This is a genomic window from Shimia aestuarii (assembly GCF_900114635.1).
Classification (GTDB): Bacteria; Pseudomonadota; Alphaproteobacteria; order Rhodobacterales; family Rhodobacteraceae; genus Shimia; species Shimia aestuarii.
This window is the reverse complement of record NZ_FOTQ01000001.1, coordinates 1506013-1562310: the sequence shown is the minus strand read 5'-3', so window position 1 is coordinate 1562310 and position 56298 is coordinate 1506013. Positions and strand designations below refer to the sequence as shown.

The window sequence follows — 56298 nt, the reverse complement described above, 5'->3', positions numbered from 1 at the left end:
CGGGGCCATTTACGCGGGAGAACCAATGATAGTGGCCATGCCAGCCCGCGCTGGGCCATTTAGCCACCTCGACAACGGACGTGCGCGTCACTTCCACCATGGTTACGTCGTCGGGAATCGCGTTTTCGCCGACAACTTCCCCTTTGGTCGCGGCACCGCGCGGCAACGAGCAGGAAACCAGCAGCAGACACGCCACCAATGCCAGAATTCCACACGTAATACGCCGCATTATACCTGCCTTCACATATTCTTGGCCCCTTCTAGCGCCAAAATCAGACATCAAACAACCTATTGTTCCGACTAGTCGGCGAGAATTTTCTAACCGTGCAAATAGAGTCACGCGCTCGACGATGCAAAAACAATGCCTGGAAACAACGCCGCCACGGAGTGCTCCGGCGGCAATCCGCCAGCGGGTTTTGAACCTTCACGATTGCTCAATGTTCTTCTGGGCTTAGTTTTCAATGAGTGATATGGTGCCCGGAGGCACCCGAATGTGCCTGTTCACGTTATTGATGCGACGACACGCAGGCAAACCAATTTTAAGCTGGCAGACTACCGGCCGGGAACCCGAAAGATGTTTTATCAACTTGTCACTTCGATGAGCCGCGCTCAGAAGGGCTACATATTGATGGGAATGGACCTTTTCTGGGTCGTTGCTTCCTTCTTCATATCGCAAAGCCTGCTCTATAATGGCCATTTTTCCATTGATCAGTTTTGGTCCTCTGCTTGGTACCTGTTGCTGTTCATTCCGCTGACTGCAGCTGTAATCCACTTTTTTGGACTGCACCTGATCAAGCTCAACACTTACGGAATGAACGACATCATCAATACGATGTCTCTTGCTGGTCTGCTGTGCTCGGTTGGAATTGGCACCAACATGATCTTCAAGACGGATGCACCTGTCAGCGCGGCATCTTTGATAACATTTGGGCTGCTGTTTTCCGTCCTGTCGATTTGCGGACGCATTCTATTGCGCAAGATCGTCCTGCGGATTTACTCAAGCCGCCAGACTCGCAAGCGGGTGCTGATTTATGGAGCGGGCCAAACCGGCCAGCAACTCGCGACGGCACTCCAAACAGACCACGAATTTGAAGCTGCTTGTTTCGTGGATGACAACGCCACGCTTCACAAACTCACCGTGGCTGGCCTGAGGGTGCATTCGCCCAAGAACATCCCGATGCTCGTGAAACGCATTGGCGTTGACCGGATCATTCTCGCCATGCCTTCTGCGGACCAGACGGTCCGCGTACAGTTGGCCAAGAAACTGAGCAGCCTAGACTGTGAAGTCCTTGCTCTTCCCTCCTTCGCCGACATGGTTTTGCGCGGAGAAGAAGCGACCCGCGCGGCGCCTGTACAGCTTAACAGCTTGCTCGGCCGTGACGCGCTGGAAACGGACCTGCCAGCGGCAAGCAGTGCGTACGAAGATCGTCGCATTCTTGTCACCGGGGCCGGAGGTTCCATCGGCTCCGAGCTATGCCGGCAGCTTCTGAACTGCAAACCAACAACGCTCGTGTTGTTCGAACACAGCGAGTACGCGCTCTACAAGATCGCACAGCAGCTCAAGGAAACTGCCTCAACCACGCGCATAGTCCCGGTGCTTGGCTCGGTGACTCAGCCTGAGCTTGTGCGCGAGACCCTTCACAACCATGAGGTCGACGTCGTATTTCACGCCGCCGCCTACAAACATGTCAATATCGTCGAGTCCAACAGCTTTGAAGGGGCTCGCAACAACGTGCTGGGAACCCGAATAGTTGCAGAGGAATCGATCCGCGCAGGCGTGAACCGCTTTATCCTTGTCTCTACCGACAAGGCCGTCCGCCCGACATCCATGATGGGATCCACCAAGCGCATGGCTGAACTGGTTGTCCAGGATCTCTCGACCCGCAGCAACGAAACGAAACTGTCGATGGTGCGTTTTGGCAATGTACTGGGGTCGTCAGGTTCGGTCATTCCCCTGTTTGACGAGCAAATTCGCGAAGGCGGACCTGTAACGGTAACCCACCCCGAGGTGACACGGTACTTCATGACCTTGTCCGAAGCGGTCCGTCTGGTTCTTCTTGCGGGTAGCTTCTCGCGCGGTGGTGACGTGTTTGTTTTGGATATGGGAAAACCCGTCTCTATCCTGAGCGTTGCGCGGAAAATGATCGAAACCGCTGGCTTTTCCGTCCGCGACGAAAACGATCCCAACGGCGATATTTCGATCGCCTTCATCGGTCTCAAGCCAGGCGAAAAGATGCATGAAGAGCTTCTGATCGGGACAGACATGCTCACGACGCCTCACCCGAAGATCCTGCGCGCGCAAGAACATTACTGGTCCGAACTCGAGATGGCGAATGCGTTGCAGGATTTGCGCCGTGCTATCGAGACACGCGACGGAGATCTTTTGCGCGCCACCATGCGCAAATGGGTGGAATCGCCAGACTCCGACCCTGCGGTGCTCACGGTCGTCGGCGAAAGCTGACTTCAAACGTTGTAATAGTCGCGATACCAGTCGACAAAAGCGCGCACACCCTGATCAACAGGTGTCCGGGGGCGCACGCCTGTAAGTGCCTGCAGCAAGTCCGCCGAAGCCCAGGTGGCCGGAACGTCGCCGGGCTGCATCGGCATGTAATTCTTTTGGGCTGTGCTGCCGATGGCCGCTTCAATCGCTTCGACGAACGTCATTAACTGAACCGGCTGGCCATTGCCGATATTTACCACCCGCCATGGCGCAACGGCACTCAGGCTGTCGCCTTCGACACCTTCACCGCGCTCCTCGGACGCGGGCGGCACCGCATCGACCAGCGCGACAATACCTGACACAAGGTCGTCAATGAACGTGAAATCCCGGCTCATGTCGCCGTGATTGTAGATGTCGATCGGCTGTCCTTCGAGAATGGCCTTGGTAAACTTGAACAGCGCCATGTCGGGCCGTCCCCACGGTCCGTAAACCGTAAAGAACCGAAACATCGTGGTCGGCAACCCGTACAGGTGGGCATACGAGTGCGCCATCGCCTCGTTGGCTTTCTTAGTCGCCGCGTAAAACGACATCTGCGTGTCCGCCTTGTCCGTTTCCGCATACGGCATGTCTGTATTTGCGCCGTAAACCGAACTGGTGGAGGCCAAGAGCATATGCTGCGGCGGAAAGGCGCGCGCCGCTTCCAAAAGTTTGAACGTGCCGATCAGGTTCGCTTCGACATAGGAACCCGGTTCATCAATCGAATACCGCACCCCTGCTTGCGCAGCGAGGTGGATCACGACGTCTGGCCGATGCTCCTCGAACAACCCCCTCAAAAGGTCAGAATCTTCCAGCCGCGCGACAACCGCCTGAAACCCGGCATTCTGCATCAGCATCGCATGTCGCCGTTCTTTCAGGGTGACGTCGTAGTAATCGGTCATCGCATCCAGTCCAATGACCCGCCAGCCTGCGTCCAACAAGCGTTTCGCAGTATGAAAGCCGATGAACCCGGCGGAGCCTGTGACCAATGCAGTGCGCTGTACCATCCACTCGTTCCTATTCTGCGGCGCTGCCGCCATTGTTTTCCAGCAACCGTTGCGGTGCAACGCGCTGTATTTCACGTGACAACCGTTTTGAAAACCGCGTCAACCGAAACAGGCGTTGCGTGCGTTCCGAACGCCCAAAAAGACCACCCGATTGTTCCCAATATCCCGCTGGATCATAACGGACACGATGATAAAGCGTCGTCGGACTGAACAGGAAAAGCGAGGGCACCTTGCCCTGCGCAACCAAGCGTTCCGCCTGCCGTCGCAACCCGCGCCGCCGCCACGCCCGACCCGCTAAAACCACGCCACCCGCCTTTTCGCGGCGAAACGCGCGAAATCCATCCGGCGCACGCGGGATTGGTGCCAAGGCCCCTGACTCGCGCGTTTGCCCCTCAAGATACCCCTTGTCCAACCCGCGCATCAGCCGCCCCACATCACCGGGCATTGCATCACCGCGTACCATATGGCGCAAAAGCCGCTGGCGCTGCCCGGCCCTGAAGGCTTTCCAGGCCGTTGTATGATCTTCCGCCGGGCAGTGCTTGGCCAGAAAAACGGCCACGCTCGCCCCGATTTCGCTCAGATCACGGGGCACGCGTGCGCCGGTACGCTGCGCATTGGCAAGAAAGCCATGATGCACTTCGGCCAGCGGTACGATCCCCGTGGCAAAACCACCCTTGGCCAAACGCCAGTTCAAGTCCGTTTCATCAAGAAAATAGCGGAATGCCGGATCAAATCCGCCCATCTCTGCCAGAATACTCCGCCGAACCGCCATGTTCGTGCCTTCGGTCTTGACCGCTCGTCCCGGTACAGAATGCAGTACCACGGGCCGGGTTGAATCCACTGCTAGAGGTAGGGTGCGCCCGGCATGATCCACGCTTTGCGCCCGCCACTGCATGGAAATACCGTTGCGTCCCCGCACGAATCCCCCCGCTGCCGCAACCTCTTCCTCGGCAAAGGGTGCAACAAGGTGGAACAGCCACCCGGTTTCGGGCACGGCATCGTCATCGACAAAGGCCACGACCTCGCCCGCAGCCTGCGCAATCCCGAGATTTCGCGATTTTGAGATGTTGGCTTCGTCGAACGGAACGGCCTTGATCTGCGCTGCAAACGGTAAGGTAGCCATGGCACTTAACCCCTGCGGGTCGGCCACAACAATCACTTCGAAAGCCCCATAGTCCAGTTGAGCCACCCCGGTCAAACAGCGTGTGAGCGCGTCGGGTCTTCCCCGACTGACAACCACGACGCTGACCGGGATGGGGTTCATGGCGTGCCCATCTCCGCCATCATTGCTTCGATCTTTGGAACATCTTCGGGATTGTTCAGTTCCCAGAACTGCCGCCCCCGCGCTTCGACCTCGACACACAGGACCTGCCGCCCATGCTCCATGAACCGCAACTGCTCCAACCCTTCCAGCCGCTCCAGAGGCCCGGCATCCCACCGCGGATACGCGCCCAGCGCCGCCGGACGATAGGCATAGACACCAACGTGATGGAACACCGGCGTTTCGTCTTCATCGGCAAAAGTTTGCGACGTGAACGGTACAACCTCCTTGGAGAAATAAAGCGCGTGGTGATCCTTGGTGAATACCGCCGTCGTACCACCGACCCGGCCCGCTTTGCGATCCTCAAGGAACCCGTTCAATGCCCGCCCATCACAGCGCAGCACCGGCGTGGCGACCTCGGCCATCGGATCATTCCGCAGGCCCTTGACCAGATCCTCGACGAACCATGCCGGTGTCAGCGGCGCATCACCTTGTAGGTTGACCACAATGTCAAACCCGCCCCCGAGGTTGTCAAAGGCCTCCGCGCAACGCTCGGTGCCGTTCTGACACTCGGACGAAGTCATCACGACCTCTGCTCCAAAGGCTTCCGCCGCATCGCGTATCCGATCATCATCCGTCGCGACAACCACCCGGTCCACGCCCTTGACTGCGCAGGCCGCTTCCCAGCTGCGCTGCACAAGGCTCTTGGACACGCCGGTCGCGCCCTTCAACTCGGCCAATGGCTTGCCGGGATAGCGACTCGATTCATAACGTGCGGGGATGACGATCAGCGCAGACATCAGGCAGACTTGAGCTCCACTCCCGGCGCATAGGCGATGAAATAGGGGTTGGCGAAATCTTCCTTGCCATAGGTCAGTGGCGTGTGGTCATCAAACCGCACCACCTGCCCACCGGCACCCAGCAAAACGGCATGGCCCGCCGCCGTGTCCCACTCCATCGTGCGGCCCACACGCGGATAAAGGTCGGCCTCACCCGTCGCCACCAGGCAGAATTTCAACGACGATCCGGCGCTCTTGAAATCCGCGACCTGGTACTTGGCGATATAGTCCTTGGTCTCGTCGGTCAGGTGCGACTTGGACGCCACCACCAACAGCGCGGAGTTGTCGGAGTCCGACACCTTAATCGGCGCCACCTCGCCCACGGTGTTAGGGTCGAAAGATCCGGTTTCCTCGACCGACTGTCCATCCGCCTGGGTAAAGAACATCCGGTTCTTGGCAGGTGCATAGACCACGCCCCGTTGCGGCACGCCATTCTCGACATAAGCAATGTTCACGGTGAAATCGCCGCGGCGGTGGATGAACTCCTTGGTGCCGTCCAGCGGATCAACGATCAGGAATGTATCGCCCTTCGCCGCGTGGCTGTCCGCCTGCTCTTCGGTTACCAGCATCACGTCCGGGAACTCCGCACGAAGACCCGCCGCAATGATCGCGTCCGCTGCTTCATCGGCGGCAGTCACCGGGCTGTCATCAGACTTGACCTTCACGTCAAAGTCATCGGCGTTGTAGATTTCCATGATCTTGTCGCCCGCCTCGATGGCAAGTTTTCGAATCACCGGAATCAATGCATCGTAGTTCAAATGTCTTCTCCTTGATGGGCTTTTGTTGAATTGCGCCTCTCAGCCCCTTATGGTGGCATGGTAAGGGATCAGCAAGAATTCCCTGACATAACTGCGACATTCCGCGGACGGCAGAGGCAATGTTTCAACAATCGGTTCCCAGAACGACGCTTGAATCGGCAGTCAACATTGCCGAACTCGTCTACCATTCGATTGTGCGCAACGTGCGCAAATCGCATGGCAACGCGGTCATGTCGATCCTGATCAACATGCTTCAGGCGTTCATATTCGTTATCGCCTTTTATGTGATGTTCACGGTCCTCGGGTTGCGATCGGCGGCCCTGCGCGGCGATTTCCTGCTGTACCTGATGTCGGGGATCTTCCTGTTCCTAACCCATACCAAGACACTTGGCGCCGTTGTGGGTTCCGAAGGGCCCAGTTCCCCGATGATGAAACACGCGCCCATGAACACGATCATCTCGATCCTGTCTGCGGCACTGGGTACGCTCTACATTCAGGTGTTGTCTCTGTTCGCCATCCTGTTCGTCTACCACGCGGCCATTTCCCCGATCACGATTGACGATCCGATCGGTGCTTTTGGAATGCTTCTGATCGCGTGGTTTACCGGTATCGCCATTGGCATGGTCTTTCTTGCGCTCAAACCGTGGTTTCCCACATTCGTGAGCATCGCGAGCACCGTCTATCAAAGGGCCAACATGATCGCATCGGGCAAGATGTTCGTCGCCAACACGCTACCGACTTTCATGTTGAACATGTTTGACTGGAACCCGCTTTTTCACTGCATCGACCAGGCGCGCGGCTTTACCTTCATCAACTATTATCCGCGCAACTCGTCGATCACCTATCCATTGATCGTGGGCGTGGTGCTCCTGATGGTTGGCCTCATGGGCGAATTCTATACCCGGCGGAATGTCTCGCTTAGCATGGGCGCCCGCCGATGATTCGCCTCGCTTTCCTGCTCTTTCTGCTCCCTGCCATGGCCCTGGCACAGGGCCTGCCCGCCCTCTTCGATGTGACAGGTGTCGCGCAAGCCGATGTGCTCAATGTGCGCTCCGCCCCCAGCGGCAGCGCCCCCATCATCGGCAGCCTGCACCCCGACGAGACGAATATCGAAGTGACCGAAACCAACGATGCGGGCACATGGGGCCGCTTGAACGTCGGAGAAACCTCTGGCTGGGCATCGCTGAGGTTTCTGGAAAGGCAACCGGGCGACCCGGACTATGCACTGGCCCGGTCCTTGCGTTGCTTTGGCACGGAACCCTTCTGGTCCCTCTCCCTCACACAGGGGCAAGAGGCGGTTTTTTCATCCCCCGACTCCCAAGCCACCGTTCCCGGTGCAGGCCTCCTGACCGCATCACGCAACTCGCCGGGTCATTTTGCTGTTGGCTTTAATGACTCCACAGCCATCATCCGGCGCGCAGCCTGCTCAGACGGCATGTCGGATCAAAGCTTCGGCCTCACAATCGACCTGTTTCTGTCGCATGGCGGCGATACAGCGCTTTATTCCGGCTGCTGCAGGATCGACCCGCGCTAGGACACGGCTTCATTCCGTCAAAGGCTCAACCACCCGAAGCGTGATGTTGATCCGCCCACCACCCGGCAACAGGCGGGACGATTTGAACCGGATGCGGTCCACGCCATGAAATGACAACCGCGCCGCGCCGCCCATCACCACGACGTCCCCGGATTTCAGCCAAACGGATTCGGTGCTGTCGCTGCGCTCGGGCCCACCCATCCGGAACAACCCGTCGTCACCAAGTGACACGGACAGGACAGGCCACCCAAAATCGCCCTCATCCCTGTCCTGATGAAGCCCCATCCGCGCGCCCTCTCCATAGAAATTCACGAGGCAGCAATCCGGCACGCGCTCCAAGCCCGTCACCTTATGCCACAGCTCGAGAATGCGTCCGGGGATATCAGGCCAAGGTCCCCCGCGCGGTTGCTCCGGCTCATACCGATAGCCGCGACGGTCCGAGATCCACCCCACCCGCCCTGCGCTGGTCATCTTCACGCTCATCGGCTTGCCGAAACGCGTCACCGGGGCCCGCATCGGCGCCGCCCGCGCCACGGCGCGCAAATCCTCGACCATATCCCGCTGCGCGCGCCCGTCCAGAACTCCGGGATAGAGCGTGAAACCTCGGATTGTAAGCGGTGTGGTCATGACCTGTTGTTCCACTTCGGCATCGAACGAAAAAAATGGCGCCAATTACAGGTAAACGCCCCTTTGAGACGCTTGCACGGCCTTTTTGACCTCCCTATATACCCTGCGAAGCGCAATCGCCTGCACAGGCGGTTGCAAACGGGATCGGGGCTTGAATGCCATAACGGGTTCAGGTCTCGGAACATCGCCTTAATTGAGAAGGGATCGAAAATGAGCAAAGTGATTGGTATCGACCTCGGTACAACGAACTCCTGCGTTGCCATCATGGATGGTTCGCAACCCAAGGTGATCGAAAACTCGGAAGGTGCACGCACCACCCCGTCGATCGTCGCCTTCACCGATGACGAGCGCCTTGTAGGCCAGCCGGCGAAGCGCCAGGCCGTCACCAACCCCGAAAACACCGTTTTTGGCGTCAAGCGTCTCATCGGCCGCCGGTTCGACGACGCAGACCTGTCCAAAGACCTCAAGAACATGCCGTTCAACGTCATCAATGGCGGTAATGGCGACGCGTGGGTCGAAGCCAAGGGCGAAAAATACAGCCCCTCGCAAATCTCGGCCTTCATCCTCGGCAAGATGAAAGAAACCGCCGAGAGCTATCTTGGTGAAGAAGTCACGCAGGCGGTCATCACCGTTCCGGCCTACTTCAACGATGCTCAGCGTCAGGCCACCAAGGACGCCGGTAAAATCGCCGGCCTCGAAGTGCTGCGTATCATCAACGAACCGACCGCCGCCGCTCTGGCCTATGGTCTGGACAAGGAAAACACCCACACCATCGCGGTCTATGACCTTGGCGGTGGTACCTTCGACGTGACCATCCTTGAGATTGACGACGGCCTGTTCGAAGTGAAATCGACCAACGGCGATACTTTCCTCGGTGGTGAAGACTTTGACATGCGCATCGTCAACTACCTCGCCGGCGAGTTCAAGAAAGAGCACAACGTCGACCTGACCAAGGACAAGATGGCCCTGCAGCGTCTGAAAGAAGCTGCCGAGAAAGCCAAAATCGAACTGTCCTCGTCGTCGCAGACCGAAATCAACCAGCCGTTCATCTCGATGGACCCGTCCTCGGGCACGCCGCTGCACATGGTTATCAAACTGACCCGCGCCAAGCTGGAATCGCTGGTCGGTGACCTGATCAAGGCCTCGCTGAAACCCTGTCAGGCCGCTCTGAAAGACGCCGGCATGTCGGCCAATGAAATCGACGAGATCGTTCTCGTTGGTGGTATGACCCGTATGCCCAAAGTCATCGAGGAAGTGACCAAGTTCTTCGGCAAAGAGCCCCACAAAGGCGTGAACCCGGACGAAGTGGTTGCCATGGGCGCCGCCATCCAGGCCGGTGTTCTGCAGGGTGACGTGAAAGACGTTGTGCTGCTCGACGTAACCCCGCTGTCGCTGGGCATCGAAACGCTGGGGGGTGTCTTCACCCGCCTGATCGACCGCAACACCACGATCCCGACCAAGAAATCGCAAATCTTCTCGACCGCCGAAGACAACCAGAATGCCGTGACCATCCGCGTGTTCCAGGGCGAGCGTGAAATGGCCGCGGACAACAAGATCCTTGGTCAGTTCAACCTCGAAGACATCCCGCCCGCACCGCGCGGCATGCCGCAGATCGAAGTGACCTTTGACATCGACGCCAACGGCATCGTGTCTGTGGGCGCGCTCGACAAGGGCACGGGCAAGGAACAGAAAATCACGATCCAGGCATCGGGTGGCCTCTCGGACGAGGACATTGAAAAGATGGTCAAGGACGCCGAGGAAAACGCCGAGGCCGACAAGGAACGTCGCGAGTTGATCGAAGCCCGCAACCAGGCAGAATCGCTGATCCACTCGACCGAAAAGTCGCTGGAAGAGCATTCCGACAAGGTCGACCCGACCACCGTCGAAGCCATCGAGCTGGCCATTGCCGCGCTGAAAGACGACCTCGAGAAAGACGATGCGAGCGCCGACAAGATCAAGTCGGGCATCCAGAACGTGACCGAGGCCGCCATGAAGCTTGGCGAAGCCATCTACAAAGCCAGCCAGGATGAGGCCGGTGACGAGCCCACCGCCGCGGACGCAGGTCCGGGCGAGGATGACATCGTCGACGCCGATTTCGAAGATCTGGACGGCGACAAGCGCTAATGGCGCATCATCGGAACTGAAATTGGGGCCGGTCCGGTTGCCGGACCGGCCCTTTTCATTCCGTGCCAAAGGAGTAACCCATGGCAAAACGTGACTTCTACGAGGTGCTTGGCGTCAGCAAAGGGGCTTCCGCGGACGAGATCAAAAAGGCCTATCGCAAGAAGGCCAAGGAACTGCACCCCGACCGCAACAAGGACAACCCCGAGGCCGAGGCCCAGTTCAAGGAAGCGAACGAAGCCTACGAAATCCTCAAGGACGCCGAGAAAAAAGCTGCCTATGACCGTTTCGGCCACCAGGCTTTCGAGGGCGGCATGGGCGGTGGTCCGCGCGGCAGCCACCCCGGTCAGGGCGATTTCGCCAGCGCGTTTTCGGATGTGTTCGACGACCTGTTCGGCGATTTCATGGGCGGACGAGGCGGCGGCGGTCGTCAGCGCGCCGCGCGTGGTGCCGACCTGCGCTATAACTTGCGGGTTTCGCTCGAAGACGCCTTTTCCGGAATCCAGAAGACGATCAACGTACCAACTTCGGTGCAATGTGACTCTTGCGACGGATCCGGCGCAGAAGGCGGCGCAGAGCCGACCACCTGTCCAACCTGTTCCGGCATGGGCAAGGTCCGCGCACAACAGGGCTTTTTCACCGTTGAACGCACCTGCCCGACCTGCTCGGGTCTGGGTCAGATCATCAAGAACCCCTGCAAAAGCTGCGGCGGTCAGGGCCGTGTCGAAAAAGACCGCGCCCTGTCGGTGAACATCCCCGCCGGTGTTGAAACCGGCACGCGCATTCGTCTTGCCGGCGAAGGCGAAGCGGGCATGCGTGGTGGGCCTTCGGGCGACCTCTACATCTTCATCGAGGTCGCTCCGCACAAGATCTTTGAACGCGACGGACCCAACCTATATTGCCGGGTCCCGGTCTCCATGGCCAGCGCGGCCCTTGGCGGCGATATCGAGGTCCCAACCATCGACGGCGGCCGCAGCCGGGTCAAAATCCCGGCAGGGTCTCAATCCGGCCGCCAGATGCGCCTGCGGGGAAAAGGCATGCCCGCACTGCGTGGTGCAGGCACCGGCGATATGATGATCGAACTGGCTGTCGAAACGCCGGTCAACCTGACCAGCCGCCAAAAAGAGCTTCTTCGCGAATTCGAGGACCTCTCGGAAGAGAACAACCCCGAAAGCAGCAGCTTCTTCAAGTCGGTCAAGAACTTCTGGGATTCCATGAAGGGCTGAGGCCCTCCAGAAACATCGCAATCATCGCAGAAGGCGCGCCCGTAAAAGGTGCGCCTTTTGTTCACTCCACGATCGGCGCCAGCAGGAACATCGCCCGAAGCGCAAGCCCCGGTTGAAGGTTCGGAATCGCTTCGGCCATGACTTTCTGCATCTCGCCCTTGGCATAAAGGCTGGACAACGCCCGATCGACGATCAGGCGAAACTCTGTATCGCCCCGCGCCATGGCCAACCCCTGTTTTTCGACGGTCAGGATTTCCGTCGACATCTTGAAGTCCTTTGCCTTAGCGCTCTTGGCAATAAGCCCCACCAGGATTGACTGATCCGCAAAATAGGCGTCAATCTCGGCGTTTTCCATCGCCTGCATGCCGTCGCCATGGGACGAGAACCGGACAAGCTCGGCTTCAAACCCTGCCAGCTTGAGCGAATTGACCAATGCCGTCTCTGTCGTCGTGTCGCGCCGCACCCCGAGCTTCTTGCCAGCCAAATCCCCAAGTTGCTCCGAGGCGGCGACGGGCAGGATCAACGCCGTGCCATCCACGAAAGTCGGGATCGAAAAATCCACCAACGCACGCCGCTCAAGCGTGATTGTGGCCGCGCCGCAATGAAGGTCGACCTCTCCGTTCGCCACTTTCTCAAAGCGGTCCTGCACACCGACCGGCACGAATTGCACCTGCAGGTCGTCCATCTTCAGATGGTTGACGATTTCCTGAGCGACCCGGACACAGACCAGCGGCGTGTACCCGGCCGGTTCGCCCGATTCCAACTGATACGACATCGGCGCCGCGTCCAGCCGGTATCCAAGGTTGAGCTGTTTCGTTTCCTTGATCCGCTCAAGGGTTTGGGCCCCTGCGGGCACGGCCAACGCCACCACGGTCAGAAAGGCGGTCAAAAAACTACGCATGAAATAATCCTGTGCTGTCCAATTGCTGTGGTCTTGTCTTCCTTGGGCGAAAGCTTTTCACCAAACCTGGAAACCCACAAGCGCAAATGGCGGTATTAGGATTTTGCTCTGCCGCAAAACGATACCGACGCAATACCGACATAATACCGACGTGATACCGATCCCCTGTCCGCTCCGTTAACCATTTGGAAGTTAACCCTTCGTTCACCATGTTGGGACACGCTGGGACCATGTCCGATCCGCATTCATTCTCCGAGATGCCTCTGCCTCTGTTTCCCGTTGACGAGGCACCGACACAGGCTTTGCCCTCCGGCAAACTGCCATCCTATATTGCCGATCACCGCAAGCGGTTGCGCGCCCGTTTCCTGTCCGGCGGTGCTCAGGCCATGCCGGACTATGAGCTTCTCGAGCTTGTTCTCTTCCGGGCAATTCCACGTCAGGATGTCAAACCGCTTGCTCATAAGCTTCTGGAAACATTCGGAGATTTCAACGGTGTTTTATCGGCCCCCATTATCCGCCTTCGTGACGTGAAAGGGGTCGGAGACGCGGTTGTCACGGAACTCAAGGTTGTCGAGGCAGCCGCGCATCGGCTTGCCCGCGCCCGCGTGATGCAACGCCATGTCCTGTCAGGTTGGGACGCGCTTTTGGATTATTGCCACACGACAATGGCACATCGCGATACCGAACAGTTCCGGGTTCTGTTCCTTGACACCAAGAACACCCTGATCGCGGACGAAGAACAGGCACGAGGCACAGTCAACCATGTCCCGGTCTACCCAAGAGAGGTCGCCAAAAGGGCCTTGGAACTAAACGCTAGTGCGTTGATTTTGGTGCACAATCACCCATCCGGCGATCCCACACCTTCTGAAGCCGACATCACCATGACCGACCAGATCAACGCCGCCGCACAGGCGTTGGGCATCACTCTGCATGACCACCTGATTATCGGAAAGTCTCGGGAACTCAGCTTCCGGTCCGAGGGCTATCTCTAGGCTCACTGCACCCAGATCTCCACCCGCCGATTCACCTGCCGCCCCCACGCGCTATCGTCACACGCCATGGGCATCGCTTCTCCAAAAGCCATCACGTCAAGGTTCAACCGCTCTGGATTGGCCGTTTCCGCCGCCGCAAGCACTGCCTCCTTAACCGCGGTCGCCCGTTTCAAGGCGATTTCACGGTTGGCCGTTGCCGGTCCCTCACCATCGGAAAACCCAACAAAAACAAGGCGCCGGGCATCATATCGACCAGCTTCCAAGGCGCGTGCGAGCTGCTGAACGTTCGAGCGGGACTGCGCATCAAGCCGGGTTGAACCGGTTTGAAAACGGAAAGATGTGGTCAGTCGTTTCAACGGTGAAAGGACCTTGGTCATCCTTTGCAATTCTTCCAAAGAGACCTCAGACCCCGCCACGGAAATCGCGTTCACAAAACGATCTCCCTGCAAATTGATCGGGATTTCCTCGGCCGTCTGATCCACGAACCCGACGCGCCGAATCACGATCTGGGCCGACGGGCTGCGTGTATAGGTGAGAAAATCCCGAGCCAGTTTGGGAAGCCTACGCGCAGGAAAATACAGAAACATCGGAGCGTTGAGCGGATAATCCTCGGTCTTGATCGTGCGCCGCGACGCCGCCAAAGTACGCCCGCAACCGCCTGTCAATGTTAGCTTTTTCGTATTTCCAGTTTCAGCGTAGCTGGCTATGCCAATCGAAAACGGGTCACGCTGAACAGCCGAGACCAATGATAGGTTCCGGTCGTGGCGAAAAATGCCTTCAGCCAAGGTTAGCTTGGCACGCGCCATCAACTGATCCTCGACAGCCTGTGCCAATCCCGACTGCGGTTGGATGAGATGAAGTGTGATCGGTGCATCCGGTCCGCCAAGATCTTTCCAGTTGGAAACCTTGCCTGCAAAAATGCGCGCAATTTGGTTTAGCGACAAAGCATTTACAGGATTCCCACTGGATACAACCGGCACCAACCCATCCAGAGCCAGCACACGGCTGCGATTTGCTTCGGTCATATCCCCCAACCCGGCCTCGTAGCCAAGTTGCGCTTCGCGTGGTCGGATTTCACGCAGGGACATCGCGATATCCGCTTCGTCCGCCAACAGGTCAGCAAATCCTTCGTCGGAATTGCTGCTATGAAAACGGAACCGCGCCACCTTCTGTCCGCTGGTCGCATCATTCAGGTGATATTCAAACCGACTGATGCTTTCGCTCGTCCGTTCAACCGAGTAGCCTTCGCGAATGGCAAAAGCTTCGATCAAAGCAGGCATCAGGATCTCACCCATGATCGAAGATCCGGAGATCGATACATCCGCAACATAGTTGATCAAGTTAGGGCAGCCCGGCCCCTCGCATTGAACACCCGTGCCATCCACAGTCAGCTCCCCATACACCGTGTCGACTCGATAAAACTCGCCGTCAAACCCCAGAAGCGTCCCGGTGATTTCCACCGCGCCGTCATGAGATTTCAGCGTAACATCCTGCGCGAGCACAGGAACTCCAGTGAAACAAAGGAAAAGTGCGGCGATAACCGCCGCACGAAACTTCAACATGTCGGATCCTGATCAGCAAAAATTAGTTTTGCGCGATTGTCAGGTCTTGCAGAAGGTTTTTCAACACCAGAAATTCGCCTGCGGCATCGCAGTCGGGCAACTCCAGAGTCAGATCGTGAATGTCTGTGACCCGCCCGTCACGCACTTCGATGGACTGCAGCGCCAGGCGACGACCACAATTGGTCATCGAAACCTGCGCTTCGACGTTCAGGGCGACAGAACCGGCCTGTGACGCGATAAGAGTCGGGAAAGTATACACTTCCGCCATCAAGGGTTCAGCGGCCTCTGAATTTCCCAAGTGAACGAGGAAACCGCCCAAGCCGCCGCTTACGGCGGTCAGGTCGCGCGGCGCACCCGACCAGACATGCCCGACCCCGCCATACGGCGCGCCGAACTCGAATGCGTGTAATTCAAGCGCGCCCTGCCCCTTCCACTGAATCGCCGCGCGATCATAGAACGGCAGGCTGTCGACGCGCACAGAGGCCACGGCGCCATCGCCATTCGGAAAGGTAACTGCAAACATCGCATTCACGGCAAACGCCGGCACGGCGATCTGTAGGCTGCCATCCGGCCCTGTAATCTCGGTAAACTTGAGGTCCTCGTGGTGGACTGTAACCCGTACACCGGGCTGGCAAGGAGCACTCAACTGAAGATTGACCATGGCCGCAGCACTGGCGGTTGCAGTCAGCTCGCTTTCGCAGCCTAGCGCGGGCGCGGGTTCTTCTTCGGGCAGCAACCCAATGGGAGCGTCCCTGGAAACAAGCAACACTGTTGGCGTCTCGGGAAGGCTCCGTGGCGCTGCCCTGTCCTTTGGAAGTGAGGGGAGAACCTTCGCAACGGACTTCCGAGGCGCGCTCAGAGCACCAGGGAGGCTTGCTTTTTCGACTTGAGAGGGTGACGGGGAAACCGCGCTGACCGGGGCAACGGCCGCCTGACTGGCTTCACTGCTTTGCATCAGAAAGCCAATGGAAATCGCGATCGAAAACGTCGCTCCGGCCAAGGCATATCTACGGTACACATTCTTCATTTGCGACATTCCGCGCTCCATACCAATCACCGCCCACGCAGCATGGATCGCAACAAAAAAGGGCGCTCATAAGGCGCCCTTTTGATCATTCTCTGGCTCTAACTTTTAGGCCAAGCGCCCGTGGCAATGCTTGAACTTTTTCCCAGAACCACAGGGACAAGGCTCGTTTCGTCCCGGATTTCCCCACGTCGACGGGTCGTTTTCGTCAAACCCATCCGCTGGCGCACCGGGAAGCGAATCCACCGGCTCCGGTGTCGCGGCCTGCTGCAGTTGCTGCTGTTGCTGAGCCAACTCCTGGGCAAGCTGTTGTTGCTCTTCCTCGGTCATCGGGCGAATTCGGGACAGGGTCGTTGTCACCTCTTCCCGCAGGCTGTCCAGCATATGTTCAAAAAGCTGGAACGACTCGTTCTTGTACTCGTTGAGCGGATCGCGCTGTGCATAGCCGCGGAATCCAACGACCGACCGCAAATGCTCAAGCGTCAAAAGGTGTTCGCGCCATTTAGTATCGATGGTTTGAAGCAAAACCTGCTTTTCCACCATGCGCATGGCTTCGGCGCCGAAACTCACAGCCTTCTTGGCCATTTCTTCGTCGCTGGCCTTTTCCAAACGTTCACGAATCGCTTCGTCGTCTACGCCTTCTTCATCAGCCCATTTGATCACGGGCACATCGAGGCTCAGTTTTTCAATGCAGGCCGCATAAAGCCCCTCGGTGTCCCATTGGTCCGCATAGGTCTTGGGCGGCATGTATTGCTCGACCAGATCAGCAATAACATCATGCCGCATGTCTTGGGCGATTTCCGACAGGTCCTCGGCATCCATGATCTCGCGACGCTGGCTGAAGATCACTTTCCGCTGATCGTTCATCACGTCATCGAACTTGAGAAGCTGTTTGCGGATGTCAAAGTTGCGTCCTTCGACCTTGGCCTGCGCCCGCTCCAACGACTTGTTCACCCAAGGGTGCACAATTGCTTCACCTTCCTTCATACCGAGCGTCGACAGAACCTTGTCCAAGCGCTCTGAACCGAAGATGCGCATGAGGTCATCTTCCAGCGACAAGAAGAAAGACGAACGACCCGGATCACCCTGACGGCCGGAACGGCCGCGCAGCTGGTTGTCGATCCTCCGGCTTTCATGGCGCTCAGTCGCCAGAACGAACAGTCCACCAGCAGCCTTGACCGCTTCTTCGTCCGCCTTGTGCGCCTCTTCGATACGCGCACGGATGGCTTCGTGATCACCTTCCGGCTCTGCCGCAATAGCTTCCAGAACCTTGAACTCGACATTTCCGCCCAGTTTGATGTCCGTACCGCGTCCTGCCATGTTGGTGGCAATTGTCACCGCGCCCAGTTTACCCGCATCCGCAACAATCTGTGCTTCCTGCTCATGCTGACGTGCGTTCAGGACGTTGTGCTTGATCTTGGCCTTGTTGAGCATTTCCGAAAGAAACTCGGATTTCTCGATCGATGTCGTCCCAACAAGGATCGGTTGTCCCTTGGCGTTGGCTTCTTTGATGGTCTCGACAATCGCGTCGTTTTTTTCTCGCGCCGTGCGATAGACGGCATCGTCCTCGTCGATACGTGCAACGGGACGGTTCGTGGGCACCTCGACAACACCGAGACGATAAATTTCCGCAAATTCCTCGGCCTCGGTCGCTGCTGTCCCAGTCATTCCGGCAAGCTTATCATAAAGGCGGAAATAGTTCTGGAACGTCACCTGTGCCAGAGTGACGTTTTCCGGCTGAATCGCACACCCTTCCTTGGCTTCGATGGCTTGGTGCAGACCGTCTGAAAGCCGACGTCCCGCCATCATCCGGCCAGTAAATTCATCAATCAGAACTACCTGGTTGTCGCGAACAATATAGTCCTTGTCCTTGGTAAACAGCTTGTGTGCCCGCAGACCCTGGTTGACGTGATGTACAATCGTCGTACTTTCCGGATCGTACAGGCTTTGACCTTCGGGAAGCAGCCCGCGGGCAAGGAGCTGTTCCTCGAGATACTCGTTGCCCTCGTCCGTGAAGGTCACGTTGCGCGTTTTCTCATCCACAGCAAAGTGATCGTCCCGCAGGTCAGGAATAAGCTTATCCACCGAGACATAAAGCTCGCTTCGATCTTGAGCAGGACCGGAAATGATTAACGGCGTCCGTGCTTCGTCGATTAGGATACTGTCCACTTCGTCGACAATGGCAAAAAAGTGATCCCGCTGCGCCATCTCGCGCAGGTCGCTTTTCATGTTGTCGCGCAGATAGTCAAAGCCGAGTTCGTTATTGGTCGCGTAGGTCACATCGCAAGCGTATGCCGCGCGTTTTTCTTTTTCGGGCTGCTGCGGATAAACAACACCCGTCGTCATACCAAGCGCGGCAAACACGTTGCCCATCCACTCTGCGTCACGACGGGCCAGATAATCGTTTACGGTGACCACGTGAACACCTTTGCCCATTAGAGCATTGAGGTATGCTGGAAACGTCGCCACGAGGGTCTTACCTTCCCCGGTTTTCATCTCGGAAATGTTGCCCTGATGCAGAAAGATGCCGCCCATCAGCTGAACATCAAAGGCGCGCAAGCCAAGCGCCCGGCGTGCAGCTTCGCGACAATTGGCAAAGGCTTCGGGCAACAAGTCGTCGAGGCTTTCCCCCCCTTTGGCCCGCTCAGAAAGCTCGACCGTCTTGGACTTGATCTCCTCGTCAGTCAGTTTCTCGAAATCAGGCTCAAGCGCGTTGATCTTGGCGACGAGCGGCCGGGTTGCCTTGATCTTGCGGTCGTTCGGTGTGCCGAACACCTTCTTGGCAAGTTTTCCCATTCCGAGCATATGACTTTGTCCTTCATTGACATCCATGTACGAGGCAATTGCTTGCTCAGCCTACGCAGTACTCCTACAAACAGGAAAACTTGCAGTTTGCCCCGGCCTCAAAGCGATGTAAGGGGCGTCAGGAACAGTGTCAACGCCGCCAACCCGCGCGGCCCAAGCCAAGGACAAATCGATGTCAAAACACCTCAAATTCCTGCGCTCGGCGAGTTTCGCCTTGTTGATCGCAACCCCGTCCCTGGCGCAGGAAGATCCCGACATCAAAACAGTGCTTGCAAGTGTCAATGGACATGAGATCACTTTGGGAGAAGTGATTGCTGTTCGCGGTTCTTTGCCCGAACAGTACCGCCAGTTGCCCCCGAACGTTCTCTTTGAAGGGATTCTGAATCAACTGATCCAGCAGGCGGCCTTGTCCCAGACGATGAAAGGACCAGTGCCTGACGCCGTCGAAATCGCCTTGAAAAATGAACGTCGCTCGCTTTTGGCAGGAGTCGCCCTGACTGCGTTTTTGAAAGGTCTGGAAATTAGCGACGCCGAGGTTCAGGCTGCCTACGATGCAAAGTACGCCAATTTTCAAGGCGCTGAAGAATATAATGCTTCGCACATTCTGGTCGAAACTGAAGAAGAGGCAAATGCCATTCGGGAGAGCCTGATGGCTGGAGCGGACTTCGCAGAAACCGCCAAGGCAAAATCAACTGGTCCGTCGGGGCCGTCGGGCGGATCACTTGGCTGGTTCGGTGCCGGTCAGATGGTCAAACCCTTCGAGGACGCCGTCATAAACTTGGCCGTTGGCGAGATTTCTTTGCCGGTTCAAACACAGTTCGGCTGGCATCTGATCATCCTGAATGACAAACGGCAACAGGAAGCACCGTCTTTGGAGACCGAGCGCGAAGAGCTGGTGGCCAAACTGCAGACAGAGGCCGTCGACGCACATATTGCACAGTTGGTCACGAGTGCAGAAGTTGATCGGTCAGGCGCAGAACAGTTTGATCCGTCCGTTATTCTGCGTGGCGATCTGTTGGATTCGGAATAAGGAAACAGAAAGACATGGCCAAGATCACACATGTGTCACCGCTTGCTCCGGCAGGCTTTCCTGACCTTCCGGTTATTGCCGGCGCCGAATTTGCATCGGTGGCGGCTGGGATCAAATATCAGGATCGCAAGGATGTCACACTAGTGCGACTTGCGCCGGGAACGACAATTGCAGGGGCCTTTACCAAATCTTCCACGCGTTCGGCACCTGTGTTGGACTGCCAGGAAAAAATTGGAGGCGACTCGACTGAAGGTGCGGCGATCATCGTCAATGCTGGTAATGCCAACGCCTTTACCGGACGCAACGGCGCCGACGCGACTCATGCCGTCACAAGCGGTGTCGCAAACTGTCTTGGCGTTCCGGTAGGCCGCGTGTTTTCGTCGTCAACCGGTGTAATTGGCGAACCGTTGCCGCATGGCCGGATCACGGCAAAACTTGAAGAGCTAAAAAACAATCTTTCCGAAACTGCAATTCAGGATGCGGCCGAAGGTATCCGAACGACGGACACGTTCCCCAAAGGATCCTGTCAATCCGTTCTGATAGAAGGCAAAACCGTCAACATCTCGGGTATCGCCAAAGGTTCCGGGATGATCGCACCCGATATGGCGACAATGCTGGTGTATATATTTACGGACGCAAAAGTCGAGCAAACGCTCTTGCAGTCAATCCTGAGTGAATTGACCGACTTGACGTTTAACAACATCACCGTGGACAGTGATACCTCGACCTCCGACACCCTGCTTCTTGCGGCAACCGGATCATCTGGTGTGGATATCACTTCCCCGGCGGGGGCGTTTCGTGATGCTCTTTTCGAGGTGATGTTGGACTTGGCACATCAAGTGGTGCGCGATGGCGAAGGGGCTACAAAGTTTCTTGAAGTCGAGGTGTCTGGCGCGGAATCCGTAGTGGACGCCCGTACCCACGCCCTTTCCATCGCCAATTCTCCACTCGTCAAGACCGCAATCGCCGGAGAAGATCCCAACTGGGGCCGTGTCGTGATGGCAATCGGCAAAAGTGGAGCCAAGGCAGACCGTGACCTCCTTGCGATCTGGTTCGGCGACATTCTGGTTGCGGAACAGGGATGGGTTTCACCCTCTTACAGTGAAAACGACGGGGCGGAGTACATGCACAATCAGGATTTGAAAATTCGGGTTGATTTGGGTCTTGGCAGTCATTCTGCGACGGTTTGGACATGCGATCTGACGCATGGGTACATTTCGATCAACGCCGATTACCGCTCATGAAAACGGTTCTGGTGTCGGCCGTTGCATTGGTGGACGTGGATGGGCGGGTATTGCTCGCCCAACGGCCAGAAGGAAAGGCAATGGCGGGGCTTTGGGAATTCCCTGGTGGCAAGATTGAGCCGGGGGAGACTCCCGAGGCAGCACTGATACGAGAACTCGAGGAAGAACTTGGAATCAACACTTGGGCGAGTTGTCTTGCGCCGCTAACGTTTGCATCTCATAGCTATGAGAGTTTTCACCTTTTGATGCCACTCTTCATCTGCAGGAAATGGGAGGGCGTGCCAAGCTCGAAAGAAGGGCAGACGCTGCGCTGGGTGCGCCCACAAAATTTGCGAGACTACAAGATGCCGGCCGCAGATATTCCCCTCATTCCCATTATTCGGGACTGGATTTGACGCCCTTGCACGAAATTTCAACGCAAAACCCGTTGTTGAACGGTTGTTGTTCGAAATTAACTCTTCGTCGGAAGCCGTCCATGAGCTAACGTTACGTTAATGTGACGTCCGGCGGGATGTTACATAGCTAACAAAATACCTATATCCAAACTGTCAAGAAACTGGGGAATTGACATGCTTAGGACTATTACGGTGGGCAGCAGTGTGTCCATTCAGGGGACGTTCGTCGAGGCGTTGCCTGGGGGTCGAATTTCTGTTCGCGTCGGAGATGCCGTTTATTCGGGCGTCCCGATTACAGCCAAGCGCAGCTGACAAAGCCACCACTCTCACGGAAACGAAAAACGGGGGCCTCCACTTGGAGGCCCCCTTCTTTTTATGCCAATGTCCGCGTGACTTCTTCGCGTTCGAAGATTTCAATCACGTCGCCCGGACGGATGTCGTCGTAGTTTTCGAATGCCATGCCGCATTCCTGACCCGACTGAACCTCTGCCACTTCGTCTTTGAAGCGTTTGAGCGTTTTCAGCGTGCCCTCGTGGATCACAACGTTGTCCCGCAGGAGGCGAACCCCGGCAGAACGGCGTGCGACACCTTCCGTCACAAGGCAACCAGCCACCTTGCCCACGCCGGACACCTTGAAGACTTCCTTGATCTCGGCATACCCAATGAAGTTTTCGCGGATTTCGGCCGACAACAGGCCGGAAGCAGCAGCCTTTACGTCGTCAACCAGATCGTAGATCACTGAATAGTAGCGGATTTCCACGCCCTTCTGGTTGGCCGTATTCCGAGCAGAAGCGTTAGCACGAACGTTAAAGCCCATGATCGGCGCACCACTTGCTTCAGCAAGACCAACATCTGTTTCGGTAATCGCGCCAACACCCGAGTGCAGCACACGTACGCGAACTTCGTCGTTACCGATCTTTTCCATCGCCTGAACGATGGCTTCGGTCGACCCCTGAACATCGGCTTTGACCAGGATCGGCAGTTCGGCGACGTTCTCGTCCTCCTTCGCCTTGGCCATCAGTTGTTCCAAGGTTGTCGCGGCACCTGCAGCGGCCCGTTTGTCCTTGGCAGCCTGTTCACGATACGCGGCAATCTCGCGCGCCTGGGCTTCGGTCTCGGTCACGTTCAGAACGTCACCCGCTTCCGGTGTGCCGTTCAGACCCAAAACCTCAACCGGAACCGACGGCCCGGCTTCCGTCACGCGCTCGCCCTTGTCGTTGATCAGGGCACGGACCTTACCGTATTGCTCGCCCACAACAAAGATATCGCCCTGTTTAAGCGTACCCTTTTGCACCAGAACCGTCGCGACGGGACCACGGCCCACATCCAACTGCGCTTCGATAACCGCGCCCTGCGCGGCGCGATCCGGGTTCGCCTTGAGTTCGAGAATCTCCGACTGAAGCGCGATCGCCTCGAGAAGATCATCGAGACCCTGACCGGTGATTGCGGAAACTTCAACGTCCTGCACTTCACCCGACATCTTCTCGACGATCACTTCGTGTTGCAGCAGCTCCGCCCGCACTTTGTCCGGGTCGGCGGCAGGCTTATCGATCTTGTTGATCGCGACAATCATCGGCACACCGGCAGCTTTGGCGTGGTTGATCGCCTCAATCGTCTGCGGCATGACCGAATCGTCCGCAGCCACAACCAGAACAACGATATCAGTAACCTGGGCACCACGCGACCGCATCGAGGTAAAGGCCGCGTGGCCCGGCGTGTCGAGGAAGCTCAACACTGCGCCACTGTCGGTTTTCACCTGGTAGGCGCCGATATGCTGGGTGATACCACCAGCTTCACCCGCAACAACTTTGGCGTCGCGGATTGCGTCCAGAAGCGAGGTCTTACCATGGTCGACGTGACCCATGATTGTAATCACAGGCGGACGCGGCCTGAGGTCTTCTTCCTTGTCCTCAGTATCGGAGATGACGTCTTCCACGTCCGCATCCGATACGCGTACAACCTTGTGACCGAACTCTTCAATGATCAGTTCAGCAGTATCTGCGTCAATCGTCTGGTTCTGCGTGACCATCATGCCCATTTTCATGAGCTCTTTCACAACGTCAGCAACACGTTCAGCCATACGGTTGGCCAACTCGGACACTACGATCGCCTCGGGAAGCTGAACGTCCCGAATGACCTTTTCGCGTTCGACCGAACCTCCCATAGCCTTCTGGCGGGCACGTTCTTGCTTCCGTTTCATCGCAGCGAGCGATTTCTGACGCCCACCTTCACCCGAAAGCGCCTGGTTTAGGGTCAGCTTGCCCGAACGGCGACCATCATCACGGCCCTTGCCGCGGGCCGGGCGCTGTTCGCGCTCGTTTTTGCGGGGTGTCGCCGATGGCAGCGGCTTGTTCGCCGGAGCCCGTGCGGGCGCATCCTGCTTGGGCGTAGCCGCAGCGGCAGCGGCTTCGGCGGCAGCACGCTTGGCGGCTTCGGCCTCTTCCTGGCGTTTGCGCTCTTCGTCTTCCGCTTTCTTGCGGGCTTTTTCCTCAGCTTCGCGCTGTTCACGCTCTTTGGCTTCTGCTTCCTGTCGGCGACGCTCGCGTTCCTCGGCACGCGCCTTTTCTTCAGCTTCGCGTTCGGCCGCTTCTTCCGCTTCGCGCGCTTTAGCCGCCTGAAGTGCTTTCAGACGGCGCTCCATTTCTGCGTCGGAAATCCCAGCAGGACGACGCGCCGGATCACCGGAACCCTTGGCCGCAGACACACCTGCCTTGGCTGCGCCGGGCTTGGGAACCACAACACGCTTCCGCTTGGTTTCCACCACGACATTCTTGGTCCGTCCATGGCTGAAGCTCTGCTTCACGTTACCCGGCCGATTGCCGCCACGCAGACCCAAGGTTTTTTTACCGTCGTTATCGCTCATCTAGCTGTCTTTTCCTTTCCGATGGCCCCTGCCACCGCAATTTCGCGTACGCCTTTTAATCTTTGGGCATCCTCTACAACACGTTGAGCGAGTCCACCAGACGCAAGCGCTCCATGTATCACAGTTTGTCGCCCAAATGCCAAACCCAATTCGTCTGCCGTCAGCCAGTCGATGTGTTTGCCGCCATAGGGGGGGCGTAATTTGGTTTTTCCACGTTCAGAACCGTCTGATGCCTGCAACAGGATCGCTGCCTGTTCCTTGACAAGCCAGTCCTTCACTTTCTCGTATCCGGCCACGGCGTGGCCCGATTTGCGCGACAGGCTGATCAGATCGACCACCCGACGCGCTAGCTGATTTTCCACCACGTCCGCCAGATCGGCGGACACTTTCACTTTTGCCTTCGCTGCGCGCGAAAACAGACCTTTGGTCGCAGCCTTGGTAATGGCGGAGCGCTGCGCACTCACCCACATACCCCGACCAGGCAGTTTGCCCAAAATGTCAGGCACGACTTGTTCATCCGGCCCGACGACAAAGCGCACCAACCCGCCGCGCGGCGCAACCTCTCCGGTCACGATGCACTTGCGCTCAGGCTCTCCCGCCTTGTCCTTGGGTCGACCGCCGCGTCCCATTTTGAGCCCTCCAGGGCCTGAGATCAGGCCCCGGCCTCCTCTTGGTCTTCTGCGGTTTCTTCGGCGGCTTCTTCTTCCTCTGCTTCAAGATCAGCTGGATCCACCCAACCCAGCACGATGCGGGCTGTCATGACGAGGTCTTGTGCTTCTTCCAACGACATATCAAAGGGCTCAAGAATACCATCGTCCTTGACCCGTTCACCTTCAACCGTGGTCCAGCCGCCGGCCAGCTCCCAGTCGGCGCAGGTCGCGAAGTCTTCCAATGTCAGAACACCGTCTTTGGCCAGCGCTTCGACCATCTGGGGTGTCAGGCCTTCGAATTGAACAAGGCTATCTTCGACACCCAGTTCACGCGCGGCTTCAAGGGCGGCGCGGTTCTGAGCTTCGATATAGTCACGTGCACGTGCCTGGAGTTCGTTCGCGGTGTCTTCATCGACGCCATCGATGACCAAGAGTTCGTCAAGCTCGACATAGGCAACTTCTTCAAGGTTGGTGAAACCTTCAGACACCAGCAACTGAGCAAAGAATTCATCGAGATCCAGCGTGTCCATGAACAGCGAGGTACGCTCTTCAAACTCTTTCTGACGACGCTCCGACTCTTCCGCCTCGGTCATGATGTCGATGTCGAGGTTGGTCAGCTGCGAAGCCAGACGCACGTTCTGACCACGGCGGCCAATGGCCAGCGACAGCTGCTCATCCGGCACCACAACTTCGATCTTGCCCGCTTCTTCGTCGAGAACCACCTTGGTGACTTCGGCAGGCTGCAGCGCGTTCACGAGGAAGGTTGGCTGGTCTTCGTTCCACGGGATGATGTCGATTTTCTCGCCCTGAAGCTCGTTCACGACGGCCTGAACACGGCTGCCGCGCATACCAACGCAAGCGCCCACCGGGTCAATCGAACCATCATAGGAAATCACGGCAATCTTGGCGCGCGAACCGGGGTCACGGGCTACGGCCTTGATCTCAATGATGCCGTCATAGATTTCCGGAACCTCCATCTTGAACAGCTCGGCCATGAACTCCGGCGCTGTGCGGCTCAAGAAGATCTGCGGGCCACGGGTCTCGCGACGGACATCCTTGATGTAGCAGCGGATACGGTCATTCGGACGATAGCTTTCGCGACCGATCTTCTCGTTGCGGCGCAGGATGCCTTCACCACGGCCCACGTCGACGATAACGTTGCCGTATTCTTCGCGCTTGACCACACCGTTGATGATGGTGCCGGCACGATCCTTGAATTCTTCGTACTGGCGATCACGTTCGGCTTCGCGCACTTTCTGCAGGATAACCTGCTTGGCCGACTGCGCCGCGATCCGGCCCATTTCGACCGGCGGAACTTCTTCGACAAAGACATCGCCGACCTTGGGGTCTTCCATGTACTGCTTGGCCTGCTCAACGGTGAACTCGGCCTGATAGTTTTCCAGCTCTTCGTCCTCGACCACGGTGCGCACACGAGTAAACGTGGCCTTACCGGTCTTGCGGTCGATCGACACGCGAATGTCCATCTCCGCGCCATAGCGAGACTTGGCCGCACGGGCGAGCGATTCTTCCATCGCTTCAACCACGAGTGCCGGGTCGATCATCTTTTCGCGGGCCACGGCCTCGGCGGTCTGGAGCAGTTCCAGCTGGTTTGCAGAGGTAATTGCCATGTTTATTCCTCCTCGGACTTTTCGGTCTCGATCTCGTCAAAATCGGTTTCGTTCAGAGTGCCCGCGTCCTTGCGGGCCTTCAGCATTTCCTTGATCAACTCGTCGGTCAGAACGAGCTTCGCCTCGACGAGCCAGTCGAACTGGAGGCCCACTGTGACGGTCTCACCCCGATCTTCGATGTTGATCAGTACATCATCACCCTCGACGCCAGCCAAAACGCCTTTGAACCGCTTGCGCCCATCAATCAGTTCGCTAGTCTCAAGCTTGGCGTCGTAGCCTTCATAGGTCTCAAAGTCCTTGAGACGCGTCAAAGGGCGGTCAATTCCCGGGCTGCCCACTTCCAGAACATAGCTGTCAGACAGCGGGTCTTCGACATCGAGGATGGCGCTGATTGCGTTTGAAATCGCGGCGCATTCATCAACTTCGATCCCGCCCTCGGGACGTTCCGCCATAATCTGCAGCGTATGGGTATTCCCCCCCATAAGGCGCAGGCGCACAAGTTCAAACCCCATGTCTTCGATGACTGGGGCAACAATGTCGGCCAGTTTGCGGTCAATCGCCGCCTTGGCAATCAGGTCACTCATCAGCGTGCCTCCGGGCACAAAAAAACGGGCCAGCGGCCCGTGTCGTCGTTCGGTGCGCGTTGGGTTTGGACCCCAGCGCGTCGCTGTTGAAGAGGGATATACGCTCGATGTGGTGAGTCTGCAAGGTCTAAACGAAAACGCCCCGCCTAACGCGGTGCGCATCGCGTTCAAAGCTCAAGCATTTGTATCAATCGCGCCCCAGACTGTGGCCCCTTCCATTGCCGCGACCGTGGCCATGGGCGTGTCCCTAGCCATTGCCAAAACCACCACCGACCCTGACTCTGGCAAAGCGCCTCATGGGATCGAGATTTACACATCCTTTGTCACACACGGCGCCTATTATTGCTATCCCTGCATCCCTGGCTGGCTAACAGGTCGCGAAATCAAACCCTTTGGCACCGCCATGCTTCGCGGCATCGAGTTTGCGGTTCCCCGCCAATCAGAAGCGTGGCTGGCAAGCCATTACGGTGACGGTTGGAGCGCTCTGGTGAAACCCTCGGAATTCAGAAAGAATCCCGCAAGATATGCTTTTTTCGAATTTCCGCGCACCGAGGATACCTAGCCTCTTTGGATCAAACCCTTGGCCTGAAGTTGATCCAAGGCTCCCTGAACATCGTCAATCGGCAGATTCTCAAGCGAAAACTGCTCTGCAATAAAACCGGCAATGTCCTCGGTGGAATGGCATTTGTCACACAGCAAATAAACGATGGCAGCAGTGGCGTTCAGATAATGGCGTGTTCCACAGGCCCGCTCTGTCAGAATTGCGCCTTTGCTGTTGGTTTCAACCGAACATTCCCGCGCCGCCTGCCAGCAAAGAGATGCGTTTTGATAACCGACGTTCTTCATCTTCGTTAGCCTGCCCAAATCGACCTCGTTTGACAACAATGATCAATCGCCCGGCAAGTCGCGGGATGTCCGCTTTTGGCAATCTGAGGATGCCTTATGCGTGCCACCAGCGTTCGGCCAGACGCGCATTGTCGAGCGACCACACATTGCCCATCGTGGCTGGGCGCCGAATGGTATCTCGGGTCGCAAAAAGGTGATCGGCAAATGCGGGGATCGCAACGGGTCCCTCGTCCCTCAACAGTTGCTGCATGTCTGTGTAATGGGCGCGGCGGCGTTTGCCATCCAATTCTGAACGGGCTGTCAGCAGAAGATTCTGAAACAGGGGATGTTGCCAATCGCTCGTATTCCAAGAGGCTCCATCAGCGTAATAGGTCGAGAATGCCCAATCCTCTGTCACACGCCCCGAAGAGCCGCCCATCGTGAGCGCAGCCGTGTTGTGCATGTCTGTCATCGACACATCCAGCCCGATCGAGCGTAACTGGTCCCGGACAAGGCCACCCGCCAACTCAGCATCCGCAAATGCATAGCCTGTCGAGGTCATGGCCACCCGATCGACACCCGCCTTGCGCAAATAGTGTCGCGCCAGGTCCGGGTCGTGGTGAATCGGCTCCAAGTCAGTTGCATAATACTGGTTTGAAGGCCCAATCGGGGTATCATGGGCCACACGACCATGACCGTGAAGGACTGCTTCAACGAACACATTTCGATCAATTCCAAACTTGACCGCCCGCCGAAGATCGGCGCGGTCAAAGGGTGATACGCTCGCGTTCATCGCAAAACTGAAATGTTGATTTCCTGCAATGCGCTGCAGTTCAACGGCATCCCATCCTTCAACTTGACGGGCAAGACTTGGAGCTATCTGGCTGGCAACATCAACGTGACCTCGGCCCAACGCATCAAGGCGGGTTTGGTCCCCGTTTTCATTGATCAGTTCGATCTCCGCAAAAAAGCCGGCAGATGTGCCTTTGTAATGTGATGCCACCCGGCGCGCCGAAAGCCTTTTGCCGGGTTCGAAGTTTTCCAAGCGGAAAAGTCCGGTTCCGATACCGTTCTCCATCGCAAGCTCCACATAGCCCGCGGGATAGATAATCAGGTGATAATCGGCCATCAGATACGGAAAATCTGCATTCGGCGCAGACAGGTGGAACTGCACCTGATGCTCGTGCACCTTTCGCAGCTCGCTGACATTGGCCAACAGAGGGGCGGCTGGGGACGCATTTCCCGGGCCCATATGCAGTGCCAGCGATTCGAGCACATCTTCTGCTCCGAAACGCTTTCCATTGTGGAACTCCACACCCTTGCGAAGGTTGAAGGTCCAGATACGGGCATCCGCGCTGGCTTCCCAGCTCTCGGCCAACTCACCACGCAATGCCCCGTCGGGGCCAACTTCGGTCAGGCAGTCGAATACCGCGCCGTGAGCCGCGACCAGCATGAACAACCCGGAATGCGTACGGCTGTCCCAGGAATCGAGAGGCGATCCACCCGCAACCGCAGCCCTTAACGTGCCACCTGCGCGTGGGGCAGCCATTAACGCCATGCCAGACGCAGCCAACACACCAGCGGCGGCACCGCTGGTCAGCAAGCTACGTCTGCTAATTCTCGACATGGCATCCTCCGTTCGCCGTCGGGCGACATCGCGCAACACACCAGACGCGGTTGACGCTCGCTTGTCCAGCCGATTTCTCAGACCTGCGCCAAATCATCCATGATTCGCACCAATTCCGCGCTGATCCCGGGCTCGCTCAAAGCATGGCCCGCGTTCCGAATCATCCGCAGCCGCGACCGCTTCCAGCGCTCGGACAGGGCATAGGCGGCGCGCGGAGGGCAGATCATGTCATACCGCCCTTGAACGATGTAGCCGGGAATATCCTGAATTCGATCCATGTTGGCAAGAATATGCCCATCCTGCGCAAGGAACCCCTTGTTCAGGAAATAGTGGTTTTCGAGCCGTGAAAACGCCCTCGCGTACTCAGCTGGCGGTTCGCCCCCGGCACCGTTGGAATAAACGGAAGCAAGCGCATTTTCCCAACTTGCCCATGCTTGCGCATATTTGACCTCGGTCGCGTGATCTCCGCAAAAGAGCCGGCGATGATACGCTTGGATCATGTCGCCCCGCTCGGATTCGGGGATCAGGTCGGAAAAGCGTTTCCATGTCTCGGGCCAAAAATGCCCGGCCCCTCCGCCATAGAACCAGTCCAGTTCCGATTGAGTCATCAGGAAGACACCTCGAAGAACCAGACAAACCGCACGTTCGGGGTGGGTTTGCGCATAAAGCAGCGACAGCGTCGCGCCCCAGCTCCCGCCAAACACGATCCATTCATCAATGCCCAGCGCCGCGCGGATACGTTCCATATCCGCGATCAGGTGCCATGTCGTATTAGCGTCGGTGCTGGCGTGTGGACGCGACCGGCCACAACCGCGCTGATCAAACAGGATGATGCGATAAACCTTGGGATCAAAGTAGCGCCGCATGGCCGGGCTACTGCCCCCGCCGGGGCCACCATGAACAACTACAACCGGTAATCCATCCGGATTGCCCGATTGTTCGTAATAGACAGTATGACCATCGCCCACGTCCATCTGCCTCTGGTCAAAGGGTTCGACCGGAGGATAAAGGTAATGCACTGCGCGCTTTTGGCCCGAGTTTCTGTCCATGTCCTTCCTATATTGGTTGAGACAGCCCAAATGACCACGGAATGAAGAAAATGCAAGCCTCTCAGACCACCGTCGACCCATCCGAAGTCGCCAAGTTCGAAGCCATGGCCGCCGAATGGTGGGATCCCAAGGGCAAGTTCAAGCCCCTGCACATGCTTAATCCATGTCGTCTTGACTATATTACGTCGCAGATCGCGGCCGAGTTCAATCGCGACCTGTCACAGACCGAGCCGTTCAAAGGCTTGCGTCTTCTGGACATCGGTTGTGGAGGCGGTTTGTTGTCCGAGCCCATGGCGCGCTTGGGCGCCACTGTTGTTGGGGCCGACGCCGCAGCAGGCAATATTCCGGTGGCGCAGGTTCATGCCACGCAATCGGGATTGGACATCGACTACCGCCACACGACCGCCGAAGCATTGGCCGATGCCGGTGAGCAATTCGACGTCGTGCTTAACATGGAAGTGGTAGAGCATGTAGCTGATCCGCTTTCTTATCTGACAGCATGCCAACAACTCCTGAAGCCCGGCGGCCTGCATTTGTGTTCGACTATCAATCGGAATCCCAAAAGCTTTGCGATGGCAATTGTGGGAGCCGAGTTTGTAATGCGCTGGCTGCCCAAGGGCACTCACGAGTGGAACAAGTTCATAACGCCCGATGAACTGTTCGCGCTGCTGGAGCAATCAGGAGTGACACCGGTCGATCACAAGGGGTTCGTGTTCAACCCGATCACGTGGAACTGGTCAATCTCGGCCAACGATCTTAGCGTCAACTACGTGACCAGCAGCCTCAAACCCACCTGATCAGGATTCGTCATCCAAACGCAGGCGCAGTTCGCGCAAGATCGGCAGAGCAGAGCGCACACGCTCCTCTCCCAGCTGCTGGACGATATCGCTGATCATCGGGGCTATGCCCGCTAGGGCGGCATCCCGCGCTTGCCGTCCGGCCGGGCTGATCGCGACCATCTTGCGACGCGCATCATCCCAGTCGGGACGGATGTGTACATATCCCGCGAGTTCCAATTTGCTGAGGGTATTGGTCATAGCGCCACGCGTGACGTGGAATGTTTTGGCAAGTTGCGCCGGGCTGCGTTCGCCTTGCGCGCGGTCAAGGTGGTTCAGAACCGAAAAATGCGACAGCTCCATTCCCTTGGGCAGAGCTTTTGTCAGCCGCGAACGCGCAAGTTGATCCGCCATCAGGATCTCGCCAAAGAGGGTAATGGCCAGGCCATTCTTGTCGTTCATTCAAGGTCCGCCAAATTCTCGGTCATGGGTCAGCGCAGGAACTTTGCGCCGCGCCTTGTCGACCATATTAAGGTCGAGATCAACATAGGTAATCCCGACTTCGGTCCCCGCGTCCGCCAGAACCTCGCCCCAGGGGGCCACAACCATGGAGTGCCCGTGGGTGCGACGGCTTTGCCCCCGAACCGCATCATGTTGCCCTGTTTGGGCGGGAGCAATCACAAAACACCCCGTTTCAATTGCCCGCGCACGCAGCAACACTTCCCAATGCGCAGCACCGGTTACATGCGAAAAGGCCGCAGGCACCGTCAAAATCTCGGCACCGGCTTTGGCGAGCGAGCGATGTAGATACGGAAAGCGGACATCGTAACAGATTGTCATCCCGACCTTTCCAAACGGCGTTTCGGCCACCACGGCCTCGGCACCGGGGCGGTAGCCGTCCGACTCGCGGTAGGTTTCCTCGGGCGTCACATCCACATCAAACATGTGAATCTTGTCGTAGCGCGCCACGATCTGCCCCTGGGCGTCAATCAGGATGGAGCGATTGGCGAAACGTCCGTCGGGATCGCTGGTCTTCAGACCTAGGCTGCCAATCAAGAGCCAAAGCTCCAACTCCCTGCATAGCGCCCGCAAGCCCGAAAGCATTGGGTCCTGTTCCTCGAGACAAAGCACGGCGTTCTGGTGGCTTCGACTGGTTGAAACACAGTTCGTGACCTCCGGTGTCAGGGCAAAGTCTGCGCCCTTCGCCTTGGCCTCACGCAACATCGCCATGACGGTTGTGAGGTTTTGCGCGGGATCATCCGAGGAGGTGATCTGGAGCAGAGCGGCGCGAAAGGTCATTCCGAAGCCAGCAGCGCGTCGAGTTTCCCGGCGCGTTCCAACTCGTAAAGATCATCACAGCCACCGACATGGGTCTCGCCCACAAATATCTGCGGTACGGTCCGCCCGCCATTTGCCCGTTCAATCATCTCGGGCTTTCGATCCGGGTTGCGGAAAACGTCGATTTCAGAGAACTCGACGCCCTTCTGGTTCAACAACCGTTTTGCAGCATGGCAGAATCCGCAGAGCGGGCTGGTGTAGATTTCGACTGATTGCATCGGATTTCCCCTCATTTCGCTCCGTTTGTGGGGGATTTAGGCATCCTTTGCAACGCGTGCCAGTGTCATGACATGCACTTCGCGGGCGCGGGCAGCCAAACAGGCATGAGTGGCGGCTGATAATGTGGCACCGCTGGTCATGACATCATCAACAAGCAAAATGGCACGTCCTGCCACGCGGTGCCTACGCCTTGGATGAGGTTCAATTGCCCCTGACAGGGAATCGAACCTTTCGCGAAACCCTAACCCCTCGGTGCTTTGCCGATGATGCGGTCGCACGAGAAGGTCCGGACAGCATTCCAGCGCCAAATCCTCGGCCAAGGCCTTGGCCAGCAATGCCGATTGATTGAAACGCCGGGCCAGCATGCGCCGCCAGTGAAGCGGCACTGGAGCGACAAGCATATCCTTGCGCAGAATTGGACGAACGGCCGCACTCATCCATTTCGCCGCAGGCATTGCTATATCCTGCCGGTCACCGTGTTTCAGGGCCAGAACAAGTTTTCGCGCTGCCCCCTTGTAGATTAGAGCGGACCGGCCTTGTCCCCAAGGGCGCGGATGATCAAGGCAATCATCACAAAGATCGCGATACCCGTCGCCCGATCCCGGAAGGGGAGTTCCACAAGCGTCACAAACATGCCCGCCTATGAAGGGGGTTTTGGACCAGCACGGCCCGCACAAACCAAAATCACTCTCGACCATTTCGCCACAGCCGACGCAGCGCGGCGGGTAAACAACCCTCAAGGCGGTTTGAAACTTCGAAATCATCGCTCTATGTTCCGCGCCATGCAACACGCCCCCATGATCACAGACAGATCCGCCCTGCAAAAACACCGCGCCCGCGCCGATCTTGAGGCGGGTATGTTCCTGCATGACGCTGCCATCGAGGATATTCAGGATCGCCTAACCTTGGTTAACAAGGCGTTTACGTCCCCGGCGATCGTGACTGGGTTTCCCGAAATCTGGCGGAGTTGCGTGCCGAACGCGCGAATCGTGGCGGATGACGAGGTTCTGAACCTCGAACAGGGGGCGCATGATCTTGTTATCCACGCTATGGCTTTACATTGGGCTAACGACCCGGTCGGGCAGATCATCCAATGCCGCCGCGCTCTGCAACCGGACGGGCTTTTCATGAGCGTTGCCTATGGCGGCCAGACTCTTCACGAATTGCGGACAGCGCTGGCGCAGGCGGAGTCGGATGTCACCGGCGGCTTGTCCCCACGTGTGGTTCCGATGGCCGAGATCAGAGACATGGGCGCGTTGCTTCAGCGGGCCGGCCTCGCTTTGCCGGTGGCGGATTCCGAACCGCTGACCGTCACCTATGAAACTCCCTGGAATCTGATGCGCGATTTGCGCGCCATGGGAGAGGCTAACGCGTTGGCCGGACGGTTACGCCAGCCGACGCGTCGACAGGTTTTGATCCGTGCAGCAGAAATCTACGTAGAAGAATTCATGACAGAGGGGCGCATTCCGGCGACGTTCGAATTGATCTATCTTCTGGGCTGGGCACCCGATGCCAGCCAGCCTCAACCGCTGCGCCCCGGTTCTGCCGCGACCCGACTTGCCGATGTACTCGGCGCAAAAGAAACAAAACTCTCCGGCGAATGACCCCGCCAGCCAGGACTTAGCCAAGGGATCGACCCCACATATGACCAACGCAACCTGCCCGCACCACGCTCCTGCGGATCACCCGAAAGTCGCGCGCGGCAAAACGGGTATTTTGATCGCCAACCTGGGCACGCCGGACGACTATACCTATTGGCCCATGCGTCGCTATCTGAACGAGTTTCTCTCGGACAAGCGGGTTATTGATTACCCGTGGTGGAAATGGCAGCCGTTGTTGCAGCTGATCATCCTGACCAAACGCCCCTTCTCCAGCGGAAAGGCCTATGAGTCGATCTGGGACAAGGAGCGCGGTGAAAGTCCGCTGATGACGATTACCCGAAACCAGGCCGAGAAGCTCGCCGGGACCATGAAAGAACGCTACGGCGATCAGGTCATGGTCGATTTCTGCATGCGCTATGGAAATCCATCAACCAAATCCAAAGTCCGCAAGATGGTCGCGGCAGGCTGTGAACGCGTGCTGTTTTTCCCGCTTTACCCGCAATATGCAGGCGCGACGACCGCGACGGCGAATGACCAGTTTTTCCGCGCCCTGATGGAAGAAAAATGGCAGCCTGCAGCACGAACAGTTCAAGCGTATTGCGATCATCCCGCCTATATCGAAGCATTGGCTCGGTCGATCGAAGCGGCTTATGGCGCACTAGAAAAACGTCCTGACATCTTGGTTGTCTCCTACCATGGGATGCCGGAAAGGTATTTGTTGGAGGGCGACCCCTATCACTGCCAATGCCAAAAAACCACGCGGCTTTTGCAGGAACGACTCGGTTGGGATTCGACCGAGTTGACCACAACCTTCCAGTCACAGTTTGGGCCCGAGGAATGGTTGCGGCCCTATACCGTCGACGAAGTGGCTCGCCTTGCAAAAGAGGACGGCAAAAAGAACATCGCCGTGGTCGCCCCCGCCTTTTCCTCCGACTGCATCGAAACGCTTGAAGAGATCAACGAAGAGATCAAGGAAAGCTTTGAACACGCAGGCGGAGAGAAATTTACCTATATCCCCTGCTTGAATGATGACGCTGCGCATATCGATGCGCTGTCTGCAATCATTTCCGAGAATCTGGGCGGTTGGGTCAAATGACCTGACCACCGATCCCGCCAAACCCTGGGGATTTCAAGTCAAAATGTAAAAAAGGCGGAGCATCTGCTCCGCCTTTCTTGGTCTTCAAAAAGTTCGCTTCTAAGCTTGCGCTTAGTTGGCTGCGATAACTGCGCCAACGATTGCGATCAGCACCAGCGGAACCCAGATTGCCGACGAAGAGCTGGAAGCTTCTTCTTCGATTACCGGGGGTTCAACAACCGGCTCAGCCATCGAACCAGCAAACGCGGTCGATGCAGCAGCAGTCATAGCAGCAGCGAGAACGAGTTTCTTCATAGTATCCTCCAGATTTTGCCCGACGTCGCTAATGAGGACGACGTCAAGCACCCAAGACTTACCTCGTAACCCTGTCTAAACAGCAAAAAACCCCGATTGCAAACCCAACTTTTGGGGTTTCGGTTCAGACGCGCCAAAATGTCGTCAAATAAGCAACACTTGGGTGCCAACTTTGGCTAGCGAGAACAATTCCGAGATGTGCTCGTTATAAAGTCCAATGCAGCCGTTGGACGAGCGGCGCCCGATTTTCCGCGTGTCATGGGTCCCGTGAATTCGATAATACGTCCAGCTCAAGTAAAGCGCATGTGTGCCCAACGGGTTATCCGGACCGGGGCCAACATAATCAGGCCATTCTGGGTTGCGCTTTTTCATTGATGGCGTGGGACGCCAGCTTGGACCCTCGACCTTGCGTACGATGCTGGTGCGACCGCGGCGCGTGAGGTCTTCGGTAAGAGGGACCGAGGTCGGATAAAGCTTGTAAATGGATTCATCCGCCGACCAGTAATGCAGAGCGCGCGAGGTTGTATCAACCAAGATTGCACCGTTCCGAAGATCGGAGAAATAAGGTTGCCACTCTAGTGACCGAAAGCTGGAAATATTGCGCACCACCGATTGACTGATATCGCGCTCGACTTCAGTCGTGCTTGATTCAGTTTGGGCCAGTGCCGAGGTGCTCAGAAATGCGGCGCCGGATGCAAGAAAGGCGCGGCGGCCAAGCTTGTTCGACCGATCGTTCGTCATTGGAAGCTCCTAAAGGTTTTCTGATTGGACGACATTATTGCTGGAAAGCCGCAGTCGCAAATCAATCAAGCGTCAACTGGGCAAGGTCACGCCGATGTGGGTTTTCAAGGCAACGCCTTGCGGGTTAGACACGGTCCGACTGAAAAGACCAAACGGGGACATCATGCGTTCACTTGCCATTCTCTTGATTGCCATGCTGGGATTGGCAGCGTGTGACTCGTCGGGCGGTGCCGTAGGGGCAAAGCAATACCGGATTTCCTCAGGCTCGACCTCGAAAATCCAGTACCGCATTCTCGATTCGGTCAACGTCTTGCGTCAGGCTTCCGGTGCAGGTCCGGTTGAGTTGAACGCGCAATTGAACGCAGCTGCGGCTACCCACTCGCAGGATATGGCACTGCAAAACCGCCCTTGGCATTTTGGGTCTGACGGGTCCAGCCCGCTGGATCGTGTTGCCCGTGTTGGCTACACAGGCAAGTTGGTGGGCGAGACGATCTCGGAAACCTACGAAACCGAGATCGAAACCCTGGCGGCATGGATGGAACAGGATGACACACGCGCGGTCATTCTTGATCCCAATGCACAGGATATGGGCTTTGCTTGGTTCCAGGAAAAGAATGGCAAAATCTGGTGGACGCTCATCATGGGTCAGCGCCTTGGTGGCGTGAACATTGCCGCGTTCTAGGGGTGATCAGGGAAAGATCGAGACACGCGTGCCGTTCCTGACCATCGCGTAGACGTCACGCATTTCGGCGTTGGTGACAGCCACGCAGCCCGCCGTCCAGTCGTCCTTGCCATTCTGGTACTTGGATGGGCGGCCGTGGATAAAGATGTCGCCCCCCGGAGATTTCCCTATCGAGCGGGCATAGGCGCGGTCCGCCGCGTTGGGATAAGAAATCCCGATCGAAAGGTAGAACTCGCTGTTCGGATTGCGGCGATTGACGAAATAATCGCCTTCGGGTGTGCGCCCATCGCCTTCGATCTGTTTGTGACCCACAGGTGCGAACCCAAGTCCGATATCATAGGATTTCAGCGCCTTATCATGGTGCATCAGGTACATCTTGCGCTCTTCTTTGTAGATCAGAACGCGCGTGACCTCGGGCCCGTTATAGGTTTTGAATTTGGAGCAGCTCGCCAGGCCAAAGGCCATCAGCGCCACAAGTAGAATGGATATCCAACGCATCGACAGGTTTCCTCGTCCGTTGCCGGCTTCTTTATGGGCACTTCTATAGCAAAGAAAGCCCGAATTGGCGCTTCACGCCTGTGTGAAAGTCAGACACGGACGAACCGCGCGGCCAGCTCGACATGCGCCGACCATCGGAACTGGTCCACGACCTGAACCCAGTCTAGACGATATCCGCCCTTGATAAGAATGGCCGCGTCCCGCGCAAAGGTCACGGGATTGCAGGACACAAAGGCAATCTCACGCATATCGGAAAGGGCCAATTCGGCGACCTGCGCCTCGGCACCGGCACGCGGCGGGTCGATCACGGCAAAATCATAACGCAAATCGCTGGCAATAATCGGGTTTCGAAACAGGTCACGCGCCTCGGTCGTGACCTGCTTGAGCCCATGCGCCTTGCGCCAACCCGCATCGAGCGCCCGGACCATGGCAGCTTCCCCTTCGACCCCGTGCATCTGGGCACGTTCCGCCAGAGGCAGTGTGAAGGTGCCGCAGCCGGCGAACAGGTCAACGCCCTTGGTTCCTTGGGTAATCGCTTCCTGCACAGCGCCCAGAAGCGCGTTTTCGCCATGTGGCGTGGCTTGCAGAAAGGCACCCGGAGGAGGAACGACGTCAGCCGTGCCTAAGGTCTGAACCGGTGAGACACGGGTCGCGACAATTTCGCCGTCCCATGTCAGCCGTGCAAGCCTGTGCCGTTCGGTTTCCTGTGCCAACTGTGCCATCAAGGGTCCGTCCAGCGGTTTACCTCCCACCACGGCAAGATCAAGACCGACCTCGGACAGGGTCGCTGTCACTGAAACCTCGCCCTTGCGCGAACTGCCAACCTTGGCAAGATCTGCCGACACCGCCAACGCGGGCAGCAAACCCGGGTCCAGAAGTTGGCAATCGGGAATCTCGGTGATCACGTCTGACGCACGGGCATGAAAACCGGCCGTCGACCCCTTCTTGGTGCGCCGCGCCGATATCACTGCACGCCGCCGGGATTTTGCCGGGGAGGTCAGGATCGGGCGCATGTCGGACTCGATCCCCTGAGCGGCAAGCGCCTGTCGGACAACAGACACCTTCCAATCCGCGACAAACCCATCCGATGCATGTTGCAACTGGCATCCGCCGCAGGCCTTGTAGTGTCGGCAGGGGGGTTTGACCCGGTCCCCGGATGGGGTCATCACACGCATATCGGTCAGGCGGTTGCCCTCGACAACGCCACTGACCACCTCGCCCGGCAGGGCCATCGGTGCAAATATGGGCCCCGCAGCGATGCCGTCGCCTTGATGCCCCAACCGTTCAATCACATGTTCCGTCATGCCCGGCACCTAACCCGCAGAAGGGGCCACGGTCAAATGCCTACTCAGCCGCATCATCCGCATTCAGGAACCCACCCGATTGCCGCGCCCAGAAGCCGGCGTACAACCCATTCTTGGACAAGAGATCGGAGTGGCTGCCCTGTTCCACGATATGTCCCTGCTCCAGAACCAGAATCCGGTCCATCCTCGCGATCGTTGACAGGCGGTGCGCAATTGCAATCACGGTCTTGCCTTCCATCATCCCGTAAAGCGTATCCTGGATCACAGCCTCAACCTCGCTGTCCAGAGCGCTGGTCGCTTCGTCCAGAAGCAGGATCGGGGCATCCTTGAGAATGACCCGCGCCAACGTGATCCGCTGCCGCTGTCCCCCCGAAAGTTTGACCCCGCGCTCTCCGACATGAGCGTCATAGCCCTTGCGGCCTTCAGGGTCTTCCAGATCAAGAATGAACTCATGCGCCTCAGCCTTTTTCGCGGCGTCGATCATCTCGTCTTCCGTGGCGTCGGGGCGCCCATAGAGAATGTTATCCCGCACGGAACGATGCAGAAGTGAACTGTCCTGCTGCACCATCCCGATGACGTCGCGCAAACTGTCCTGTGTGACCTGAGCGATATCCTGACCGTCGATCAAAATACGGCCCTGCTCGGCGTCATAGAAGCGCAGCAGCAGCTTCACCAGCGTTGATTTTCCGGCACCAGACCGCCCGATCAAACCGATTTTCTCGCCGGGCTGAATGGTCAGGGATATCTTGTCCAACCCCCCGGCCCCACGACCATAGTGATGCGACAGAGATTGAATTTCCACTTTGCCTTCAAACATCTGCAAAGGTTTGGCGTCTTCGGAATCGATAAGATCAATCGGTTGCGCAATCGTCTCCATGCCTTCGGCGACCACCCCCAATTGCCGAAAGAACGAGGTCAACGCCCACATGATCCATCCGGTCATGGCATTGAGCCGCAGAGTAAGCGCCGTCGCCGCCGCCACGACACCCACAGACGCCTCGCCCTGCATCCAGAGCCAGACCGCCCAGCCCACCACGGACACAATGAGAATGCCGTTGAGCATCACCAACATGACGTCCATCATCGTGTAAATCCGCATTTCGATCTGAAAAGTCTTGCGAGAATGCTCAATCGCGTCACGGGCATAGTCCAGCTCGCGCTGATTATGGGCAAAAAGCTTGACCGAATGTATGTTGGTATAGGCGTCCACCACCCTTCCCGTCACCCGAGAACGCGCATCCGATGCGGTCTTGGACGCAGGCCCAACCCGTTTGATCGTCCAGCCCACGAGACAGGCGTATAGTGCAATCCATCCCAGCATCGGAATCACAAGCCGCGGGTCCGCATCCGAAAGCAGCAGACCGGCACCAATGAAATAGGCGATGGAAAACGTGATGGCGTCAAACACCTGGAACACAGCTTCTCCGGCAGCGGGTGGAGTCTGCATGATCCGGTTTGCGATGCGCCCCGCAAAGTCATTCTCGAACCACCCAACAGATTGACGCAAAACATGTTTATGCGCCCGCCAGCGGATCAGCGTGCCAAAGTTCGGCAGCACCGCATTGTTCAGCAGCAAAACATCCAGTGCCTGCAACGCAGGACGCAGAAACAGAACGAACAGCGCCACAAGGATCAGCTCGACCCTGTGTTCCTCCCAGACCTGAGACGGATCGCCCGCCAACAGATCGACAATCCGCCCCATGTACCCGATCAACCCGATTTCAACAGCAGCCACGATCACGGACATGATTGTGGCAAGGACAAAGACCTTGCGAAACGGGCGCATGTAACGCGCCATGAACGGCCAGAGACGTCTGGGGGGATGATCCTCTTCGACATAGTCGCAATACGGATCAACGAGATTTTCGAAAAACTTGAACATGGGAAAACCTGATTGGAAAACGGCAAGGTGTAGCGTGCGCGCCGGATGGCACGCGCTGGCGGTGGTATGGGCTTAGCTCAGCCAGATCCCGCGATACATCTTGCACCCTCCATTATCCGGTACGCCTTCATGCTGCCGTACCGAAACTCACCTGTCAATTGGTGCCAAGGTTAAGAGTTTGTGACGGCCTTCGAACGCATGCGGCATGCCAAATGGCGCGAATCACCGGTTAACAGCTGTGTTTCATGGATTTTGGCAATCGGTATTGCGTCGGTATCACGTCGGTATTGCATCGGTATCGACCCGCCGGAAAGCCCGGTTAATCCATAGAACGATGCATTTAGGCCAATGGTCAGAAAAACATGCCCCGACGCCCGGAACTTTCATCTATTAAAAATACCGTGGGGGAGTCGCCTCAAGGCGACCGGGGGCAAGGCCCCCAAAACAGGCTCAGCTTTGCTGAGCCATGCCCAAGCAGAAGGCGCGGGAGTGTTCGGTCAGGACAAGGCCGCCTGCAAGAGCGTGGCGCGGTCCATCGCAAAACCCGACTCAATCCACATGGTTTCCAGCCGCTTCAAAACCGAACCCAGTGCAGGCCCGGTTATCTGCGGCATCAGGTCCGCGGGCTTTACAGGGAATGTCGCGCGTGCGCCACGTGCTGCTTCTGCCACAACATCCCCCACCATCGGCATTTCAAAAACGGCGGCGCGCAGCGCAAGAATAGACAGCGCCATCTGCGACCCATGTCGATAACCAAGCTCTGCCGCCCCCTGCATCCCGACCAGTCCATCACGCATGTCCCTCAGGCTGCGGACCTGTTTCCGGGACAGCCGCAACGCCTCGCCTGTATCTTCGCCCCCCAGCACGGCGAGACGCCGGATCGGATCGGGCGACAGGCCCAGTTCGGTTTCGAAATGCACAAGCGGGGCAAGCGCCTTGTCGTCACAGCCCGGCAAAACAGCGCCCAGCGCGCCCGTGCTGCGCATCGCCGCCACAGCGGGTGCCGGGTCGGGCGCCCCGAGAAGGCGACGCATCTCATAGCCGATGCGTTCGCGCGACAAGGTGGCCATGCCTTCGATTTCTCCGGCGATCGCAGACAATGTCTCGGGATCCATCCCGGCCTCTTCATCGCCATACCATGCATGAAATCGGAAATAGCGCAGGATGCGCAGGTAGTCTTCGCGGATGCGCAGGTCGGCATCGTCGATAAAGCGCACCCGCCGATTGTTCAGGTCGACCATCCCGCCCAAAGGATCGACAACCGTACCGTCAGGACGCGCATATAGCGCGTTCATGGTGAAGTCGCGGCGATGCGCGTCGTCTTCAACCAATGTGGAAAAGGCGACAACTGCGCGCCGCCCATCCGTTTCGACATCCTTGCGAAAGGTGGTGATCTCATGCGGAACATGGTTCGACACGACGGTGATCGTGCCATGATCGATCCCGGTCGGGATCGCCCTCAGGCCGGCAGCCTCTGCCAACTCCACGACACGTGTCGGCACGGCGTCGGTGGAAATGTCGATGTCATTGACCTCGACCCCCAGAAGCGCATTGCGCACACACCCGCCAACAAAAAGCGCCTGGAACCCCGCATCGGTCAGCATGCGGCAAACCGCCTGCGTTTCCGGGGCCTGGATCCAGTCGCCGGTGAGTTTCATGGGCTTTGCATCCTGTCAGCCAGGCCCCGCAGGATGCGCGCGGTGGCGCCCCAGATGTAATAAGGGCCGAATGGCACGGTGAAATAGTGACGTCTTGTTCCCTGCCAGCGGCGCGACTGCACGGAAAACCGGGTCGGGTCCGTGACATGTGCCAGAGGCACCGAGAACACTTCTTCCACCTCGCCAGGTTCGGGAATGATCTCGAATCTGTCTCTGATCAGGCCCAAAACGGGGGTCACGGTAAAGCTGGTGACGGTCTCATGGGCAGGCAAAGTGCCGAGAACTTCGACATTGTCCACGGGCAGCCCGATTTCCTCCTGCGCCTCGCGCAGCGCGGCAGCGGTCACATCCGCATCGCCTTCATCCTGCTTGCCACCGGGAAATGCGATCTGACCCGGGTGATGCTTGAGATGCGAGCTGCGTTTGGTCAGGATGACATGCGGAATGTCTCCGCGCAGCTCAATGGGCACCAGCACCCCGGCCGGGCGCAGTTTTCGACCCTTGGGCAGCACGACGTCGGGATTGAGATCAAAATCCGACGAAGCGCCGCTTTCAAGGGTCAACGCACGCAGAACCGGGGCGAGAGGATCAGGCACCGTCAACCTCTTGCGCGTCTTTGCCAACAGTCTTGGGATCAAGATCGTAATGTGCGCCGCAGAACTGGCAATCAGCGGTGACACGACCTTCGGGCGTGGTCATCTTCTCGATATCCTTGGCCGAGTAGATCGACAGGCTGGCGCGCACGCGATCCTCGGAACAGGTGCAACCAAACTTGATCTGCTGTGCGTCATAAACACGGGGCTGTTCTTCGTGGAACAGGCGGATGAGAAGATCGGTCGGCGCCACGGAGGGGCCGATCATTTCCAGGTCTTCCACTGAATCCAGAAGGATGTTCACACGGTTCCAGTTTTCGCTGTCATCATCGTTCAGCACATCCTGCGCCAAAAGAATGCCGCCTTCGCCGCTGCCGCCTTCGCCGGTCACATGGGGCGAGGCTTTCGGCATGTGCTGGAGCATGACACCGCCCGCACGCCAGTGTTCGGGCACACCCGGCTCGATGGATTTGCCGAAGCGTAGAGAAAAGCGGGTGGCCAGCTGTTCGGACTGGGCAAAATACGCCTCGGCCGACGCCTTGAGCGAACCGCCGGTCAGGGCGGAGATGCCCTGATAAGGCTTGGTACCGTTGCCCTGATCGATCAGGATGGCAAAGTAGCCATCCCCCAACTGGTCGAACGGAGCCGCGTCGGTAATCCGGTCGGCATCGAAACTCGCATAGGCACGGATGCGGGCCGGGTCGCCCTCTTTCGTCGGTCCGTAATAGTCGGTTGCGATCATACGAACCGGGCCGTTGGTCTGAACCTGAAGCGACAGTTTCCAGCGCAGCTTGATCGTTTGTCCGATCAACGCGGTCAACAGGGCCATTTCCGCCACAAGCGCTTCGACCTGGGGCGGATAGTCATGTTGTTTCAGCACGCCCGACAACACGCCGTCCAGACGTGCAACGCGCCCGCGCATATCAGATTTGTCCAGCTGGAACGGCAGAACAGTGTCGTCCCAGGCGATTTTGGTTCCAAGAGTCATGGGGTTTCCTTATCGGCCTTCCCTTGCCATACCGCGACTATATAAGGGCGACAAGGGCAACAAAAAGGGGTCGAGCCATGATACCGAGGTTCGGAGAACCGCCACGGGTGGATGTTCGGTACCGGATGCGGCCCGGTGCCTATGCTGTTCTGTTGCGTGGGGATCGGATGCTGATCACCTATCAGGAGGAGCCGGATGACGAATTCCAGCTTCCCGGCGGAGGAATTGATCCCGGCGAATCTCCTGTCTCTGCGCTTCATCGGGAAGTCTACGAGGAAACCGGCTGGACCATGAGCGCGCCACGTCGGCTTGGGGCGTTTCGCCGGTTCGTATTTATGCCGGAATATGACATGTGGGCCGAGAAGCTGTGCACGATTTACCTCGCGCGCCCGGCGCACCGGATCGGCCCGCCGACCGAGGCCGGGCATAGTGCGCATTGGGTAACTGTCGAGGCGGCGGTCGAGTTGCTGGGCAACGCTGGGGATCGCCACTTTGCGGGTCTGTTCCTACGTTAGTCGATTGTTTTATTACCGCGGTATTCCAGCAGAATTCCCGAGATGTCATCCGGGAACCCCTGCCCCCCGGTGAATTCGTCAAGCTGCCAGACCATCGCCTGAAGCATGGTTTCGAGTTCGTGACCGGCATAGTCGGAGACAAGCCGCTCCAAACCCTCCTCACCAAGCATATGCCCCTTTTGGTCGGGGCATTCCGTGACCCCATCCGACAGCATCATGAGCCGGTCGCCGGGGTAGAGTGAAACGGTGAACTGCGAAAACTCGGCCCCCGGAATCAAGCCCACTGGCAACCCGCCCGGTCCGTCCTGTTCAATCGTACCATCCGCGCGCTGAATCAGGGGGTGTGGGTGCCCGGCCTGGGACATGGTGATGATGCCGGTTAGAAGATCAACATCGGCCAGAAGCATCGTAAAGTAATGCTCGGTCTCCATCTCATCGAGGGTGATGTCATTGAGCCGCGCGATCACCTGTTGAGGTTCGAGATGAATGTGCGAGCCGTCGGGCAACACCTGCATGGCGACATTCTGTTCGGGAGAGGAAGAAGACAGATAGCCCGCCAGGCGCGCGGTGATCAAAGCGGAGCTGATGCCATGGCCGGAAACGTCGATGGAATAGAGGCCGATGCGCGTGTCGCTGATCCGATAGTGTCCGACCAGATCGCCACCCACATGTCCCGAGGATTGCAAAAGCAATGACACCGCCGCCGGGCCGAAATCGCGAAACCGATCCGGCACGAGGGATTGTTGCAGTTTCTTGGCCTCGATCAGGTCCATGTCCAGCGAGTCGTAGACACGCTGCAATTCGTCTAGCGTGTCGGAAATGACCCGGTTTTTCTCTGTCAATTCGCGTTGCATCCGAAGGATACGTTCACCGGCGCTAATCCTGGCGCGCAGTTCGTAGGCGTTAACGGGCTTAGTCAGGAAATCGTCCGCACCGGAATCGAAACCCTGCGCCACTTCGGCTTTTTCGCTCTTGGATGTGAGCAGGATGAAGTAGCCATAATCATCGCCGGGCAAGGCACGGAATTCACGGCAGAACTCCAAACCGTCCATTTCCGGCATCATCCAGTCGGACAGGACGAGATCCGGGCGTGTCGTCCGGCAAATTTCAAGCGCTTCCTGCCCGGACGCCGCTTCGATCACCTCGTACCCGTCCCGCTTGAGTGATACGCTCAGAATCCGGCGCTGGACGCGCGAGTCATCCACCAGCAAAACCCGCTGGATCACGCCGGGATGCATCTCCTGATCCGTTTCCGAAGTGCTCCTTTGAGCCGGTGTCAAATGCAAAGCTTGAACCTTTTACGCTGTTGTTCACGACAATCCCCAAGGGTTTAGGGTCGCGCCCCTTAACGGCAGGTCAAACCTAAAATTGAAGTGATTCAAATGCTGAATACCCAGACTTTGTTAAGGCTTTCCTGTCAGCCTTTGCTGAAACCAAGGAGAGACCGATGATAAACTGGAAGCGCGTCGAGGAGCTGCGCGATGAGATCGGCGCAGAGGATTTCAATGAAGTGGTCGAGCTGTTTCTCGACGAGGTAGAAGAGGTGATCGAAAGATTGCAGACACAGCCCGACCTCGGGCGGCTGGAGGCCGATCTGCATTTTCTGAAAGGCAGCGCGCTGAACCTCGGGTTTCACGCCTTTTCGCTGTTGTGTCAGGCAGGCGAAGTCGCCGCAGCCAGCGGCAAGGCCGAAACGGTCGACCTCGCCAAAACCATTCAGAGCTTTTTCGACTCCAAGGCCGAGTTCGAGAGCAAGCTGGCCGCCGCCTGAGGGCTAGAGCACGAACTGACCCAGGGTTTCGTCGGTGGTAATGTCAGTATAGGTCAGCCCGGCCTTGTCCAGCCGGGCAAACAGCGCGTCGAAGTTCTCCGGGCGGCGGGTTTCGATACCGATGAGGACAGACCCGAAGTTGCGCGCCGATTTCTTGAGATATTCGAACCGGGAAATGTCATCTTCCGGCCCGAGGATTTCGAGAAAATCACGCAAAGCGCCGGGACGTTGAGGCATGCGTAAGATAAAGTACTTTTTGACGCCGGAATAGCGCTGGGCGCGTTCCTTGACCTCGGGTAGACGCTCAAAGTCAAAGTTGCCGCCCGACGTGACACACACAACGGTCTTGCCCCGAATCTGGTCAGCGATGTCAACGAGTGCATCGACCGCCAGCGCACCGGCTGGCTCAAGCACAATGCCTTCAACATTCAGCATCTCGATAATCGTGGTGCAGATCCGATCTTCGGGCACGGCGAGCACGTCTTTTGAATCGATATCCCGCAAGCGCGCGAATGTGCGTTCGCCAATTCGCGCCACCGCCGCCCCGTCCACGAAACTATCTACATGATCGAGCGTCACCGGCTCTCCAGCCCAGAGCGCCGCGGCAAGGCTGGCGCCACCAGCGGGTTCGACGAGAGTATACGCGGTTTGATCGCCGAAATAGCTGCGCACCCCCGAAGAGAGCCCGCCCCCACCTACCGGCAGGATCACCCGGTCTGGTAAACGGCCAAGCTGTGCTTGGATTTCAACAGCGACAGACGCCTGCCCTTCGATCACATCGTCATCGTCAAACGGGGACAGGAAGGCGGCGTTTTCGGCACGGCAATATCCCTGCGCTGCGGCGAGGGTATCGTCAAAATAGTCTCCAACAAGGCGGATTTCGATATTTTTACCGCCAAACACCTGTGTTTTGAAAACCTTTTGCTGGGGCGTGGTCACGGGCATGAAGATGACTCCATGCACCCCGAAATGCTTGCACATATAAGCGACGCCCTGTGCGTGGTTGCCCGCACTGGCACAGACAAAATTCTGTTGCAGCGGATCGTCGTCCAGAACTTTGCGCATGGCGTTGAAGGCACCACGCAACTTGTAGGACCGGACCGGGCTCAGGTCTTCACGTTTGAGCCAGATTTCCGCACCGAACCTTGCGGACAGATGATCGTTACGCATGAGCGGTGTTGCCGGAAAAACGTGGCGCATGGCCTGTTCCGCAGCCTTGGCCTGATCCTGAAAAGTCTTCATCGGTTTGTCCCCTTTGAGGCTTGTTTTTAACAAGGCCGACGCGCGTGGCCATAGGAGAATTGCGCAACCGAAGCCAAAACAATCGGCACGATTGTGCCGCCCCCCGGCAAAACTCTGCCGGATTATGGGTCGGTCAGGATTAACCGTTTTCGAGAGTGGAAATTCGCCACAGATATGCAAGTGCCACAATTCTATCGCAATTGTGCGCCAAACCAATTCATGAACAGCTCCGGCTTTGCTTTACCAGAGTAACAGCCCAGAATAACGGGAGGACAAACATGCGATTTACCGGAAGAACCTTCGCAATCCTTGCAATCTCAACGTTGATGTTCGGAAGCGTTTCGACAGCGGCGCTCTTTGTCGTTGCCGACGCCGCTTATGCCAAGAATGGCGATGGCGGTGGAAATGGCGGCGGCAACGGCGGCGGCAATGGTGGAGGAAATGGCAACGCTGGCGGCAACGACGGCGGGCATGGCCAAGGCCATGGTCAAGGCGTCGGGAAAGATCACGGTGCAGGCAAGTCGGCGGCAAACGCGGGCCGTGGTCAATCTGGTCAAAATGGCAAATCATTCAAAGCGACCATCAGCGATATCTTCGGCATCAGCAAAAGCAAGGCAAATAAAGCCGCGCAGGCCAAGAGCACCCAAACCGCCAAGGCAGCACCAACATCGAAGGGCCCCAAAACCATCGCCGGTATGCGAGCCAATCAGTTGGGAAGCATGAACGCAGCCTTCAATGCCAACATCAACGCGGTTATGGCGCATATTGCCAACGGGAACACCAACGGTCCTGTCGGAGCGGTGGCCGCACTTGCGATTGCTGATCACAATGCAATTGGCGCCGCGGACGTGGTCGGGCTTGCCGAAATGTTCGCTGATCTGGAAAACGCTCTGACCCAGGCCGGATATACCGACGTCGAGAGCTATTTCGGTGCATTGAACGGCATCGAACCGATTGCCGAAATCGAAGCCGCGCGTGAAGACGAAACCGCTTTGTCGGACGCGCTTGCCGAGAACGGTTTTGCCTCTCTTGCGGACTATGACGCAGCCGTTGCGGGCGCCGAAACCGATCCGGACGTGGACAATGCGATCGCAGCCCTGGGCGGAGATACGGCTTCGCGGACGGATGTTACCGCATCCGAGCCGTCAGAGGCAGAAATTGCAGAGGCCGAAGCGGCTCTTGAGGCCGTCACTGCTGCCGAAACCGGGATTATGGATAGCTGGAACAAGAGCGAAGATGCCACGGAAGCGCAAAAGGCAGACCTTTTGGGCGCGCTACGCGATCGGTTGTCAGACAGCAGCGAAGCCATCTCTGCGGCGGTTGAAGATGCAAAAACCACCGAGGAAACGACGGGTGTCATCACCGAGCCCGAAGAAGACTCGGCCACCTGACGATTTGACGTGATGTATACCTTGCGAAACCCGGCCTGCGGTCAGGCCGGGTTTTTTGGATCGCGGTGTGGCTTGGCCTTCAAACCGTACGTTTCTCGACCGCGATGCCATAGATCGTAGTCAGGATGCTGATCCCAAGCATGATGTAGAGCCAGTTGATCCCCAAAAGCACTAGGCCTCCCAGGAGGGGAATCACCCCAGCGACCAGCGCACCGGCAAAGACAAGAACCACGATCGAGACAACAAACAGGAACATTGTGGCAAGGATCGCACCAGACAGCGGTTTGGTCGCTTGCCACGCCTGCCCCATCTTGAGCGGTTTTTCTATTGCCGCACCCGGCAGGATCGGCGAAAGGCGGTAAAAGGCCCAGCTTGTTCCGATCCCAACAAAGATGGTGATCAACACGGCCACGGGCGCGGCCCAGAACAGCACAAGCCAGACACCGGTAATAATCAGGACCGCACCAAGACCAACGGTCAGCCCCATGAGCAATGCCCGCCAGAAATAAGCCAGCATCCGGCCACCATGAAAAGCGGGCACGGCCCCGGTCGGGTATTCTTCCAGTAGAATGAAACGGTGCCAGGCCACGGCGACCCACAACGCAGAAACCGCCAGAAGCAGCTGCAGCAGGCCGGATGTTGGCGAAACCTCGGTGCGGCCACTTGGATCGGGCTCTTGCACAAAGAACTCGGGTCCGACGAGAACCAGCCCCAGAACCATGATCACGACCAGCGGGGTAGACAGCCGTAGAGAGGTCTGCCAGTTGCCGACCACCAGCCGTAGGGAATGTTTGAATAGCTCAATATTCATCGTGCGTCCTTTTTGGGTTTGTCGCGCCCAGAGTAGCGGCATTTGATCGTGGTTTGACAAGTCACGATTGCGCGTCCCTTGCCCTGCGGCGCAAAACCCGGTATCGCGCCTGCGATAGACGAATGAGGGATTAGACATGTCCGCGCCCAAGAAAGTTGTCCTGGCCTATTCCGGTGGCCTCGATACCTCGATCATCCTGAAATGGCTGCAAACCGAATATGGTTGCGAAGTCGTGACTTTCACGGCCGACCTTGGTCAGGGAGAAGAGCTTGAACCCGCCCGCAAGAAGGCAGAGATGCTGGGGATCAAGCCCGAGAACATCTACATCGAAGACGTGCGCGAGGAATTCGTGCGTGACTTCGTGTTCCCGATGTTCCGCGCCAATGCGCAGTACGAGGGGTTGTATCTGCTGGGCACGTCGATTGCGCGCCCGCTGATTTCCAAGCGTCTTGTCGAGATTGCCAAGGAAACCGGCGCGGATGCCGTCGCGCATGGCGCAACCGGCAAAGGCAACGACCAGGTACGGTTCGAACTGGCAGCCTATGCGCTGAACCCCGATATCAAGGTGATCGCGCCCTGGAGGGAGTGGGACCTGACCTCGCGCACCCGCCTGATTGACTTTGCCGAAAAGAACCAGATCCCGATCGCCAAGGACAAGCGCGGCGAAGCGCCGTTCTCGGTCGATGCGAACCTGTTGCACACCTCGTCAGAGGGCAAGGTTCTGGAAGATCCCGCCGAGCAGGCACCCGACTATGTATTCCAGCGCACCGTGCATCCCGAAGACGCACCGGACACGCCGGAATATATCGAGATCGGCTTTGAAAAGGGTGATCCCGTGTCGATCAACGGCGTGGCGATGAGCCCGGCGACGATCCTGACCGAGCTGAACGAATATGGCCGCAAGCACGGCATTGGCCGTCTGGACCTTGTTGAAGGTCGGTTCGTGGGTATGAAATCACGCGGTATTTATGAAACGCCGGGCGGCACGATCCTTCTTGAAGCCCATCGCGGAATCGAGTCGATCACCATGGATCGCGGCGCGATGCATCTCAAGGACCAGCTGATGCCGCAATACGCCGAGCTGATCTATAACGGCTTCTGGTACAGCCCAGAGCGCGAGATGCTGCAGGCGGCCATCGACCTGAGCCAGGAGCACGTCACCGGCACAGTTCGCGTGAAGCTCTACAAGGGTCTGGCAAGCACCGTGGGCCGCTGGTCGGATCATTCGCTGTATTCCGAAGAGCACGTCACTTTCGAAGAAGATGCGGGCGCGTACGATCAAAAGGATGCAGCGGGCTTCATTCAGCTTCAGGCGCTGCGGCTCAAGCTGATCGCAGTGCGCAACAAGCGCGTGGGCAAATAATCGCTAACGTTGACGTAAGCGGAAGCCACGTCATCGTTGAGAGTTCGGGAATGCCCGCCTAGCAGTAAGGCGGGCATTTTCTATTTGAGGGTTCAACATGCTGGAGCAGGTTGTGGAGCGGATGCAGGCGGAGCTGGCATCCAAGAGTTTTGACGGGTCTTTGAAGTTCGACTGCGGTGACGCGGGCGTTGTCGTTTTGGCGGACGGGACCGCGACAACCGTGGATCAAGACACCGATTGCACGATCCGTATTACCGATGAAAATCTCGTGAAGTTGCTGACCGGCAAGCTGAACCCCATGACCGGCGTAATGATGGGCAAACTCAAGGTTTCAGGCGACATGGGTGTGGCGATGAAGCTGGGGAAGCTGTTGGGCTGATCGCTTAACCGACCGAATGGGCGCCTTGAGTCAACTCAACCGTTGTGCACGTAGCTTTTCATAGATCGGCATGGCGTCGTTCAACACCGGTTGCAGGTGCTTTGGCACCTCGGGCAAAGGCCCCTCGGCCCCCGCGAAGCCCGTTGAATTCCAGACCGCGCCGTACCAGTGGGACGCCCAGACGCCATCGTCCTTGTGACCGCCTTTGGGCCAGTTCAGCATGGCGGGAAGGAAGTCTAACTCTATGGCATCACATAGTTTTTTCAGCATCTGTTCCGGGTTTTCGCGGATGTCGTGGCTGTCGATGACGAGGGGGGTCTGGCCCCAGCTTGTCACAAGATCGAACAATTCGGCCTGTTGCGGGAAACCGATATCGGTGAGCGTGGGGTTTTCGCGTTTGGCGGCGTAGCTGGCGATAACACGGGCGGGGTGGCGGATGAGGAAGACATTGACCGCCTCCCGCATCCAGTCTCGGGGCACTCCGGGCACCATGTGCTGGGTCATGTGTTTTTGATAGAAATGCGGTTTTTCGGCTGGATTAGAGCCTGATAGAGCTGCCGCAACCTCCTCTGGGTCTTGCGATTGGCTGGCAAGAATCTCGTCCCGCATGGGGTGGTCGATCCCGGTCAGTTTAAGGTAGGCAGCATAAAACGGTTCGTCGACAACGGCGCAGTCCGGGCGGTTGCCGAAACTGTACATCATGGCCGTCGAGAGGTTGCGGGGGCCGCTCCACATGGCGATTTTCACGTGGCATTCTCCTGTTCGGTATCGCGTCGGTAAAACGTCGGTATTGCGTCGGTATCGGTGCGCTTTTGGCGCGACGCTAGAGAAACCCCAACCCGCCGCCAAGAGGTAAATCGTTTTCACCAAGCCGTGACATTTGATGTCAGCCAATTGCGCCGGACGCGCGATCAAAGCAGCCTGAGCGCGTGGAGTGAAAAAATGTCAAAGTTACACAATCTCAAGAATGCCGTACTGTTTGTTCTGATCCTTGTTGGTGCCATGGCGCATGGACGCCATGCTCAGGCTGCCGGGAGCGAGACCCTGATTGTTGCGGGGGGATGTTTCTGGTGTGTTGAGAGCGATTTCGAATCCGTGCCCGGCGTAAAAGGCGCGGTCTCGGGTTACACCGGCGGAACCACAAAGAACCCCACCTACAAAGAGGTGACGCGCGGCGGCACCGGACATTACGAAGCGGTGCAGATCCGGTTCAATCCCGACAAGGTCAGCCGGGATCAGTTGCTTCACATGTTCTTTCGTTCGGTCGACCCGACCGACGCGGGGGGCCAGTTCTGTGACCGGGGTGACAGCTATCGCACCGCAATCTTCTATTCAAACCCGGCCCAGAAACAGGCCGCCGAAAATGCCAAGCGCGAGGCACAGGTTGCCCTGGGCCGGAAGATCGTGACGCCAATCCTGCCCGCCAAGACCTTTTACAAGGCCGAAAGCTATCATCAGGATTATTACAAGGGGACCAAGATCACGCTGACCCGGTTTGGCCCCAAGAAGCAATCCGAAGCCTACAAACGCTATCGCAAGGCTTGTGGACGGGACAAAACCGTCAAGGCGCTCTGGGGCAACGCGGCTCCGTTTGTCGGGCACTGATTGCAGCCTCCGGCAAAACCCTTTCCAACGGCGCGGGGATTTGGGTAGGGTCGCGCATCTCTGCCCCCATTGCCGCGACCGAGGTTCATGGTCCGAATACCCCTCATATTGACCATCGTCGGCACCGCGCTGCTTGGCATGATCGTGCACAGTGTTTCTTTTGGCTATTTTGCAACCGAAGAGGTGAGCAAGGCCGAAGGGCGGCTTTCGCTTTATCGCAGTTCGGTTGAGGCCGAGCTGGAGCGGTTTGCCCACCTGCCCCGAATCCTTGCCCGCGACACGTTCGTGATTGACGCGGCCAAGGGGGGCGGCACCGGGCCGTTGAATGCGCGGCTGGAAAGTTTTGCTGCGCGGGCCGGGCTAGACGCGATTTACCTGATGGGGCCGGACGGGTTTACGATTGCCGCGTCCAACTACGCCCTGCCATCAAGTTTTGTCGGGCAGAACTATGCCTTTCGGCCCTATTTCAAACAGGCGATCGAGGGGGATCAGGGGCGGTTTTATGCGATAGGATCGACAACCGGAGAGCCCGGGTATTTCATCGCCAACGCGGTGCGCGACAGGGGCGGCGCCATCCTTGGCGTGATCGCCATCAAGAAAAGCCTGAGCGAGTTGGAACAGAGCTGGGTCGCGTCGGGCGAACAGGTCATGTTGGTCAATCAGGATGGGGTGGTGATGCTGGCGTCGGATTCGGCGTGGCGCTATCGCACCCTTCAGGCGCTGGATGCCGCCAAGAAGGACGAGATCCGCAGGGCGCGGCAGTTTGCGGGCAAGCCGCTGGAGCCGCTGGACTGGACACCGAATGAGGGCGCGCGGGCGTCGATTGGCGGTGTGGTGCGGCTGCATCTTGTTGCCAGTACCCTGCCGCATGGCTGGGCACTTCATTACTTTGCAAGCGATGATCGGGCGGTTGCGCGCAGTTGGTTGGCAACGGCGGTCGTGGTGTTGGCGGCGGGGTCACTGTTGATCCTGTTCCAGGTGCAACGGGCGCGCCGGATCGGGCGGGCGTTGCAGCGTTCGGAAATGGAAGAGGCGCAGTTGCGCGAGTCCAACGCCAAGCTGGCGGTCGAAATCTCCGAGCGAAAAACGGCGGAACAGAGACTGAAACAGGCGCAAAGCGAGCTTGAGCGGGCGAGCCGTCTGGCCGCACTTGGGGAATTGTCGGCCTCGGTCACGCATGAGTTGGGGCAGCCGATTGCCGCGATGCGCAACCACATCGCGGCGGCAGAGTTTGGTCCGGCAGGGATCACGCCCTTGACCACGCATATCGGCGGCCTTGTGGATCGGATGGAGGGCATTACCCGCCAATTGAAGTTCTTTGCCACGCCCGAGCGAGAACCGTTCGAAGTGTTCGACCTGCGCGAAGCGATGGCGGCCGCGCTGGCACTTGTGGCGCCGAATATCGAGGCGCTGGGGTGCGTGGTGGACCGGGCACCGGGCGAGACGCCCGCGTCGGTTCGGGGCAGCCGGCTGCGGATTGAGCAGGTCATGACGAACCTGCTGCGCAACGCGGTGGACGCGATGGAGGGCGTTGCCGCGCCACGGCTTTCGGTGCGGATTGGTTCCGAGGGCGACCAAGTGTATTTCGAAGTGGCTGATACCGGACACGGGCTTGGTGCGGCGACGCTGAACGAGTTACAGGAACCGTTTGTCACGACCCGTGAGAGCGGGCACGGCATGGGGCTTGGCCTTGCGATCTCGGACAACATCATCAAGGATCACGAAGGCAGAATGAGCGCGCGGAACAGGGCCGAAGGTGGCGCAGTGTTCCGGGTGACGTTGCCACGTGTTTCACAAAAGGAAAGCCACGGCGCATGACGCAAGCAACCCCTTATTCCGTTCTGGTTGTCGATGATGACAAGGCCATGCGCCAGTCGCTTCTGGCCCTGCTGGAAGCGGCGGGTTGGGTTGCCGAGGCGGCGCCGCGCGGGGACGTGGCGCTTGAGCGGTTGCGCGGAATGTCGGCGGACGTGACCCTGTCAGACGTGCAGATGCCGGGGATGAGCGGATTGGAATTGTTGGCGGCGCTGGACGTTGCCACCGCGCCGCCGCTGGTTCTGATATCGGCGCATGGGGATATTCCGATGGCCGTGCAGGCGATGCAGGACGGAGCCTATAGCTTTGTGGAAAAACCGTATGATCCGCGCCGGTTGCTGAGCATCCTGACCCATGCCGCCGACCAATACCGCATGCGCCAAAGCAATGACCGGCTTCGGGCGCGGCTGTTCGAGCTGGCGGGGCTGGACCGGGTATTACTGGGGGAAACCGATGCGGTGCGGGCGCTGCGCCACGAGATCCTGGACCTTGCCGCAACGGAGGTGCCGGTGTTGATCGAGGGCGAAACCGGCACCGGCAAGGAACTGGTGGCACGCGCGCTGCATGATCTGAGCCCGCGGGCGGACAAGCCGTTTCTGGCGCTGAACTGCGCAGCTCTGTCGCCGGAAGGTTTTGAGGCCGAGATGTTCGGCGTTCAGGGGCAAAGCGACGGGCGGTTAGTGATGGCGTCGGGCGGGACGCTGTTTC

55 protein-coding genes and 1 pseudogene (2 of these 56 cut by a window edge) are annotated in these 56298 nt (G+C 57.9%); 22 read left to right on the top strand and 34 right to left on the bottom strand.

What is annotated here, in order from left to right; translation table 11 throughout:
* A protein-coding gene (locus BMZ35_RS07700) for a polysaccharide biosynthesis/export family protein (RefSeq protein ID WP_093092390.1) crosses the window boundary here: on the bottom strand, positions 1 to 280 show its 5' end (the start). The gene continues 875 nt to the left of window position 1, outside the view; 280 of the gene's 1155 nt are visible here — the first part of the coding sequence; the start codon lies at positions 278 to 280; the stop codon falls past the left edge of the window.
* Positions 281 to 574: 294 nt separating this feature from the next.
* On the opposite strand from BMZ35_RS07700, the gene BMZ35_RS07695 reads away from it, so the two are divergent.
* Entirely contained in the window at positions 575 to 2461 is a 1887-nt protein-coding gene (locus BMZ35_RS07695) for a polysaccharide biosynthesis protein (RefSeq protein ID WP_093092388.1), read from the top strand.
* A 2-nt stretch (positions 2462 to 2463) separates the two neighbouring features.
* Here the strand turns inward: BMZ35_RS07695 and BMZ35_RS07690 are convergent, their stop codons facing one another.
* The 4 genes from BMZ35_RS07690 to cysQ are packed head-to-tail and all read right to left on the bottom strand — an operon-like array spanning position 2464 to position 6341.
* A complete protein-coding gene (locus BMZ35_RS07690; RefSeq protein ID WP_093092386.1) occupies positions 2464 to 3483 on the bottom strand; it encodes an NAD-dependent epimerase in 1020 nt (339 codons plus the stop codon).
* Positions 3484 to 3493: 10 nt separating this feature from the next.
* Positions 3494 to 4747 carry a glycosyltransferase family 2 protein gene (locus BMZ35_RS07685; protein WP_093092384.1) on the bottom strand — a complete coding sequence of 418 codons (1254 nt, stop codon included), beginning with the start codon at positions 4745 to 4747 and terminating at the stop codon, positions 3494 to 3496.
* Complete coding sequence (locus tag BMZ35_RS07680) at positions 4744 to 5544, bottom strand: 3-deoxy-manno-octulosonate cytidylyltransferase (RefSeq protein WP_093092382.1); 801 nt, start codon at positions 5542 to 5544, stop codon at positions 4744 to 4746. The genes BMZ35_RS07685 and BMZ35_RS07680 overlap by 4 nt, the downstream gene beginning before the upstream one ends.
* Entirely contained in the window at positions 5544 to 6341 is a 798-nt protein-coding gene (gene cysQ, locus BMZ35_RS07675) for a 3'(2'),5'-bisphosphate nucleotidase CysQ (protein ID WP_093092380.1), read from the bottom strand. The genes BMZ35_RS07680 and cysQ overlap by 1 nt, the downstream gene beginning before the upstream one ends.
* A gap of 119 nt (positions 6342 to 6460) precedes the next feature.
* Between cysQ and BMZ35_RS07670 the strand changes: the two genes are divergently transcribed.
* Together BMZ35_RS07670 and BMZ35_RS07665 are read left to right on the top strand one after the other, a co-directional pair.
* Positions 6461 to 7282, top strand: a complete 822-nt coding sequence (locus BMZ35_RS07670; protein ID WP_093092378.1) for an ABC transporter permease — start codon at positions 6461 to 6463, stop codon at positions 7280 to 7282.
* The gene (locus BMZ35_RS07665; RefSeq protein WP_093092376.1) at positions 7279 to 7875 is read left to right on the top strand and encodes an SH3 domain-containing protein; all 597 of its coding nucleotides are present in this window, start codon (positions 7279 to 7281) and stop codon (positions 7873 to 7875) included. The genes BMZ35_RS07670 and BMZ35_RS07665 overlap by 4 nt, the downstream gene beginning before the upstream one ends.
* A 9-nt stretch (positions 7876 to 7884) precedes the next feature.
* Here the strand turns inward: BMZ35_RS07665 and BMZ35_RS07660 are convergent, their stop codons facing one another.
* Positions 7885 to 8502: an alpha-ketoglutarate-dependent dioxygenase AlkB family protein gene (locus BMZ35_RS07660; protein ID WP_093092682.1), complete on the bottom strand. Its 618-nt coding sequence runs from the start codon at positions 8500 to 8502 to the stop codon at positions 7885 to 7887.
* Between the two features lie 210 nt (positions 8503 to 8712).
* Here BMZ35_RS07660 and dnaK point away from each other — a divergent pair, with 210 nt between their 5' ends.
* Together dnaK and dnaJ are read left to right on the top strand one after the other, a co-directional pair.
* On the top strand, positions 8713 to 10626 hold the full coding sequence (dnaK, locus tag BMZ35_RS07655; protein WP_093092374.1) for a molecular chaperone DnaK: 1914 nt from the start codon (positions 8713 to 8715) through the stop codon (positions 10624 to 10626).
* An 80-nt stretch (positions 10627 to 10706) separates the two neighbouring features.
* Positions 10707 to 11849 carry a molecular chaperone DnaJ gene (gene dnaJ / locus BMZ35_RS07650; protein ID WP_093092372.1) on the top strand — a complete coding sequence of 381 codons (1143 nt, stop codon included), beginning with the start codon at positions 10707 to 10709 and terminating at the stop codon, positions 11847 to 11849.
* A 61-nt stretch (positions 11850 to 11910) separates the two neighbouring features.
* Here the strand turns inward: dnaJ and BMZ35_RS07645 are convergent, their stop codons facing one another.
* On the bottom strand, positions 11911 to 12750 hold the full coding sequence (locus BMZ35_RS07645; RefSeq protein WP_093092370.1) for an amino acid ABC transporter substrate-binding protein: 840 nt from the start codon (positions 12748 to 12750) through the stop codon (positions 11911 to 11913).
* Positions 12751 to 12980: 230 nt separating this feature from the next.
* Here BMZ35_RS07645 and radC point away from each other — a divergent pair, with 230 nt between their 5' ends.
* On the top strand, positions 12981 to 13742 hold the full coding sequence (radC, locus tag BMZ35_RS07640) for a RadC family protein (protein ID WP_093092368.1): 762 nt from the start codon (positions 12981 to 12983) through the stop codon (positions 13740 to 13742).
* Between the two features lie 2 nt (positions 13743 to 13744).
* Here radC and BMZ35_RS07635 read toward each other — a convergent pair whose 3' ends face one another.
* From BMZ35_RS07635 to secA, 3 genes are all read right to left on the bottom strand, one after another.
* On the bottom strand, positions 13745 to 15304 hold the full coding sequence (locus BMZ35_RS07635) for a phosphate ABC transporter substrate-binding/OmpA family protein (protein WP_093092366.1): 1560 nt from the start codon (positions 15302 to 15304) through the stop codon (positions 13745 to 13747).
* Between the two features lie 22 nt (positions 15305 to 15326).
* Positions 15327 to 16352 carry a hypothetical protein gene (locus BMZ35_RS07630; RefSeq protein WP_131814342.1) on the bottom strand — a complete coding sequence of 342 codons (1026 nt, stop codon included), beginning with the start codon at positions 16350 to 16352 and terminating at the stop codon, positions 15327 to 15329.
* A gap of 84 nt (positions 16353 to 16436) precedes the next feature.
* Positions 16437 to 19133, bottom strand: coding sequence for a preprotein translocase subunit SecA (gene secA / locus BMZ35_RS07625; RefSeq protein WP_093092680.1), 2697 nt, complete (start codon positions 19131 to 19133; stop codon positions 16437 to 16439).
* Positions 19134 to 19305: 172 nt separating this feature from the next.
* On the opposite strand from secA, the gene BMZ35_RS07620 reads away from it, so the two are divergent.
* From BMZ35_RS07620 to mutT, 3 genes are read left to right on the top strand one after another with little or no spacing between them, the layout of a single operon-like run.
* A complete protein-coding gene (locus BMZ35_RS07620; protein ID WP_093092678.1) occupies positions 19306 to 20163 on the top strand; it encodes a peptidylprolyl isomerase in 858 nt (285 codons plus the stop codon).
* A 14-nt stretch (positions 20164 to 20177) separates the two neighbouring features.
* On the top strand, positions 20178 to 21407 hold the full coding sequence (gene argJ / locus BMZ35_RS07615; RefSeq protein ID WP_093092362.1) for a bifunctional glutamate N-acetyltransferase/amino-acid acetyltransferase ArgJ: 1230 nt from the start codon (positions 20178 to 20180) through the stop codon (positions 21405 to 21407).
* Entirely contained in the window at positions 21404 to 21802 is a 399-nt protein-coding gene (gene mutT / locus BMZ35_RS07610; protein WP_093092360.1) for an 8-oxo-dGTP diphosphatase MutT, read from the top strand. Before argJ ends, mutT begins: the two co-directional genes overlap by 4 nt.
* 373 nt (positions 21803 to 22175) lie before the next feature.
* Here mutT and infB read toward each other — a convergent pair whose 3' ends face one another.
* From infB to rimP, 4 genes are read right to left on the bottom strand one after another with little or no spacing between them, the layout of a single operon-like run.
* Entirely contained in the window at positions 22176 to 24665 is a 2490-nt protein-coding gene (infB, locus tag BMZ35_RS07605) for a translation initiation factor IF-2 (RefSeq protein ID WP_093092358.1), read from the bottom strand.
* The gene (locus tag BMZ35_RS07600; RefSeq protein WP_093092357.1) at positions 24662 to 25294 is read right to left on the bottom strand and encodes an RNA-binding protein; all 633 of its coding nucleotides are present in this window, start codon (positions 25292 to 25294) and stop codon (positions 24662 to 24664) included. Before BMZ35_RS07600 ends, infB begins: the two co-directional genes overlap by 4 nt.
* 23 nt (positions 25295 to 25317) lie before the next feature.
* Positions 25318 to 26943, bottom strand: coding sequence for a transcription termination factor NusA (gene nusA, locus BMZ35_RS07595; RefSeq protein ID WP_093092355.1), 1626 nt, complete (start codon positions 26941 to 26943; stop codon positions 25318 to 25320).
* A gap of 2 nt (positions 26944 to 26945) precedes the next feature.
* Positions 26946 to 27530: a ribosome maturation factor RimP gene (rimP, locus tag BMZ35_RS07590; RefSeq protein WP_093092676.1), complete on the bottom strand. Its 585-nt coding sequence runs from the start codon at positions 27528 to 27530 to the stop codon at positions 26946 to 26948.
* A gap of 151 nt (positions 27531 to 27681) precedes the next feature.
* Here rimP and BMZ35_RS07585 point away from each other — a divergent pair, with 151 nt between their 5' ends.
* Positions 27682 to 28089 (top strand): hypothetical protein, encoded by a 408-nt coding sequence (locus BMZ35_RS07585; protein ID WP_165610027.1) that lies wholly within the window; start codon positions 27682 to 27684, stop codon positions 28087 to 28089.
* Here the strand turns inward: BMZ35_RS07585 and BMZ35_RS07580 are convergent.
* The 3 genes from BMZ35_RS07580 to pip all read right to left on the bottom strand — a co-directional run bounded on the left by BMZ35_RS07580 (position 28086) and on the right by pip (position 31028).
* Positions 28086 to 28373, bottom strand: a complete 288-nt coding sequence (locus BMZ35_RS07580) for a PqqD family protein (RefSeq protein WP_093092351.1) — start codon at positions 28371 to 28373, stop codon at positions 28086 to 28088. The two genes, BMZ35_RS07585 and BMZ35_RS07580, sit on opposite strands and share 4 nt — an antisense overlap.
* Positions 28374 to 28467: 94 nt before the next feature.
* Positions 28468 to 30015, bottom strand: coding sequence for an ABC transporter substrate-binding protein (locus tag BMZ35_RS07575; RefSeq protein WP_242654719.1), 1548 nt, complete (start codon positions 30013 to 30015; stop codon positions 28468 to 28470).
* A 41-nt stretch (positions 30016 to 30056) separates the two neighbouring features.
* On the bottom strand, positions 30057 to 31028 hold the full coding sequence (gene pip, locus BMZ35_RS07570) for a prolyl aminopeptidase (protein WP_093092348.1): 972 nt from the start codon (positions 31026 to 31028) through the stop codon (positions 30057 to 30059).
* A 50-nt stretch (positions 31029 to 31078) separates the two neighbouring features.
* Between pip and ubiG the strand changes: the two genes are divergently transcribed.
* Entirely contained in the window at positions 31079 to 31825 is a 747-nt protein-coding gene (gene ubiG / locus BMZ35_RS07565; RefSeq protein WP_093092674.1) for a bifunctional 2-polyprenyl-6-hydroxyphenol methylase/3-demethylubiquinol 3-O-methyltransferase UbiG, read from the top strand.
* Here the strand turns inward: ubiG and BMZ35_RS07560 are convergent, their stop codons facing one another.
* From BMZ35_RS07560 to BMZ35_RS21275, 5 genes and pseudogenes are all read right to left on the bottom strand, one after another.
* Positions 31826 to 32266, bottom strand: a complete 441-nt coding sequence (locus BMZ35_RS07560) for a MarR family winged helix-turn-helix transcriptional regulator (RefSeq protein WP_093092346.1) — start codon at positions 32264 to 32266, stop codon at positions 31826 to 31828.
* Positions 32267 to 33103: a carbon-nitrogen hydrolase family protein gene (locus BMZ35_RS07555; protein WP_093092344.1), complete on the bottom strand. Its 837-nt coding sequence runs from the start codon at positions 33101 to 33103 to the stop codon at positions 32267 to 32269.
* Positions 33100 to 33360, bottom strand: a complete 261-nt coding sequence (gene grxC / locus BMZ35_RS07550; protein WP_093092342.1) for a glutaredoxin 3 — start codon at positions 33358 to 33360, stop codon at positions 33100 to 33102. The genes BMZ35_RS07555 and grxC overlap by 4 nt, the downstream gene beginning before the upstream one ends.
* Positions 33361 to 33396: 36 nt before the next feature.
* Positions 33397 to 33816 (bottom strand): ComF family protein, encoded by a 420-nt coding sequence (locus BMZ35_RS21280; protein ID WP_341350626.1) that lies wholly within the window; start codon positions 33814 to 33816, stop codon positions 33397 to 33399.
* 165 nt (positions 33817 to 33981) lie between these two features.
* Positions 33982 to 34059: pseudogene (locus BMZ35_RS21275) on the bottom strand (ComF family protein); the annotation flags it as partial.
* Positions 34060 to 34143: 84 nt separating this feature from the next.
* Here BMZ35_RS21275 and BMZ35_RS07540 point away from each other — a divergent pair.
* Entirely contained in the window at positions 34144 to 34965 is an 822-nt protein-coding gene (locus BMZ35_RS07540; protein WP_093092672.1) for a methyltransferase domain-containing protein, read from the top strand.
* A 40-nt stretch (positions 34966 to 35005) separates the two neighbouring features.
* Entirely contained in the window at positions 35006 to 36058 is a 1053-nt protein-coding gene (gene hemH, locus BMZ35_RS07535) for a ferrochelatase (RefSeq protein ID WP_093092338.1), read from the top strand.
* A gap of 111 nt (positions 36059 to 36169) precedes the next feature.
* On the opposite strand, the gene BMZ35_RS07530 is transcribed toward hemH, so the two are convergent.
* Both BMZ35_RS07530 and BMZ35_RS07525 read right to left on the bottom strand, forming a co-directional pair.
* A complete protein-coding gene (locus BMZ35_RS07530) occupies positions 36170 to 36352 on the bottom strand; it encodes a hypothetical protein (protein ID WP_093092336.1) in 183 nt (60 codons plus the stop codon).
* Between the two features lie 144 nt (positions 36353 to 36496).
* Entirely contained in the window at positions 36497 to 37093 is a 597-nt protein-coding gene (locus BMZ35_RS07525; RefSeq protein ID WP_093092334.1) for a L,D-transpeptidase, read from the bottom strand.
* Positions 37094 to 37253: 160 nt separating this feature from the next.
* Here BMZ35_RS07525 and dalA point away from each other — a divergent pair, with 160 nt between their 5' ends.
* Positions 37254 to 37775 (top strand): divisome-associated lipoprotein DalA, encoded by a 522-nt coding sequence (dalA, locus tag BMZ35_RS07520; protein WP_093092670.1) that lies wholly within the window; start codon positions 37254 to 37256, stop codon positions 37773 to 37775.
* A 6-nt stretch (positions 37776 to 37781) separates the two neighbouring features.
* On the opposite strand, the gene BMZ35_RS07515 is transcribed toward dalA, so the two are convergent.
* The 6 genes from BMZ35_RS07515 to hslO all read right to left on the bottom strand — a co-directional run bounded on the left by BMZ35_RS07515 (position 37782) and on the right by hslO (position 44698).
* On the bottom strand, positions 37782 to 38273 hold the full coding sequence (locus BMZ35_RS07515) for a L,D-transpeptidase family protein (RefSeq protein WP_093092332.1): 492 nt from the start codon (positions 38271 to 38273) through the stop codon (positions 37782 to 37784).
* A gap of 89 nt (positions 38274 to 38362) precedes the next feature.
* Complete coding sequence (locus BMZ35_RS07510; protein ID WP_093092330.1) at positions 38363 to 39577, bottom strand: class I SAM-dependent RNA methyltransferase; 1215 nt, start codon at positions 39575 to 39577, stop codon at positions 38363 to 38365.
* A 40-nt stretch (positions 39578 to 39617) separates the two neighbouring features.
* Positions 39618 to 41459, bottom strand: a complete 1842-nt coding sequence (locus BMZ35_RS07505) for an ABC transporter ATP-binding protein (protein WP_093092328.1) — start codon at positions 41457 to 41459, stop codon at positions 39618 to 39620.
* A gap of 497 nt (positions 41460 to 41956) precedes the next feature.
* Positions 41957 to 43117 carry a CCA tRNA nucleotidyltransferase gene (locus BMZ35_RS07500; RefSeq protein WP_093092326.1) on the bottom strand — a complete coding sequence of 387 codons (1161 nt, stop codon included), beginning with the start codon at positions 43115 to 43117 and terminating at the stop codon, positions 41957 to 41959.
* Entirely contained in the window at positions 43114 to 43713 is a 600-nt protein-coding gene (locus tag BMZ35_RS07495; protein ID WP_093092324.1) for a CoA pyrophosphatase, read from the bottom strand. Before BMZ35_RS07495 ends, BMZ35_RS07500 begins: the two co-directional genes overlap by 4 nt.
* Entirely contained in the window at positions 43706 to 44698 is a 993-nt protein-coding gene (hslO, locus tag BMZ35_RS07490) for an Hsp33 family molecular chaperone HslO (protein ID WP_093092322.1), read from the bottom strand. The genes BMZ35_RS07495 and hslO overlap by 8 nt, the downstream gene beginning before the upstream one ends.
* Before the next feature lie 77 nt (positions 44699 to 44775).
* On the opposite strand from hslO, the gene BMZ35_RS07485 reads away from it, so the two are divergent.
* Positions 44776 to 45213 (top strand): NUDIX hydrolase, encoded by a 438-nt coding sequence (locus tag BMZ35_RS07485; RefSeq protein WP_093092320.1) that lies wholly within the window; start codon positions 44776 to 44778, stop codon positions 45211 to 45213.
* Here BMZ35_RS07485 and BMZ35_RS07480 read toward each other — a convergent pair.
* On the bottom strand, positions 45210 to 46451 hold the full coding sequence (locus BMZ35_RS07480) for a PP2C family protein-serine/threonine phosphatase (RefSeq protein WP_093092318.1): 1242 nt from the start codon (positions 46449 to 46451) through the stop codon (positions 45210 to 45212). The genes BMZ35_RS07485 and BMZ35_RS07480 overlap by 4 nt on opposite strands.
* 209 nt (positions 46452 to 46660) lie before the next feature.
* Between BMZ35_RS07480 and BMZ35_RS07475 the strand changes: the two genes are divergently transcribed.
* Complete coding sequence (locus tag BMZ35_RS07475) at positions 46661 to 46984, top strand: Hpt domain-containing protein (RefSeq protein WP_093092316.1); 324 nt, start codon at positions 46661 to 46663, stop codon at positions 46982 to 46984.
* A 3-nt stretch (positions 46985 to 46987) separates the two neighbouring features.
* Here BMZ35_RS07475 and ilvA read toward each other — a convergent pair whose 3' ends face one another.
* Positions 46988 to 48226, bottom strand: a complete 1239-nt coding sequence (gene ilvA / locus BMZ35_RS07470) for a threonine ammonia-lyase IlvA (RefSeq protein WP_093092314.1) — start codon at positions 48224 to 48226, stop codon at positions 46988 to 46990.
* A gap of 326 nt (positions 48227 to 48552) precedes the next feature.
* On the opposite strand from ilvA, the gene BMZ35_RS07465 reads away from it, so the two are divergent.
* The gene (locus BMZ35_RS07465) at positions 48553 to 49617 is read left to right on the top strand and encodes a hypothetical protein (protein WP_093092312.1); all 1065 of its coding nucleotides are present in this window, start codon (positions 48553 to 48555) and stop codon (positions 49615 to 49617) included.
* A gap of 79 nt (positions 49618 to 49696) precedes the next feature.
* Here BMZ35_RS07465 and BMZ35_RS07460 read toward each other — a convergent pair whose 3' ends face one another.
* Complete coding sequence (locus tag BMZ35_RS07460; protein ID WP_131814340.1) at positions 49697 to 50428, bottom strand: hypothetical protein; 732 nt, start codon at positions 50426 to 50428, stop codon at positions 49697 to 49699.
* A 136-nt stretch (positions 50429 to 50564) separates the two neighbouring features.
* Here BMZ35_RS07460 and BMZ35_RS07455 point away from each other — a divergent pair, with 136 nt between their 5' ends.
* Entirely contained in the window at positions 50565 to 51791 is a 1227-nt protein-coding gene (locus BMZ35_RS07455) for an argininosuccinate synthase (RefSeq protein WP_093092308.1), read from the top strand.
* A gap of 97 nt (positions 51792 to 51888) precedes the next feature.
* Positions 51889 to 52170 carry an SCP2 sterol-binding domain-containing protein gene (locus BMZ35_RS07450; RefSeq protein WP_093092306.1) on the top strand — a complete coding sequence of 94 codons (282 nt, stop codon included), beginning with the start codon at positions 51889 to 51891 and terminating at the stop codon, positions 52168 to 52170.
* A 30-nt stretch (positions 52171 to 52200) separates the two neighbouring features.
* Here the strand turns inward: BMZ35_RS07450 and BMZ35_RS07445 are convergent, their stop codons facing one another.
* The gene (locus tag BMZ35_RS07445) at positions 52201 to 52917 is read right to left on the bottom strand and encodes a sulfotransferase-like domain-containing protein (RefSeq protein ID WP_093092304.1); all 717 of its coding nucleotides are present in this window, start codon (positions 52915 to 52917) and stop codon (positions 52201 to 52203) included.
* A gap of 195 nt (positions 52918 to 53112) precedes the next feature.
* On the opposite strand from BMZ35_RS07445, the gene msrA reads away from it, so the two are divergent.
* From msrA to BMZ35_RS07430, 3 genes are all read left to right on the top strand, one after another.
* Complete coding sequence (gene msrA, locus BMZ35_RS07440) at positions 53113 to 53775, top strand: peptide-methionine (S)-S-oxide reductase MsrA (protein WP_093092302.1); 663 nt, start codon at positions 53113 to 53115, stop codon at positions 53773 to 53775.
* Positions 53776 to 53862: 87 nt separating this feature from the next.
* Entirely contained in the window at positions 53863 to 55593 is a 1731-nt protein-coding gene (locus tag BMZ35_RS07435; protein ID WP_093092300.1) for a sensor histidine kinase, read from the top strand.
* Positions 55590 to 56298: the 5' portion of a sigma-54-dependent transcriptional regulator gene (locus tag BMZ35_RS07430; RefSeq protein ID WP_093092298.1), read on the top strand. It continues 632 nt past the right edge of the window; 709 of the gene's 1341 nt are visible here — the first part of the coding sequence; its start codon is at positions 55590 to 55592; its stop codon lies beyond the right edge, outside the window. The genes BMZ35_RS07435 and BMZ35_RS07430 overlap by 4 nt, the downstream gene beginning before the upstream one ends.

Excerpts from the sequence above, each read along its gene's own strand:
- BMZ35_RS07555 (WP_093092344.1), bottom strand. The coding sequence starts at position 33,103 with ATGACCTTTCGCGCCGCTCTGCTCCAGATCACCTCCTCGGATGATCCC.
- BMZ35_RS07505 (WP_093092328.1), bottom strand. The coding sequence starts at position 41,459 with ATGTTCAAGTTTTTCGAAAATCTCGTTGATCCGTATTGCGACTATGTC.
- BMZ35_RS07690 (WP_093092386.1), bottom strand. The coding sequence starts at position 3,483 with ATGGTACAGCGCACTGCATTGGTCACAGGCTCCGCCGGGTTCATCGGC.
- BMZ35_RS07465 (WP_093092312.1), top strand. The coding sequence starts at position 48,553 with ATGTTCGGAAGCGTTTCGACAGCGGCGCTCTTTGTCGTTGCCGACGCC.
- BMZ35_RS07670 (WP_093092378.1), top strand. The coding sequence starts at position 6,461 with ATGTTTCAACAATCGGTTCCCAGAACGACGCTTGAATCGGCAGTCAAC.
- BMZ35_RS07530 (WP_093092336.1), bottom strand. The coding sequence starts at position 36,352 with ATGAAGAAACTCGTTCTCGCTGCTGCTATGACTGCTGCTGCATCGACC.
- BMZ35_RS07485 (WP_093092320.1), top strand. The coding sequence starts at position 44,776 with ATGATACCGAGGTTCGGAGAACCGCCACGGGTGGATGTTCGGTACCGG.
- BMZ35_RS07515 (WP_093092332.1), bottom strand. The coding sequence starts at position 38,273 with ATGCGTTGGATATCCATTCTACTTGTGGCGCTGATGGCCTTTGGCCTG.
- BMZ35_RS07460 (WP_131814340.1), bottom strand. The coding sequence starts at position 50,428 with ATGAATATTGAGCTATTCAAACATTCCCTACGGCTGGTGGTCGGCAAC.
- BMZ35_RS07665 (WP_093092376.1), top strand. The coding sequence starts at position 7,279 with ATGATTCGCCTCGCTTTCCTGCTCTTTCTGCTCCCTGCCATGGCCCTG.
- BMZ35_RS07525 (WP_093092334.1), bottom strand. The coding sequence starts at position 37,093 with ATGACGAACGATCGGTCGAACAAGCTTGGCCGCCGCGCCTTTCTTGCA.
- dnaJ (WP_093092372.1), top strand. The coding sequence starts at position 10,707 with ATGGCAAAACGTGACTTCTACGAGGTGCTTGGCGTCAGCAAAGGGGCT.
- msrA (WP_093092302.1), top strand. The coding sequence starts at position 53,113 with ATGTCAAAGTTACACAATCTCAAGAATGCCGTACTGTTTGTTCTGATC.
- BMZ35_RS07455 (WP_093092308.1), top strand. The coding sequence starts at position 50,565 with ATGTCCGCGCCCAAGAAAGTTGTCCTGGCCTATTCCGGTGGCCTCGAT.
- mutT (WP_093092360.1), top strand. The coding sequence starts at position 21,404 with ATGAAAACGGTTCTGGTGTCGGCCGTTGCATTGGTGGACGTGGATGGG.
- BMZ35_RS07500 (WP_093092326.1), bottom strand. The coding sequence starts at position 43,117 with ATGAAACTCACCGGCGACTGGATCCAGGCCCCGGAAACGCAGGCGGTT.
- BMZ35_RS07635 (WP_093092366.1), bottom strand. The coding sequence starts at position 15,304 with ATGTTGAAGTTTCGTGCGGCGGTTATCGCCGCACTTTTCCTTTGTTTC.
- BMZ35_RS07510 (WP_093092330.1), bottom strand. The coding sequence starts at position 39,577 with ATGACGGAACATGTGATTGAACGGTTGGGGCATCAAGGCGACGGCATC.
- grxC (WP_093092342.1), bottom strand. The coding sequence starts at position 33,360 with ATGCAATCAGTCGAAATCTACACCAGCCCGCTCTGCGGATTCTGCCAT.
- ilvA (WP_093092314.1), bottom strand. The coding sequence starts at position 48,226 with ATGAAGACTTTTCAGGATCAGGCCAAGGCTGCGGAACAGGCCATGCGC.
- BMZ35_RS07580 (WP_093092351.1), bottom strand. The coding sequence starts at position 28,373 with ATGAAGAACGTCGGTTATCAAAACGCATCTCTTTGCTGGCAGGCGGCG.
- radC (WP_093092368.1), top strand. The coding sequence starts at position 12,981 with ATGTCCGATCCGCATTCATTCTCCGAGATGCCTCTGCCTCTGTTTCCC.
- hslO (WP_093092322.1), bottom strand. The coding sequence starts at position 44,698 with ATGACTCTTGGAACCAAAATCGCCTGGGACGACACTGTTCTGCCGTTC.
- BMZ35_RS07540 (WP_093092672.1), top strand. The coding sequence starts at position 34,144 with ATGCAACACGCCCCCATGATCACAGACAGATCCGCCCTGCAAAAACAC.
- BMZ35_RS07450 (WP_093092306.1), top strand. The coding sequence starts at position 51,889 with ATGCTGGAGCAGGTTGTGGAGCGGATGCAGGCGGAGCTGGCATCCAAG.
- BMZ35_RS07480 (WP_093092318.1), bottom strand. The coding sequence starts at position 46,451 with ATGCATCCCGGCGTGATCCAGCGGGTTTTGCTGGTGGATGACTCGCGC.
- BMZ35_RS07600 (WP_093092357.1), bottom strand. The coding sequence starts at position 25,294 with ATGGGACGCGGCGGTCGACCCAAGGACAAGGCGGGAGAGCCTGAGCGC.
- ubiG (WP_093092674.1), top strand. The coding sequence starts at position 31,079 with ATGCAAGCCTCTCAGACCACCGTCGACCCATCCGAAGTCGCCAAGTTC.
- BMZ35_RS07435 (WP_093092300.1), top strand. The coding sequence starts at position 53,863 with ATGGTCCGAATACCCCTCATATTGACCATCGTCGGCACCGCGCTGCTT.
- BMZ35_RS07680 (WP_093092382.1), bottom strand. The coding sequence starts at position 5,544 with ATGTCTGCGCTGATCGTCATCCCCGCACGTTATGAATCGAGTCGCTAT.
- nusA (WP_093092355.1), bottom strand. The coding sequence starts at position 26,943 with ATGGCAATTACCTCTGCAAACCAGCTGGAACTGCTCCAGACCGCCGAG.
- hemH (WP_093092338.1), top strand. The coding sequence starts at position 35,006 with ATGACCAACGCAACCTGCCCGCACCACGCTCCTGCGGATCACCCGAAA.
- BMZ35_RS21280 (WP_341350626.1), bottom strand. The coding sequence starts at position 33,816 with ATGCCTGCGGCGAAATGGATGAGTGCGGCCGTTCGTCCAATTCTGCGC.
- BMZ35_RS07695 (WP_093092388.1), top strand. The coding sequence starts at position 575 with ATGTTTTATCAACTTGTCACTTCGATGAGCCGCGCTCAGAAGGGCTAC.
- infB (WP_093092358.1), bottom strand. The coding sequence starts at position 24,665 with ATGAGCGATAACGACGGTAAAAAAACCTTGGGTCTGCGTGGCGGCAAT.
- pip (WP_093092348.1), bottom strand. The coding sequence starts at position 31,028 with ATGGACAGAAACTCGGGCCAAAAGCGCGCAGTGCATTACCTTTATCCT.
- BMZ35_RS07560 (WP_093092346.1), bottom strand. The coding sequence starts at position 32,266 with ATGAACGACAAGAATGGCCTGGCCATTACCCTCTTTGGCGAGATCCTG.
- secA (WP_093092680.1), bottom strand. The coding sequence starts at position 19,133 with ATGCTCGGAATGGGAAAACTTGCCAAGAAGGTGTTCGGCACACCGAAC.
- BMZ35_RS07645 (WP_093092370.1), bottom strand. The coding sequence starts at position 12,750 with ATGCGTAGTTTTTTGACCGCCTTTCTGACCGTGGTGGCGTTGGCCGTG.
- argJ (WP_093092362.1), top strand. The coding sequence starts at position 20,178 with ATGGCCAAGATCACACATGTGTCACCGCTTGCTCCGGCAGGCTTTCCT.
- BMZ35_RS07685 (WP_093092384.1), bottom strand. The coding sequence starts at position 4,747 with ATGAACCCCATCCCGGTCAGCGTCGTGGTTGTCAGTCGGGGAAGACCC.
- dnaK (WP_093092374.1), top strand. The coding sequence starts at position 8,713 with ATGAGCAAAGTGATTGGTATCGACCTCGGTACAACGAACTCCTGCGTT.
- BMZ35_RS07630 (WP_131814342.1), bottom strand. The coding sequence starts at position 16,352 with ATGGAGCGCGGAATGTCGCAAATGAAGAATGTGTACCGTAGATATGCC.
- BMZ35_RS07620 (WP_093092678.1), top strand. The coding sequence starts at position 19,306 with ATGTCAAAACACCTCAAATTCCTGCGCTCGGCGAGTTTCGCCTTGTTG.
- BMZ35_RS07475 (WP_093092316.1), top strand. The coding sequence starts at position 46,661 with ATGATAAACTGGAAGCGCGTCGAGGAGCTGCGCGATGAGATCGGCGCA.
- BMZ35_RS07660 (WP_093092682.1), bottom strand. The coding sequence starts at position 8,502 with ATGACCACACCGCTTACAATCCGAGGTTTCACGCTCTATCCCGGAGTT.